A 56,268-nucleotide genomic window follows, 5' to 3' on the forward strand; every position below is an offset into this window, starting at 1 on the left:
GTGATAGCGGTATCCGCCTCCGGTGCGTCAGTTCGCCGTCAAATACTTCCGAAAATCCCCGTCCAGCGACGCGAGCGACCGATCGATCGTCTGACGATGGGTATCGATCCACTTGCCGTCGGCGCTCAGTTCGCTATCGGTGCGCGCCAGCATGCGCTTCATCTCGGCCGGTTGCGGGCCACCGGACGTTGCACGATGCTTGACGATGGCGACCGGATCGAGCGTCGCACGGAATTGCGCTTCGCTCATCGGCAGGTCTCCCCCGCTGACCTTCATCTCCGCGAGCGTCTGCTTGAAGATACGCTGCGCTTCCGAATACGGGAACTGACTCGGACGCAAGTCGTGGGCCTTGGCGTAATCGACGATCTCCGACGCAAAGTGATGTCCCACGCGGAATGGCAGTCCGTAGTCGCGCATCAGCACGTCGGCGATTTCCTGCGACGCTGTCCAGTCGCTGTCGAGTTCGTCGAGCGCGCGCTGCGGATCGATCACCAGTGCGTTGAGTACACGATCCCAGCGCTTGAGCAGCGCCGTCGTCTTGTCGAGCACCGCCATGTTTTCGTCGATGTGTTTTGCATCGCTCATCCCGGGCGGGATGTTGTGCGCGGTGATCGCACGCCCGACACCCAGCGTCACGACCATCGACGCCGCCGTGCGGGTGTCGTTAAGCAGCCCGGGGTTACGCTTCTGTGGCATGGCGCTTGAGACGTACGTGTTACCGCCGCCTTCGCGCAGCAAGATCCACGGACGCGGTTGCGCATACTGCACCATCACATCCTGCACAAACGACGACGTGTGCAGCGCAATGCTCGTCGCCAGTGCGCCAATCTCCACGGGCAGATCCGTCGCCGCGATCTGGGCGGCATCGTACGCGTTGTCGACCTTGTCGGCGAAACCGAGCGCGTGCGCCATCTTGTCGCGATCGAGCGGCCAGCTCGTGCCATTGAGCACGGTGGTGCCCATCGGCGACAGATCCACTCGTGCATATAGCTCATGCAGACGTTGAGCGTCGCGCTGCAATCCGGCCACGTGACCCAACAGATAGTGCCCGTAGCTATTCGGCTGCGCTGCGACGCCATTCGTGTAGTTGGGCACGACGGTCGATTCGTACTGTTGCGCGAGCCGGCGAAGCGTCGCCGTCGTCGTGCGCAATTGCGCGGCAAGGACAAGCAACCGATCGCGATACATCGCAGCGCGCACCGTCGCGAGCATGTCCTGACTGGAGCGTCCCGCATGCAGCAGTGTCGCTTCGACGCCCGCCGCCTTGATCAACAACGGCTCGAACGTGATCACCAGATCCGGACGCGCGCCGCCGGGCTGATCGCCTGCGCGCAGCACCGTATCGAGTCCCTGAGCGATGTGCGGCGCAAGCTTCGCATCCAGCAAACCCTGTCGGGTGTTGATGACAAGCGACGCCTTGTTGATTTCGCCCAGCCAGAAAAACGCGTCTCGCTGAGGCGCGGCCGCCGCCGTGGTGTCCGTTGAGGTTTGCGCCATGGCTGGCGCGGAAAGCATCGTCATAAGGCACAGTCCTAGTCCGGCAATTCTTGTCTTGCGCACCGCGTGTCTCCTGATCCTGACGGCGTCCGAAGGGGGATCGGCGCCGATGTTTTGTGCAGTCGGTCACGATACTCCGGTCGACGTTTTCGCGCCACATTCGGCTGCGCCGATATAGTAGGATCTCGATATTGCGCTCACTCCCCTGCTCCATTTCATCGTGCCCACGAAAAGCGTCGAAATAGTGCCCAAGTCCGCCAATCCGAAAGCCAAGGCGAGCGCCTCCGGCCAACCGGTGAAAGCCGCGGGCAAGGTCACTGGAAAGCCCGCCGGCAACGCACCGCCGCTCGGCACTCAGAGCGTTCATCGGGCCGTGACCGTTCTGCGCGAAATCGCCGCGCACGGCATGAAGGGGTTGCGCCTGTCCGACATCGCCGACGCGCTCTCGCTCGAACGTCCGACCGCCCACCGTATCGTCAAGGGACTTGTCGCGCAGGGCATGCTGATGCAAAACCGGGAGACACGGCACTATCATCTCGGCCACGTCGTCTACGAACTGGGGCTCGCAGCGTCGCCGCATTTCAGCTTGCGCGAGCTTTGTCAGCCCACACTGCAAACACTGGCCGACAAGTCGGGCGATTCCGTCTTCCTGATGGTGCGCAGCGGCCTTGACGCCGTCTGCATCGATCTGCTCGAAGGCAGCTACCCGATTCAGACGCGCACGCTTGAAATTGGCGGTCGACGCCCGCTGGGTGTCGGTGCGGGCAGTCTGGCCCTGCTCATCTCGCTGCCACCCGACGAACGCGAGCGTGTGATGTCGACCAATGCAGGACGCCTCAATACGTTCGGCAATTTCACACAGTCGCGACTGGAAAAGGCGATTGCGGCGTCGACGGACGCTGGCTATGCGATTAACGAGGAAGATGTGCTGCCGGGCGTGTCGGCCATCGGGTTGTCGATCCGGCCGCGTCAGGGTGCGCCGTATGCGGCGATCAGCATTGCGGCCATCGAATCGCGGCTTTCCGGCGAACGACGCATCGAGATGGCCAGACTCCTGCAAAAAGAAGTGCGCGCGCTGGAAAAAAAGCTGGACGCCGAATCGCTCCTCTGGGAGTAACGCGGCGAGGCGCGGCGAATCGCTCGCCGCCCCTCCATCAGCCCAGCGCAATATCCGGGTGCGGCGTGGGCACCCCATAAGCCCCGCCCGCATAGAGCAGCGGCACCCGGTCACAGTGATGAAGATCCATCACCTCACCGACAAAGATGAAATGGTCGCCGCCCTCGTACTTGAAGGCGAGATCGCATTCGAACCACGCCACACACCCGTCGAAGAGCGGCATGCCGCCACGGCCGCTGCGCCACTCCACCCCTTCGAAGCGATCCGGCACCGGAGACGCGAACCGAGCTGCGAGCGGCATTTGATCCGCACACAATACATTGATCGCAAAGCGTCCCGAGGTCTCGAATACCTCCAGACTGCGCGAGCGCTTATTGATGCTCCAGAGCACGAGCGGCGGCGAGAGCGACACGGAATTGAATGAGTTCGCCGTCAGGCCCACCGGCGTGCCGTCGGGCATAGTGGTCGTGACGATGGTCACGCCGGTGGCGAAGCGCCCCAACGCGTGACGAAAGTGGCTGGCATCGAACGGGGTAGTCACGGAAGCCTCCTCGAAAAACGTCAAAACGATCTTTGTTCATCGTGCCCGGCGTCGCCGACGCACGACAGCGCTTGCAATCCCTTTAGTGCGCCAACGTCGTGGCCACCACTGCGGCTCCACTGGCGACCGTCTTGTCGCCGACGCGCGCTACGATCTCGCATCGCAGACGCTGACGTCCGTCGCTGCCGGGGGCGCTGTCTGCCACGGTGCCCGTCACGACGACCACGTCACCCGGTCGCACCGGTGCATTGAAGCGCGCCTCGATGTCGACGATGGTCGCCGCCGGGCCCGCCCAGTCCGATACCGCGCGCCCCATGAATCCCATTGTGAGCATGCCGTGGGCGATCACGCCGCCCAGGCCAGCCTCTTGCGCATAGCGCTGGTCGTAGTGGATACGGTTGTAGTCATCCGATGCCCCCGCGTATCTCACCAGTTGCGTGGTCGTCACCGCCGGTATCGAGAGCGCGAAGGTGTCGCCCACGCGCGCCTGCAATAGAAGTTTCTCGTTCATGCCAGACTCCCCGACGCGACTTGCTGTGCCGATCGATAGACGGTGGTGCGACGCACCGTGAATACGCATTCCCGAGCCACGCCGTCGTCGCCTATCAGGTAGCCAGACATCACCTGGCGCATCAGCGACATTGCACCTCGCGCGCCTGTCTTTTCGTCGACGCCGACGAATTGGAGGCGGCATTCGAAACGCATGCCGGCCACGATGGGCTGAACGTAGTGAAATCCCATCTCTCCGGCGACGATGCGACGCCGGTCCAGCGTCGCCATCCAGGGCGGATCCTGCGGGGCGCGAAAGCAGGTCGGAAACGTTGGCGGCGCCACGATGCCGTCGTAGCCATGTCGACGCGCGAATCCGTCGTCGCGATACAGTGGGTTGCCGTCTCCGATCGCGTCAGCGAACTTGCGAATCGCCCCGCGTTCGACTTCCACCAGAAACGGCGGTGCGCTCGTGCCAATCAGCGAATGGTCGATCTCTGTCATCGTCACGCTCCTCATTCGTCGCTCGCGGGCCGCCTCACTCGACACGTTCGACAATGGTCGCCGTGCCAAGTCCGCCGCCGCAGCACATCGACTGCAACCCGTACAGGCCACCGCGCAACTCCAGCTCGTCGACCAACCCCGCCATGAGGCGCGCGCCCGTCGACCCGAGCGGATGCCCCACTGCGATGGCGCCGCCATTCACATTCACACGCGAGAGATCGGGCTTTATCTCGGCAAGCCACGCGCCCAGCACCGACGCGAATGCCTCGTTGATCTCGAACAGATCGATGTCCTCGAGGGCAAGCCCGGCGCGCGCAAGAATCTGCTGTGTCGCCGGAATCGGGCCGGTGAGCATCATCGCCGGATCGACGCCGACCACGAGTTGCGCACGCAATACGGCACGCGGACGCAAGCCGTACTCACGCGCCTTCGCCGCCGTCATCAGCAGAATGGCTGCCGCGCCGTCGGACACCTGGCTGGCGTTGCCTGCGGTTACCTTGCCGTCTTCACGAAACGACGGTTTTAGCGAGGCCAGCTTTTCCAACGAGGTATCGCGCCGTACCCCTTCGTCCCGTGTGAGCGGCTGGCCGTCGGCCCCGGCTACGGGTAGAAGCTGGCGCGAAAACCGGTCGGCGTCGTGCGCCGCTGCGCTCAGCGCATGACTGCGCAGCGCCAGTTCGTCCAGATAGGAACGTCCGAGCTTCCAGTGCTCGGCGATGCGCTCGGCTGCAATGCCCATAGAGGGCATCGAAAACCGCTCCACCAGCGACTCGGGATACCGGCGTCCGTAACGTGTATCGTCGTTCCCGCCTTGCGTTGTGGACATCAGTTCGACGCCACCGGCGATGACCACATCGCACGTGCCACTGCGAATCAGGTTGTCGGCGAAGTGAATGGCCTGCTGCGACGATCCGCAGGCTCGTTGCACGGTCGTTCCCGGTACCGTTACCGGGAAGTCGGCCATCAGCAACGCGGTGCGGGCAATGTTGCCCGCCTGTTCGCCCACCTGCGTCGCACATCCGGCGACCACGTCGTCGACATCGCCTGCTGGCACACCGTTGCGCACCAGCACGGCACTCAGGACCTGAGCAAGCAGTGCCGCAGCATGCCATTCCCTGAGCGCGCCATTGCGACGCCCGACAGGCGTGCGCACGACGTCGACGATGACCGGCTCCCGGTCGGCAAGCGCACTGGCTTTCATTCGCCTGACTCCCCGGACGTCGGTGCCCACTGGCTGTTCTTGCGGCCAAGCAGATGCCCGGCGATCATGTTTTTATGAATCTGCAAGGTGCCGCCGTAAATCGATCCGCCGCGCACTTCGCGATACAACCCTTCGACGGGATACTCCGCCATGTAGCCATAGCCGCCGAGAAGCTGAATCGCGTCGTCGCAGATTTCCTTCGCGGCCTGCGCGACGTAGACTTTTGCCACCGACGTCTCCAGCGGCGACGGCAGTCCGCTTGCGGTGTTCGATGCCGCGCGGTAGGTCAGCATCTGGGCGGCTTCGAGCTTGACCTTCATGTCGGCCAGCATCCATTGCAAACCCTGGAAGTCGGCCAGTTCGCGGCCGAACTGCTTGCGCTCCTGCACGTAATGCAACGCGAATTCGAACGCCGCCTGCGCAGAGCCGAGCATGCGCGAGATGCTGCCCAGCCGCTCCACGTTGTACACGCTGATCAGCTTCGCAAATGCACGACTCTCGGCGAGGATGTTGGCCTTCGGCACGCGACAGTCGTCGAAGTACAGCTCGTACTGCCGTTCGCCAGCCATATTCAACGTCCCGCCGCTGCACGAGAATCCGGGAGCATCGTGCGGCACCATGATCGCGCCGATGTCGCTCGCGCGGCCGGTGTTGCCGAAGCGGCAATAGAGCATCGTGTAGTGATGCCCTTTTGCGGCGCTGATGAAGATCTTCTGGCCATTGATGATGACGTCGTCGCCCTCGATGCGCGCGCGCGTCTTCATTGCCGTGGCGGCAGATCCGGCATCCGGTTCGGTAATGCCGATCGACACGCCGATCTCGCCGCGTGCGACGCCGCCCACGAAACGCGTCTTCTGCGCCTGCGTGCCCAGCTCCAGCACGGCGCCGATGGCACCGGTGGAGGTGCGGTGCGCCAGACCGCCCAGCGTGGAGTCGACACGCTGAATGGTCTGGATCAGTAGCAGGGTCTCCAGCAGCGGCAGGCCCACGCCGCCATACTCCTGTGGCATGTTCAACGCCAGCAATCCGGCTTCGGCCATCTGTCGGCGTAGCCGTTGCAACGGCGCGAAGTCGCCCTTGGTCTCGGCCTCATGCGCCTCCTTGGCGAACGGGAGTAACTGACGACACAACTTTTCGGTGGCATCGATCAGTTCGCGCTGCGTTTCGGTGAGCTGAAAATCCATGAAAACTCTCGAAGTCTTGGTTGACGGGAGGGGGCCGGTTTTATCCGACGTATAAGCGCGAGGCTCAGCGCTGCAACGTCGAATCGAAGGACTCGCCCAGTTCGGCGGCACCGACGATCTGGGCCGTCTTGTCGTGCCCGACGTGCAGGATGTGCGTGTTCAGATCGCGAATCAGACGCGCCAGCGGGAACTCGTCGAACAGCGCCGTCGAGCCGGCCAGCATGATCAGCGTGTGCGACATCTCCAGTGCCGCATGCGCGCAGATCGATTTCGCTTGCATCGAGATCAGTTCCGCGCGTTGCACATCACCCGTGCGCCAGGCGTCGATGGCGTTTTCGAAGACGACTTGTGCCCCGTGCAACTGGGTCTTCGCCTCGCCCATGCGTAACTGCACGAACGGATCTTTGCCCCGGCCACGCTCGACCAGACTCTGACGCACCCACTCGTAAGCGCCTTCGATCATGCCGAGATAATTCGCCGTGAAGCCGAGATGGAAGCGCCCCTGCCAGCGTCCTCGGGGGTAGACGCCGGGCTCGCCGAGCACGTGGAGCTCGTCGATGAAGACGTCGTTCAGGTAGATCTCCGGGCTCGGGCACACGCGCATGCCGGTTGGGCGGTACCAGTCGTGATTGACGCTGAGTCCCTCCATTCCCGGCTCGACGATGACCATCAGGTGCGACTTGAAGTACTCGGTTTCGCCTTCGATGGTCGCGAACACGATGGCGACGCCATTCTCATAGCCATTCGTCGCATAGTTCTTGTTGCCGTTGACGATGTAGCCGCCGTCGACCCGCTTCGCTGTGGTCTTAAGCACGTACATATGCTTGCGCCCAGCCTCGCTGCCGACGAACGAGGAAACGCTCATCCCCTGCGTCATAGGCTTCACGAAGCGCTCGCGCTGCGCGTCGGTGCCCAGTTCGTCGAGTGCCCACGCCACGTGGTTCTGTACCTGCATGCAGTGTGCGGTGCCCGGTGACACACGAGCCACGCGCCGCATCGCTTGCAGGAATGTGGCCGGATCGGAGGACATGACGTTGCTGCCAAGGCCACCGTGCTCCTTACGCACGGTGGCAGTGAGCAAGCCGAGCTCGAACAAGTCCTGCAAGTTCTCGAACGGCATGCCCGCCGCGTCGTGATACGCGCGCTCGCGTGCCGGAAAGCGGCTTTTCACGACCGATTCCAGCGCGGCAAGCACCTCGGGGTTGCCCTGCCGGGACAATGAAGGGGTTTCCGCAAAATTCATGATGCCTCCTGAAAGGGGACCGCCTGAGCTTCCGGAGCGGAGGTCTTGGCGGTTTCTATCGCTTTCGGGCCGATGGCGCGCGCAGCGGTGTTCGCTGTCGCGACGGGAATCGTCTCCGCGAAATGACATGTCACCCAGTGGCGCGGCGCAATCTCCCGCGCGACCGGCTTCTCCTCACGACATCGCGCTGCCGCATGCGGGCAACGCGGATGAAACGGGCATCCCGACGGGGGATTCATCGGCGATGGAATTTCGCCGGCCACCGCCTGTTCGCCGCTGCCGCCACGCGCGTCGACGGACGCAATCAGCGCCTGCGTATACGGATGACGCGCGCCTCGCATCAGCGTCGCGGTATCGGCGACTTCCATGAACTCGCCGAGGTACAGCACCCCGATGCGCTGGCTCATGTACGCCACGACCGCCAGATCGTGCGAGATCAGCAGATAGGTCAGATCGAGCGTGCCCTGAAGGTCCTTGAGCAGGTTCAAGATCTGGGCCTGAATCGACACATCGAGTGCGGAAACCGGTTCGTCGAGGATCATGCAGCGCGGGCTGAGACTGAGCGCGCGGGCAATCGCCACGCGCTGACGTTGTCCGCCGGACAGCTCATGTGGGAACTTGCGCCCTGCGGCGCTCGGCAGCCCGACGAGTCGCAAGAGTTCGTCGACGCGCTGGACGCGACCGGCGTTGTCGAGCGTGCGATGGATGCGCAACGGCTCGTCGATAATCCGGCCGACGCGCGTGCGCGGATTCAGCGCGCTGTACGGGTCTTGCAAGACGGGTTGCAGCACACGATGAAAGTGTTCGCGTGCCTGTGCGCTCAGTTGCTGGATGTCTTGCCCGTCGACCTTGACTTCGCCGCTCGTTGCCGGTTCGGCCAGCATCAGCATCTTGGCGATGGTGCTCTTGCCGGAGCCGGACTCTCCCACCAGGCCGAAGGTCGCACCGGGCTCGACGTCGAAGGTGACGCCGGCCACGGCATGCAGCGGCCGTGAGCGACCCAGCAAGCCGCGGCGCACATCGTAGGTTTTCCGGAGATTGCGCACCGAAAGATACGGTTGAGACATCACGCCACCTCCCTGCGCACGCGCGCTGCACCATTCACTGCGGCGTCGGCATCGGCGTCGCCAGTCTCATTACCGCGCGGTGCGGCCGATTGAGTCCACATCTGCATGGTCTGCCAGCACGCGCTGCGGCGCGCCCCGCCCTGCCACTCGAACCAATCCGGATACTGGTCGCGGCATTGCTGCGTCGCGAGCGGACAGCGCGGCGCGAACCGGCAACCCTGAGGCCACTCGGTGAGGCCCGGCTGCTGCCCCGGAATCGCTTCAAGACGCTTCTCGTAGCGTCCCAGCGACGGCACAGCACGCAGCAAACCTGCGGTGTACGGATGCGTCGGGCGCGCGAACACATCGGCAATCGGCCCCGATTCGACAATGCGACCGCCGTACATGATCGCGACGTCGTCGCAGAACTGCGACGCCAGGTGCAGGTCATGCGTGACGAAGATCAAAGCCATGTTGCGTTGCTGCTGAAGCTCACGCAGGAGTTTGAGAATCTGGAGCTGCACTGTGACGTCGAGCGCAGTGGTCGGCTCGTCGCAAATGAGCAATTGGGGCGAGAGCGCGATGTTGATGGCGATCGATACGCGCTGACGCATGCCGCCGCTGAATTGAAACGGGTAGCTGTCCAGACGCTCCAGCGCGGCCGGAATCTTCACGCGCTCGAGCACATCGACACTTAGACGGCGCAGTTCGGCCTTGTCGCGAATGCCCCGATGCACGCGAAAGATCTCGGCAACCTGGTCGCCGATGGTCAGCAGCGGGTTGAGCGACGTCATGGCATCCTGCAGAATCATGCCGATCTCGCGGCCGCGAATTTTTGCCATTTCCGCATGCGAAAGCCGGGTGAGATCGCGCCCCTTGTAGCGCACTTCCCCCTGTACGACCCGACCGTTCGACGGCAGCAGTCCGAGCAGCGTATTGCACGTCATGCTCTTGCCTGAGCCGGACTCGCCGACCAGTGCCAGCGAGCGCCCTGCTTCGACGCGCAGGCTCACGTTGTCCACCGCCGTGACGACACCCTGCTTGCCGCGCAGCATCGTCGTGAGATTCTTCGCTTCGAGGAGTACCGTCATCACCACCCCCTCGACATGGTCGGGCTTAGCCGGTCACGCAGCGCGTCGCCGAGCTGGTTCGCCAGCAGCACGGTCACCATCAGTACGATGCCGGGAATGCCGCAGATCCACCACGCGGTTTCCAGGTAGCCCCGGCCATCGGCGATCATGGCGCCCCACGACGGCGTCGGCGGCTGAACGCCCAGACCGAGAAACGAAAGCGTCGCCTCAAGAATGATGATGGTGCCGATGTCAAGCGTGGCAAGCACGATGAAGGTGTTGACCACGTTCGGCACGATATGGGCAAACATCACGCGAAAGCGCGACGCACCCGCGAGTTTGGCGAGCAGCACGAAGTCGCGTGAGCGCAACGACAACGCCTCGGCGCGGGTGACACGGGCGAAGCGGGCCCAGTTGGCCAGACTCAGCACGATCACCAGATTGAAGACGCTGAACCCGATGGCGCCGACGAGCACCAGCGCGAGAATCACCGCCGGCAAGGCCAGCTGGATATCGGCGATACGCATGGCGACGGCGTCGACCCACCCGCCGAGATAGCCCGCAGCAATGCCGAACAGGCTACCGAAGATGCCTGCGATAAGCACTGCACAAAACGCCACATACAACGAAATCTGTGAGCCCCAGATCACACGCGACAGCAGGTCGCGGCCCAACTGATCGGTGCCGAACCAGTGGGCCGCCGATGGCGGCTTGAGAATGTCGCTCAGCGAGATCGCGTTCGGGTCGTAGGGCGAGAGCCATTGCGGGGCCAGCGCGACGACGATCAGCGCCACGGCAAGCGCCAGGCATACCCACAGCTGTACGTCGCGCCAGAGTCTACGGCGCGCACGCGTCTGCGGCGCCGGCACACTGACCTCGGCCGGGCGTTGCTGCAAATCCTGGGGAGTGACCTCATGCATAACGAATCCTCGGATCGACGTAGGCGTAGAGCACGTCCACCGCCAGGTTGAGCAAGGTGAAGATCAGCGCACCGACCGTGACGGCGGCCTGCACGACCGTGTAGTCGAGATTGGAGATCGAATCGAGGATCAGGCGGCCGATGCCTGGCCACGAGAAGATGAATTCGACCGACACCGCACCGCCCATCAGAATGCCGAACTGCAACGCAGTGAATGTAATCATCGGCAGCAGCGCATTGCGCAACGCGTGTCGAAAGACAATCGTGCGCTCGGGCACGCCCTTGATGCGCGCAAACTTGATGTACTCCGTGTCGAGCACTTCCGACATACTCGACCGCGTCAGTCGCATGATCCCCGCGGCCGAATACCAGCCCAGCGCCACAGCGGGCATGACGAGATGCGAGAACGTGCCGTAGCCGTTCGTGGGGAACCACGACAATTGAATGGAAAACAGGCGGATGAAGAGCAGGCTGAACAGGAATGGCGGTGCGGCCTGCCCCAATACGGCGAAGAGCTTGGCGCACTGATCGATCGCGCCGCCGCGACGCACTGCGGCGACGGCCCCGAGCGGCACTCCGACGAGAATGCCCAATCCGAGCGCCGACGTTGTGAGAAGCAACGTCGGGCCAAGCGCGCCAAGCACCACGTCGAGTGCTGGACGCGAGAACCGGTAGGAGATACCGAGTTGCCCCTGGAGCAGATGCCAGAGGTAGCTGCCGTACTGCAAGGCCACCGGACGATCCAGCCCCATTTCGTGACGCAGCAGCGCGCGGTCGGCCTCGGTAGCCTCGGGCGGGAGCATCAGGTGCGTCGGATCGCCGATCAGCCGCACGATCAGGAAGATGACCAGCGTGACGAGCAATACCGTGATCAGCGACTGCGCCACGCGACGCGTGAGATAGCGAATCATGCGTGTGCTCCCCCATCGGCCGTCGCGCTGGTCGATTCGTCGTCGCCCTTGAGATTGCGCGTGGCACGATCGCGCAGCTCCAGCTTGCGGATCTTTTGACTGCCGGTCAGCGGCCAGACATCGATAAACTCCACGTAGCGCGGTACTTTGTAGCTCGCAATGTGCTCGCGACAATACTGTTGCAGGGCGAAGGGCGAGATCTCGGCCCCCTCCTGTCGTTCGACGTACGCATATCCCACTTCGCCCAGACGTGCATCTGGCACGCCCACGACGACGGCCTGTCGCACACCCGGATAGGTCTTGAGGAAGACTTCGATTTCCTGCGTCGCGACGTTGAAGCCGCCGGGCTTAATCATCTCCTTCACGCGACCCCGATACGTCAGATAGCCATCGCTGTCGAGTTCGCCGAGGTCGCCGGTGAGCAGCCAGCCACTGGCGTCGATAGTTTTGCGGTCTTCATCCGGCATGCGGTAGTAGCCTTTCATGACCACGTAGCCGGAAATGCAGATCTGGCCGATCGATCCGGCGGGCAGCTCCTTTCCGGTCTCGATGTCGGTAATGCGTACTTTCACTCCGCGCACGGGGCGGCCGTTCGTGCGCGAGCGCTTTTCGTACGGATCGTCCCAACGTGTGCGCACGACCGCGTTGGACGTCTCCGACATGCCGTACGCGCTGACAAGTTCAGGCACGTCCAGCGTGCGGCTGACCCATTCGAACGACGCCGTGGGCAGCGGCGCACCGGTGCCGGTGCGCAGACTCGACAGGTCGTATTGCCCGATATCGGGGAACGCCTTGAGGTCCTGCACGATGGTGTCGACGAAGAAGCTGACGGTGATGTGCTCACGCTCGACAAGTTCGCAGAAGCATTTCGGCGAGAACTGATCCGCAATGACCATTGCCGCGCCGGAGAGCGCCATAGCCAGCGTGTAGAACGTACCCGTTGCGGTAAAAAGGGGCACGCACGAGAGGTAGCGGTCTTGCGATGTCAGCCGCAGACACTGCGCCGCGTAGTGGTTGTTGGCGAGCAATGCGCCGTGGCGGACCATCGCGCCCTTCGGGAACGAGGTCGTCCCCGAGGTGTAGAGAATCTGGGCGACGTCGTCGGCCTTCACCTTTGCGAAACGACGCTCCAGTGTCCCGTCGTCCAACCGGCTCTTTCCGTGTGTTTCGACGGCGTGAAAGCTCTCCATGCCAGCGTGCAACGTGCGTTCATCGGGCAGGCCGATGACGCGGCGCAGGGCCGGCATACGCTCGCATTGCCACGCGCCGCGCCGCTGCGTGGTCCAGTCGGGCACGAGCTGCGCGAGAATGTCGAAGTAGCGCACGCCCCGCCCCGACGAACCGCCTCGCTCCTGAACAATCAGCGTGGTGGCTTCCGACTGGCTGAGTACATACGCCACGTCGCTGTCGCGAAACCGGGTGTTCACGGGCACGAGCACCGCGCCGATGAGCGGCACGGCCCAGCGTGCGATCAACCACTCCGTGCTGTCGGACATCCACAGTGCCACGTTCTCGCCGGGCCCCACACCCAGCGACATCAGGCCGCGGGCGAACGCATGAATGCGTTGCACGAGCTGACGGAAGGTCAGGCGCGTGTCGCCATGGACCACCGCCTCGCGCTCGCCATGTGCCTGGGCGATCCATGTCAGCGCGCTCGCGAACGTCTCGTGCGTCCAGTCGATCGTGTCGACCCGCGCGGCCACCACCGCCGAGGCGGTGTGGGCCGGGGGCGGAACACTGTCGTCGTGTCGGTTCATGTTCGGATTCATCGGTTCGGGTGTGCTCTGGTTGCCTGAGTTCTCGACATCGCGAAGCTCACTTCCAGCTCAGGCTGCGCAGGTTGTAATACCCGCTGCCATGCTGCGGCTCCCAATTCAGCTTCACGTCCTGCGCGAACGTGTAATAGAGCTCGGTAATCAGCACGGCGTGGCCATCGTCATGCAACAGGCGACCAATCTTCTTGAAGATCTCGTCGCGTTGTTCTCGCGACGTCGCGGCATCACCCTGTGCCACGAGCTTTTCGACTTCCGGGTTGAAGTAATCCGACCACGTGCCATCCTTCGTTGCCGCGCCGCTGATCGGATGGACCGGGTCGTAGATGGCGTTGGAGAACTGCATCATCGTCATCGGTCCGCCCTTGTGCGTGTTATTCAGGCGACTCCACGCGGCGTAGTCGATGACCTTCACATTCGTCTTCACCCCGATGGCCGACCAGTACGCCGCGATCACCTCGCAGAGTTCCTTCGGGTTGTCAGTCGGGCACAGCAGGTCGGTCGTAAATCCGTTCGGATAGCCGCCTTGCGCCAGCAGTTTCTTCGCCTGCGCGGGATCGTATGGGTACGGCTTTAGCGTGCGATCGACGCCGTACGGGTAGCTGGACGACACATATGAGGACATCTGTGCACCCACGCCATGCAACGCCTGCCCGATGATCGCCCTGGTATCGAGCGCATAGTTCAGCGCGAGGCGCACCTCGCGCTTCGAGAGCGGCGTGCCCGGCACGTTCGAGTAGAGCCGCACGGCGAGCGGGCTGCCCACCGGAACCGACTTGACAGTGAGGCCAGCGTTGGCCTTCAGGCGCGCCACGTCGACGCTCGGTACATAGTCGATCACATCGACTTCACCATTGAGCAGCGCATTGATACGACTACTCGCCTCGGGAATGACTTTGAAGACAAGCCGCTTGATGCCCGGCTTCGCGCCCCAGTAGCCGTCAAAGCGTTCGAGCGTCACCGACTGCCCGATCTTCTGTTCGACGAACTTGTACGGGCCGGACCCGATCGGCGCGCGGGCGAATGCCTCGGGCGACGCGAGTCCTTCGGTGTAGGCTTTCGGCACCAGCAGCAGATAACCTGCGATCTTGTTAAGGAACGCCCCGTCCTGTCGTTTCAGATGAAACACGACGGTTGTGTCATTCGGCGCGTCCACGTGGTCGACGAGGTTCGCGAAGTATGGCCGCCGCGTGCTCTTCGTTTCGGGCGCGACGATGCGCTCAAGCGAATACTTCACATCCCTGGCAGTGAGCTTCGCGCCGTTGTGAAACTTGACGTCGTTGCGCAGCGTGAACGTGTACTGAAGGCCGTCGGGTGCGATTTTCACGCCTGTGGCGACACTGGGCTTCAGGTTGCCGTCGATGTCGAACGCGTACAGCGAGTCGAACAACTGCCAGCCGTAGCGCTGAGAATCGCCCGTGGCGGCGACCTGAGCGTCGAGGTTATTGATATCTTTGCCGACGGCGAACACCACCGTGTCGCGGTCGACGGCGGGCTTTCCGCCAATGGCGGATGCGGCCGTCGACGTCAGGAGCGCCGCGCACAGCGCGATACCCGAACCGATCCACGCGACCTGGCGTGACCATGCATGCAATGCCCGTGTGTGCATTGAATTCTCCGAAGAAGAGCGATGAACGAAGCGATATCCGGCTGAGAAAGATCAGCCGACGTTAGCGCAACGTCTCCGGCCCGCCCTTGACATAGATGATCTGCCCCGAAACGAACGACGCGTCTTCGCTGCAGAGAAAAGCGACGACATTGGCGATGTCACGTGGAACGCCGACGCGGCCGAGCGGAATGCTCTTGGCGCGCTGCCGTTTGTATTCCTCGGGATCGATGCCGCGACGCTCCGCCGTCTGACGCGTCATTTCGGTGTCGACGAACCCCGGCGCTACCGCGTTGACGTTGATGTTGAAGGGGCCCAGCTCGATGGCGGCGGTGCGCGTGAAGGCTTGTAACCCCGCCTTGGCCGACGAGTAATTCGCCTGCCCGCGATTGCCGAGTGCCGATGTCGAAGAGAGATTGACGATCTTGCCGCTGCGTTGTTCGACCATGTGTCGTTGCGCGGCGCGCGTGCACAGAAAAGTGCCGCGCAAATGGACGTTCATGACGCGATCCCAGTCGTCCACAGACATCTTGAACAGCAGATTGTCTCGTGTGACGCCTGCGTTGTTCACGAGGACGTCGAGTCCGCCGAGTTGCGCGATCACTTGCGTGAAGAGCGTTTCGACTTGGGCCTCATCCGTGACGTCGCAACCAAAGCCCGCGGCGTCATGCCCGCCGTCGCGCTTCAGCGCTTTTGCCGCAGATTGCGCAGCGTCTGCCGAGATATCGCAGATCGCCACGCGCGCACCCTCCTGCGCGAACCGTTCGGCCGTCGCGTAGCCGATGCCACGCGCGCCGCCCGTCACTAGAACCACCTTTCCCTGGAAGCGATTGCTCATGCGCTTGCGTCTCCTGGTTGTGGCGCTGCCTGATCTGTGTCGGCAGTCGTCGTAATGGAAACCAGTCTAGTCACGCGTGGCGAGATGGTCAATATTTGAAACAAATAACTTTGCTTAATTTTCATCAGGGATAACTCTCAGTTCAATCGATACACCATCGGTTATCTTTATAACGCAAGCGTGAGCCAGTCTTTATATGGATTTTTGCTTAGCAAATCACAGTACTCCGTTCACGTTTTTCTGCGAAAATTATCGCATCACTTATTCCACTATTTGAACATTATGATTGGATTTCAAGCATGAGCATCCGAAGTGCGGTTCATTTAAGTTGCCTGATGCACTCGAATGCTGGAGGTGCATCAGGCACGCCGCACATCGACGGAATTCACTTCGTCACTCGCCTCGGTGGCATCGCGAGTGCGGGACGCATTCCGACCGGCAATGCGCCCGCCGACGATGCATTCCGCCAGATTGCCGCCCGCCATATAGATGTGCCCGAACACACTGCCGAGTTCGCCTGCCGCATAGAGGCCAGCAATCGGCTCGCCGAAGGGGTCCAGCACTCGCTGGGCGGCATCGTGCACGGGGCCGCCCTGCGTGTTGATGACGACCGGCCACAGCGACGCGGCATAAAACGGCCCTTCGGCGAGTGGCGTCATCGTCTCGGGGCGGCGGCCGAATGCGTCGTCGTGCCCCGCCTCGCAACCGGCATTCCACTCATTCACCGTGCGCGCGAGTCCTGCCGCGTCGATGCCGAGCTTTTGCGCCAGCGCTTCGAGCGTGTCGGCCTTTTGCAGCAAACCATTCTCCGCCTCCTTCAGGTTGTCGCTACTCCACTCGTACCAGGCCTCGCGATCGTTCGTGATCGAGCGCCCCATCGGATACATGCGACGTCCGGCCTCATCGAAGATCAGGTAGGACGGCAGGCGGTCGTGTCGGTAAGCCGACGGGTCGTAGTGATCGAACTGGCGCACGCCGGTATCCGATATGTACGGCGGATACTCATTGACGTAGCGGCGTCCGCGCTGATCGACGATGATCCATGCCATCTTCGGCAGCGGCTTCGTCTCGCGCTCCGGCGTCCACATCGGCAGGATTTTGGCGTAGATGCCAAACGGATACGATGGATCGGGGTGTCGTATGCCATACGGCCCGTGGTGATGCCACATATGCCAGAGCGCCGCGCCTGCGGCTTGCGCCATGCGGATGCCGTCGCCGGTATTGCCGCGAAAGCTGCCCGGCAGAACGGGCGTCGAGACAAAGAACTGGCGCTTCATTTCCTCGTCTGCCTCGAATCCCCCGCAGGCGAGCACGACAGCACGCTGCGCGCGCACGCGCAGCGATTCGTTGTCGCGCCGCAGTCGCACACCCAGTATTTCGCGCCGCTCACCCTGCTCCAGTCGTTCGACGCGAGTCGAGAGCCAGACGTCGATGCGCCCTTGGGCGCGACGTGCCTCGACGTTATCGAGCAGCAGCTTGAAGAGCAGGCAACCCGGGCGGAATGGGCGCGCTGCGAGATACCCGGCCGGATCGCCAAAGCCGGGAATCGATTCGATGTCGGCGTAGGCCAGCGAATCGCAGCCCGGGAATGGATAGTTGCCGAGTGCTGCGTCGACGCGAACGACGGCGTCGTTCGTGCGTGCCAGTTCGCGCAGATAGTCGGGCACTTCCGTCATGCCGACGGCGAGCGCGCGCAACACGTCGTCTGGCGTGCGGCCACCGCACGTGTGTTGCAAGTAGGCAAACGCGGCCTCGGCATCATCGGAGACGCGCACGCCGCCGGCAGACAGGATCGAAATGCCGCCGGGGTCGGGCATCTTTTCAATCAGCAGCACTCGCGCACCCGCATCCGCCGCCTCGATGGCGGCAACCGCCCCCGCCGCGCCATAGCCCGCGACGATGACGTCGTACGTCGCGTGCCACTGCGCGTGCGCACCCCGATGTTCCGAAGCTTCCAAGAATGCAACCATGTGTCGACGACTCCTCGTTGTTCACTGACCATCATCTGTTGAGCCATTCATCACCACCCGGAGGAAACCGAGATGTCCCACCAAGCCATTCGCTCTGAAATCACCGGCACCGTGTGTCAGGTACTTGTCGCCGAGGGCGACACGGTGTCCGAAGATCAGGCGCTGCTCATGGTCGAATCGATGAAAATGGAGATCCCCGTCATTGCGCCGCGCGCCGGGCGCGTGACGAAAGTGCACTTCAATGTGGGCGATCCGATTGGCGAGGGCGACGCCGCCGTCAGTCTCGACGGCTGAAGGCTGCGCCCTCGCCTGTCCGTCCGATCGAGTCGCCGTGCGTCGCATCGCGTGACGCACGGCAAAACGCCTCTCAATGCCAGGCCACTTTGCGGAAGTTCAGGAAGCCCGAGCCCTGCTGCACTTCCCATGTCAGCGTTTTCTTCTTTGCGAAGACATTGAACAGCTCTGTCACGAGCACGGCTGAGGCGTCGTCGTGCAGGATCTTGCCGATCTTGCGGAAGAGCACGCCGCGCGCTTCGGCGCCGGTTGTCGTATCGAGTTGTTTGAGCAGCGCCTCAACTTCCGGGTTGTAGTAGTCGGACCAGGCACCGTCCTTCGAGAACGATCCCGCCACCGGATGGATCGGGTCGTAGATCGCGTTGGTGAACTGGGTGGTCGTCATCGGCCCGGTTTTGTGCGTGTTGTTCAGGCGACTCCACGCGGCGTAGTCAATGCGATTGATGTCCACCTTGACGCCGACCTGCCCCCAGTAGGCGGCGAGTGCTTCAGCAAACTCTTTGGGCGTCCCGACGGCGTCGTAGAGCTTGATCGAGAAGCCGTTCGGGTAGCCGGCCTGCTTGAGCAAAGCGCGCGCTTTTGCCGGGTCATAAGGGTACGGAGCGATGCTCGGGTCGCCGCCGTAAGGGAAGTATTTCGAGATGAAAGTGCCCATCGGTGCACCAACGCCATGGAAAACGCCTTTGATGATGGCATTGGCGTCGACAGCGTAGTTCAGTGCGAGCCGAACGTCGCGCTTGGCCAGTGGCGAGTCCGGCACATTCGAGTACAGGCGCACATGCATGGGCGACGACACCGGGTTTGTGATGACATCGAGGGCTGTGTCCTGGCGCAGTCGCGCAACTTCGGCAAGTGGGATCATGGCGGCGATATCCACTTCGCCGGAGATGATCGCGTTCACGCGACTCGACGGCTCCGGGATGTACTTGAATACCAGCGTTTTGATCGCCGGCTTGTCGCCGTAGAAGTCATCGAAGCGCTCGAGTTCAAGGTACTGCCCGACTTTGTTTGTCTTTACGCGATACGGCCCCGAGCCGATGGGCGCGGCCGCGAATGCCTCGGCATTCGGTAGCGACGATGTGTACTTCTGCGGAACGATGAACAGGAAGCCTGCGATCTTGTTGAGGAAGACGCCGTCCGGCTGCTTAAGGCGAATGCGTACCGTCAACGGATCTGGCGTGTCGATGGCGTCGATGACGGGGGCAAAATAAGGGCGTCGCGTACTTTTCGAGGCCGGATCGATCACACGCTCGATGGAGTACTTCACGTCGCCCGATGTGAACGGGTCGCCGTTATGAAACTTAATATTGGGCCGTAGCTTGAACGTATACGTCAGGCCGTCGGAGGACATGGTGTAGTTGGTGGCCATGCGCGGCACGATGTTGCCCTTGGCATCGAAGCCGTAGAGCGTGTCGAAGAGCGACATCGCATAACGCTGCGAATCGCCGCTCGCCGTAACCAGCGCATCGAGGCTCTGGATTTCCTTGTCGAGCGCCACGACCAACGTGTTCCTATCTACGGCGGGCCCCGTCTTGTCGGCTGCCATCGCGCCCGACGCCCCCATTACGCCCAGCACTCCCGTGGCCAGTGCAGCCACCGCCGCCCCCGCCCGCAACCCCGATGCCATGCGCGTTACGACGCGCCGTCCCGTCAATCGATTCATTTCGACCTCTCTTTGTTTGTACACATATTGGAATTACAGACGCATCGAAAACCTCACCCGGATTTGCACCAATTTATCTGGCGCCTTGTTGAAATATCCGCTATAAAAGCTAGGAAACATGATTAACGATGTCAATAAGCGATCATACCGACACGACATCGATGCTCACGTAGCGCACCATATAATCGTTATTTATTTCAATATATGGATATACGGAAAGGCGCACTTGCTTTCCGTGCCCATCGCACCGCCAGGACGCTCATGGACAAACGCAAGATCGAAGAACTGCAAAGCCGCCGCGACGCCATCCGGGCATCGACATCGGCGGCTGCGATCGACAAACTGCGCGAGCAAGGCAAGCTCACGGCGCGCGAGCGCATCGCACTGCTGCTCGACGACGGCAGCTTTGTCGAGATGGGCGTGCACGCCCACAGTGCGCACCCGTCACTGCGCGAGCGAACCCCGGCCGACGGCATCGTGACCGGGCACGGCACCATCGACGGACGCATTGTCTATGTCGCAGCGGACGATGCGACCGTGCTGGGCGGCACGCGAGGACGTGTGGGAGAAATCAAGATCGCGCGCGTGCGCGATGCTGCGTTGCGTCACAGAAAACCCTTCATTGCACTGATGGAAGCCGGTGCGGCGCGTGTGCAAGAGAGCTTTGGCGCGATGGCCGCAAACATGGGCGCGCGCTTTGCGGATCACTTCCGGATGTCCGGACAGATTCCGCAGCTCGCCGCGATTCTTGGACCGGCATTTGGCGGTCCGTCGTTCACTGCCGCACAGTCCGATTTCACCGCGCTCGCGCGTGGCACGGGCGTGATGGGGATGTCGGGACCACTCGTCGTGAAGGTTGGCACCGGCGAGACGGTCACCCCCGACGCCATTGGTGGCGCGGATCTCAGCGAGACCGTCACCGGTCAGGCCGACTACGTCGGTGACACGGAAGCCGACACGCTGCGCAGTCTGCGAACGTTCCTGTCGTTTCTCCCGAGCCACAGCGGCGAGCTGCCGCCGGTCGTCGAGGCGAAGCCCGCGGCCGTCGACACGGAGGAAGGACGCGAGAAGTTGCGTACGCTCATTCCGGACATCGGGCGTCAGGCGTACGACATGAAGCGAGTGCTGAGCCTGATCGTCGACGCAGGCGACCTCTTCCATTATCGGCCGCGCTATGGCCCCAATCTGATTACGGCATTCGGACGGATCGATGGGCAGCCGGTCGGCTTCGTGGCGTCGAATCCGATGGCGCGCGGCGGCGTGATGGACGAGAAAACAGCACAGAAGGCGCGTAAGTTCGTCGATGTTTGCGACGCGTTTCACGTCCCGCTTGTCTTCATTTGCGACGCACCAGGATTTCTCGTCGGCCCGGACATCGAGAAACACCGCATGGTGTCGCTCGCTGCCCGGCTGCTCAACACCGTGTGCGCGGCGTCAGTCCCCAAAATTACGTTCGTAGCCCGCAAAGCCATCGGTCTGGCGTATCTCGCGATGTGCGGCCGCGCCATGCGGCCCGACTATCTTGCGGCCTGGCCGGGGGCGCATTTCGACGTGATGGGGCCTGAAGCCGGCGTCGAACTGGTGTTCGGCCGGGAGATTGCCGCCGCACCGGATCCGGCCGCACGCAAAGCGGAGATCATGGCGCGTCTTGACGAGCAGTCGAGCGCCTACGAGGCCGCCGCACAGGGCTGGATCGACGACGTGATCGACCCTGCCGAAACGCGCGACGCGATCAGGCAGGCGCTTGCGGCAGCAGCAGACTCACGTCAGCCAGGATTCAAGCACCGCATCGATCCCTGAGACAACGCACTGCGTCTCTACCTATCTACCTATTTGCGAAGCGCGGCATTGCGACCATGACTATCGACTTCAGAGTGAGCGACGGCGTCGCGACGGTGCGGTTAAACCGCCCCGAAGCGCTCAATGCCATCGACTATCCGATGCGCACTCGCTTGCAGGCGCTTTGGCGGCACATCGGCGGCACGCCGGAGATTCGCGCGGTTGTCATCACGGGGGCCGGTGATCGCGCATTCAGTAGCGGCGCAGATCTTCGGCTCACGCCGCCACCGACGACGTCCTTCGCAGCACAGACATTTCGCGGCGAAGGTGCTGAACCCGAAGCAGGATCGCTCACGCTGGGCATGGACTTCGACACCCCTGTGATTTGCGCATTCAACGGGCTGGCGTACGGTGGCGGACTCGAAATCGGACTGGCATGCGACATTCGCATCGCAGCCGATACGGCACGTTTTGCATTGCCGGAGGTGAGCGTCGGCTCCATGCCAGGTTCAGGTGGGACGCAGCGGTTGCCGCGTCTGATCGGCAGTGCGAACGCCATGTGGATGCTGCTGACCGGCGAAGCCATCGACGCGCAGACAGCGCTGCGCATCGGTCTGGTGAGCCACGTTGTCGCGCAGAATGCGCTTATGGAGGTGGCGACGTCGATCGCACGCCGGATTGCCGACGCGGCGCCACTTGCGGTGCGGGCGATCAAACAGGCGGCACGCAATGGCATGGATATGCCACTGTCGCCGGCGCTGACCTACGAGCGTCATCTGTGGGGGCTATTGCGCGACACCGAAGATCGCAAGGAGGGACGCGAGGCTTTCGCTGCGAAGCGCGCGGCGGTGTTTCGAGGCCGCTGACGGCATCCCGGTTTGCGAGACAATACCGGTTTCGTTCGTTTTCCGTACTTTGTGGCGTCGCACTATCGACGATGCCTTGCCACGTCGCTTGTACGTCAGCTTCACTTTGTCTGCCTGCGGCAGACGCCGAAATGGATAGATTTTCATGAGCCTGCCTCCACGACACGCCAGCGACATTGACGACATCGAGTCCGAGGACTTCGCCAATGACATGGCCGACGCCGCAGACTTCGTGCCGGACCTCACGACGAACGGCAGCCATGCAAGCGCCACTACGGGGCACCGGGCGAGCGAAGGCACGCAGAGCATCCAGCGCGCAATCGCGGTGCTGCGCCTCGTTGCCATGTGCGGCCCCCAGGGTTTGCGTCTTCATGAGATTGCCGAGGGCCTGGCGTTGGAGCGCATCACTGCGCATCGCATCGTCAAAGGGTTGGCGTTCAGCAACATGCTGCAACTCGACCCGCAGGCGCGCCGTTACACGCTCGGTCATACGGCGTATCTGCTTGGCCTGAACGCATCCCCGGCATTCGATCTTCGGGAGCGCTGCCAGCCAACGTTGCGACGGCTCGCCGACCTGACGGGCGACTCCGTCTTTCTGATGGTGCGAAGCGGGCATGAAGCCGTGTGCTTCGATCACTTGCAGGGTAGCTATCCGATTCGCACTCATAGCCTGAAGATTGGTGCACGCCGGGCGCTCGGTGCCGGTGCCGGTGCCATGGCGTTGCTCGCTGCGTTGCCCGACAACGCTGTAGAAGCCGCAATCGCAGCGAACGCCGTGCATTTGCCCCGCTATCGCGACATCTCGCCAGCGCGCCTGCGCGAGCTGGTCGCGCGAACGCGCGCTGACGGCTATGCGACGAACGTGCAAACGGTGATCGCCGACGTGAGCGCCATCGGCATGACATTGCCGCGCAAGGAAGGCCCTGCGTTCGTGTCAATCAGCGTTGCATCGATTGCGTCGCGCATGACCGGTGCGCATCTTGAGGAGGCGCTGCATGCGCTGCGTCTCGAATCCGATGCGCTCGGCCGTCACCTGGACGACGCACGGATCGCTTGGGGAGGATTGGCGGACAGCCTTTGCGCCTGACGCCCGTGCCGCGACTTACCGGCAGCACCCTAGTGCGCCCGTTGCGGTAGAAAATGAAAACGACGAAGGAGAAGACATGTTTGCGAAGGTCCTCGTAGCGAATCGCGGCGCAGTCGCAGCACGCATCATCCGTGCGTTGCGCCAGATGAACATTCGTTCCGTGGCGGTCTGTTCCGAAGCGGATGCCACACTCCCCTATCTGGCGCAGGCCGACGAGGTGTACGCCATCGGTCCCGCACCCGCCATGTCGAGCTATCTCGATCAGGATCGCCTGATCGACGTGCTGGCACGCTCGAAGGCGGAAGCCGTGCACCCGGGGTACGGCTTCCTTTCCGAGAACGCGGCCTTCGCGCGTCGCGTGATGGAGGCCGGCGCAGCGTTCATCGGACCGTCGCCGCGCTGGATCGAAGCGATGGGGCACAAGACCCGCGCACGAGAACTGATGGCCCGCTACGGCATGCCCATGTCGCCCAGCTCGGGATTGCTCGACGATCATGCCGATTCGATCAGTGCCGCCGCACGCGCCATCGGCTACCCGGTGCTCATCAAACCGGCGGCCGGAGGCGGTGGCATCGGCATGGTGCCTGCGCGCGACGAAGTTTCGCTGCTTGCGGCGATCGCTCAGGCCCGCTCCGTCTCCCAAAAGAGCTTCGGTAACGGCGAGCTTTATCTGGAAAAGCTCATCGAGCGCCCGCGCCACATCGAGTTTCAGATACTTGCGGACAAGGCAGGTAACGCATGTCACCTGTTCGAGCGCGATTGTTCGGTGCAGCGCCGTCATCAGAAGGTCATCGAGGAGTCGCCTGCCCCGCTGTTGCCGCGTCGCGACATGGAGACCACTGCGGAGAAGATTGCCGGGTTGCTTCAAGAGATCGGTTACGACGTCATCGGCACCGCCGAAACGCTGTTCGGTGCCGATGGCACCTGTAACTTCCTTGAGATGAATACGCGCTTGCAGGTCGAACACGCGGTGACGGAGGCGATCACGGGTATCGATCTGGTGACATCGCAGATCCTGTTGGCTGCGGGGGAAGCGCTGGCGACGGTCATACCCGATCCGCCCCGTGTAAACGGCCACGCTATCGAGGTGCGTGTGTACGCCGAGGATCCGGTGCGCTTCTTCCCGTCGCCTGGAAAGCTGGACACCTTCGAACTCCCCAAGGGGGATGGCATCCGCGTCGAGACCGGATATGGGCCGGGCAATACGGTCACGCCGTATTACGACCCGCTGCTGGCGAAGGTCATCGTGCACGCCACAGACCGCGCCGCAGCGATTCGCCGGATGCGCGAAGCGCTCAGTGCGACGCAGATCCGCGGGGTGAAAACGAATATCCCGTTCGCGCTCCAGGTGCTCGACGACGAGCTCTTTCAGCTCGGACACATTCACACCGGGCTGGGGACCGATATTCTCGCTGCCGCGCGTCATTGAGCTGGCCTCGCCGTCATGCCCATTGGGGGCCGGGCGGCGACTCGCCCTCCCCGCGCTTGTGACCTCGACAGCGGATTGACATATCGGAAAATCCCGATACAATCCCGGCCATGGATTTGCTCGAAATCTTCAAAGCGCTCTCGAACCGCACTCGCCTTGAGATCCTGAAAGGTCTGAAGGATCCCGTGAAGAACTTTCCGCCTCAGGACGAGGGCGACGTTCACACGGTGGGGGTTTGCGTCAGCAGCATTCAGGAAGGCGTCGGTCTGTCGCAGTCGACGGTGTCCGACTACCTCGCAACGCTGCAACGCGCTGGCCTCGTCGAAGTCCGGCGCATCGGTCAGTGGACCTACTACAAGCGCAATGAAGTCACCATCAGTGCCCTCGCCCGCATGATCGGGAAGGAACTGTAATCGACGTTCAATTTTTTTATCCGACAATATCGATAAATCTCGATATCCCGGTTTATCGAATCAGGAGTTCTCAATGAAGGCCGTCATGCTGAAGTCGTTTGGAAATTCGGAATCGTTCGCGCTTGAGGAGACGCCTACGCCCACGCCTCAGGCGGGGCAAGTGCTGGTCCGCGTCCATGCCACCTCCATCAACCCGCTGGATTATCAAGTGCGACGCGGCGACTATCCGGACCTCGTTCCGTTGCCGACGATTACCGGGCATGACGTATCAGGCGTTGTCGAAGCCGTCGGGCCGGGCGTCACGAGTTTCTCGGTTGGCGATGAGGTCTGGTACACCCCGCAGATCTTCGACGGCCCCGGCAGCTATGCCGAGTATCACGTCGCGAGCGAGCACATTGTCGGCAAGAAGCCCCCTTCGCTGTCCCATCTCGAAGCGGCCAGCCTGCCGCTGGTTGGCGGCACGGCGTGGGAAGCGCTGGTCGAACGCGCGGCACTGCGTGTTGGCGAAAGCGTTCTCGTGCATGGCGGTGCGGGTGGTGTCGGGCATGTGGCGATTCAGCTCGCCAAGGCCATGGGCGCTCGCGTCTTCACCACGGCACGTGAGGCAAACGCACCGTTCGTCCGTGAAATGGGGGCCGACGTCGTCATCGACTACGAGAAGGAGGATTACGTCGACGCTATCCTGCGAGAGACGAACGGCCACGGCGTCGATGTCGTTTTCGACACCATCGGCGGCGACACCTTGTCGCGCACCCCCGACGTGCTCGCGCAACTTGGCCGCGTCGTCACGATTGTCGATATTGCGCAGCCACAGAACCTCGTGCAGGCCTGGGGCAAGAACGCCAGTTATCACTTTGTCTTTACACGGCAAAACCGGGGCAAGCTCGACGAATTGAGCGCACTGGTCGAGCGAGGCCAACTGCGGCCACATGTCGGTGCGGTCTACTCGCTGGCCGACATTCCGGCGGCTCACGCGCTGCTTGAGCGTCGTAACAACGGCCTGCGGGGAAAGATTGCGATTTCGGTCGCGCCGTCCATCTCTCGCTAATAGCGAACGTCGACGATCACAGTGTCCAGATACGTGCCCGGCGGCGGCGTCAATTGATCCTTATAAATCTTGGCGACGTAGGGGAATTGCTTCACCGACACGCCGTCGGCCGCGCCATTGCTCGACACGCGGTTGCTCGTCTGGCCCCAGATCGTGCCGGTGCTTGCGTCGTAGATGTCGTACTGAAGCCACTTTCCTGCGTTCGTCATCTGACGCCGGCCATTGGTGGCGGCTTGCACGCCGGGGCTCATGCCCACGGTGTAGAGCATCCCCTTGGTGCAATTCATCGACAGACTGCCGCTGACCGGCGCGAAGCCCGAGACCGCTGGTGCCGCACCGAAACTCACATCGGGCACGGTCATCGTGCAGTCGTTCGTCACCACCAGCGTGACTGGAATCGACACACGCGTGGACCCGGCGACCACATCGCCCAGGCACCGTCTTAGGATGGCCGCACCGTTGCACAATTCCCATTCCCACAAAATCGAGACGGTGTCCGTGTAGGTGCCGGCCGTCACGTTGCTACCGGTGACAGTCCGTAGATACAGCGACATCGATGCCGCACCTCCGTCCCATCCGGGCCACGTCAGGATCCCCGAGTCGGCCCAGTTGTAGCGCTGACCGATCGTGAGCTGACGGGTGAAATCCTTGTCCGAGAACATCGTATAGCTCACGGTGTCGCCGGTCGGACCAAGCAGTTTCCCGCTGTTTGTGGTCGTCACCGTACCGTTGATGACGTCCGCACTCCCGATGCCAACGGCCATCGATTTGCATGACACCCCGGCCTTGGGCGATGACGTCGCCTGTTGCTGAAGGTTAACTAGCAACGATGTGACGGTCCCGAGCACCAGCGGCGTTGGCGTGTCCACCTTGCATTGCGCCAGCGCCAGCGATGGAGCCAACAAGCCCGCGAGGCCCAGCACCGCAAAGTACCGAACGAGTCTGAAGATCCGCTTCATGAGGCCTCCTGTATCAGTCATTGCAGACCAGCGGCCCGACGCGATGCATGGTCTCGGACTGCACGTCGACGAAGAAATGGGTGTCGCAACGGCGGCCATCCGGTAACGTCACACGCAGATGATTCGTGCTCGATAGGTTCTCGAAATACGTCGCGCCACTCCACCCGACCGGCGCATTCTGTCCGCTCTCGAGGTGCCGCACGCTCGCGCCCACCGGAATCGCTTTGCCGTGCGAGTCCGTCAGCGTGATGCTCGCCGAGACGATGGGCTGCACCGGGAACGTCACCAGCGCGCCAGCACGTTGACGCACCGCAACGCGCCGCTCGACCACCGGCACCCTCACGTTACCGGGCAGATTGAGCGGGTCGATCTCGTATTTCGCGGTGTAATAAGACGGGGTCCACGGCACCAGCAGGTGTCCGCTGCTATCCGTCTCGCCAATGCGCTGGTTCTCGTACTTGACGGGAATGCCCTGGCGGCCCTGTGTGTCGATGAGCACGAACGCGTCTGCGATCCGGTTTGACGGCATCACGGAACCGTCCATCACGACCAGCGTCCCCTGCAAGTTGGCCCAACGGGTATAGCCCGCCCCCGAGCTGCCGCGTCCGTCGCCATGCCCGTCTCCATACACACCGCCCTGCATTTGGAAGTACCGATTGCGCCAGGTCAGATCGGCTTGCTGGTAATGCGACGCGCCGCCTGCGTACCCAAGATTCCAGCCCAGACCGCCGTCGGTCGGCACACTGCGGCTGTACTGGACCCGCTCGGTCCACTGATTTTGACGATCTCGCGCACCACTGGCGGTCACAACGTCGCGCCCGCCCAGCGGCACGATCAACTGGATCTGCGCCTCCACCCCGTGCTGCCCGATGGCGCGGTTCAGCGAGGCGTAGAGCGTCGCGCGCCCTAACACCTGCCGGGTGTAGGAAACGTTGACGATGCGCGTGCGCGAACCGTCGCCGCTACGCACGTCGAAATACCCGGTGCCGATCGATCCGCCCGAGGTCCCCAGGTTCAGCGCAGCAGTGGCCTGTGTACTGCGTCGCACCATCCGGTCGCCGATGGCCGCCGGGACGTCATAGGCCGACAGGTCCCGGAATCCGGCCGAGCGCTGAGTGCGTTGAAACGCCACGCTGAAAAGTTGCGACGAATAGGCATAGCCGAAGGCGTATTGTTGGCCGCTCTCGCCGCGTAAGATGCTTCGCGCGGTCGACGCGTTGACGACACCGAGACGTCCGACGCTCACGTTGAAGCCGACGCCGCCAAGCCCGAAGCGCTCGCCACCCTCCGCGTGCCCTTCCACCGTCACGAGATCCGTCAGACCGTGACGCACCGTGCCCGACATCGCAAACTTGCCGTATGAGAACGAACGGATGCCGTAATCGCGTCGCATTGCCCCGGCCGAGAAGGCGTAATCCGACAGCCCCTTTTGCAGGAGCGTATTGGCGACGTAGAAAGGAATCGTGGTGGCGACTCGGCGTCCGAGCGCGTCGGTCGTGACGACGGTGGCTTCGCCCGCACCGTTGATGAACGGCACATTGTTCATCACGAACGGACCGGGATTGACCTGTCCGCCCGCCGCCTTGCTGCCATTGATAAAAAGATCGACGGCGGTCGGCACGGCGGCCTGACCGGCAAACCGGGGCAACGGATACGTGACGATGTCGGGCCGCACATTGAAGTCGCGTGCGATCGACACGCCGCCAATGCGCACGGCGCTCGTCCATGAGATCGCACTCGTTACGAGGTCGCCTGCGGCGTAGGTCACCATCCGGTCCTGATCCGAATAGGTCCACGTCGTGTCGTAGCGCAAATAGCGGTTCTCACCCGGACCGGGTGTCCGCCCTGCGCCGTATGACCGGCGATAGACGCCGGTGTTGCTGAGCGTGCCCCACGTGTCGAACAGACGTTGCTCCGTCCATGCAGACACGTACCCCGCCCCGCGAATCGGCGACTGGGTGAAGACGTCATAGTTGAAAAGCATCCCACGGCTGACGGCGGCGGGTGTGCGGTCGTAGCGCCGCGCGACCCCCACTATCTGAGGTGGCAACCAGTCGGCCGGCACGGTGAGACTGAGACGCTGTCCTGCGGTGTCGTAGGCAACCTCCACATCATCCAGTCGCGCGATGTCGACCATGGCGTCAGGCGCGGCATCGATAGCGGCATCGGTACTCACCGACACCTTGGCAAGATCGCTCGCGCGGGCGTAGTACTTGCCGCCGAGTTGGCGAATCGGCACAACCTGACCACTCGCGAGTCCGTTGACGACGAGCTCGAGATACAACGTGCCGCCCGACGCATCCTGCGACGGCGACGGCAACCGGGCGGCGTAGGTTTCTGCCAGCAGCGTGGCTTCGCCGGCACGCACCGAGTGCGTCGTCGCCAGCAGGATTACCGTTGCCCACACGACGCACCGTACGCACGGCAACTGCGCCATTCCGAGAATGCTTGCTTTCAAGGCATCCCCCGGGCTTTTAGGGCTGAAGGCTCTGGGCTGACGAGATAAGAACGCCCGCGACACCGTTGACCGTCGCGACAAGGCGCGACGCTGGGGACGCTTGCATTCCTTCAGGGAGCGGCCAGCGCATCTGCGCGCCCGGCAACACATAGCCGAGCAGGCCTTCACCGACGGACGTCGTCGTCGCGCCCGACGTCACGGCGAGCGACGTAATGCGCGCATGGACAGCGCCTCGGTTGCTCAGCACGAGCCATCGCTTGCCCTCGCTGAGCGCCACCTGCCAGACGAGCGCGGGCACCGCAAGGCGGTCGTGTTCGCGCGGGTGCTCCGCAGTGTCCTTGGTCCGAACCCCGGCGCCGTTGACGAACAGCGGAATCGAGTAATGCATCTGGAATCGAACGCCCACCGTGCTTCCGCTTTCGGGCACTGCCGGATCTCTCGGCTGCGGAATCTCATCTACCAGTACGCGATAGGCAGTCTCGGTACCCGGCGCAACGTCGTCCAGCTTCGTTAGCCGGATCAGTTGCCGCTGCCCGGGCGACACGTTCGCCACAGGCGGGCTACCGACCACGCGCTGCTGGTTCTCGGCGTACAGGTCCTCCCAGCCGGACTGACGCCACGCGAGTACACGGATCTGCAATGTGACGGGATGCACGTCGCGGTTCTCGAGCCAGAGCGCCGTCGCTCGCTGATCGCTTTCGATGACCGGGTCGATTGGCCAGATCATCACGGACGTGGCCGCCTGCGTCGGGATCGAAGCACACAGCACAATCACGCAGGCAATACGACGCCACATGCACACCGGAAAGCCGGCCGACATCGTTTCAGTCATGCTGAATTCCTTATTGACTCAGTAAGTCACCGTGACCTGCGCGGTATCGGTGTAGACACCGGCGGGCAATGCGCCGCCGGGTAACGTGAGCGAGCCATAGATCGGCAGATTGACCACACCCGACACGGATAAAGTCACCGTCTGCCCGATACCGAGGACCTGTGTTCGGCTGGCATCTGCATAAAGCTGGTAGGCAACGAGCGCACCGCCCGGGCCCTGCAAATTGCGACGCTGATTGGCCGCGTCCGGCTTCAGGCCGCCACCGACGGAGAGTCGAAGTGTGCTACCGGGTGTGCATTCGAATTGCAGACTGCCGCCCTGCGCTACCGCGCTCACATCGCCCGCAGTCATCGCAGGCAGCACGCCGAAATCGAGTGTGCCGAAATCCTGCCCGCCGCCCTTGAGCCCGCAGCCCGCCACGATTTGAGCGGAGACGGTCATCGTTCTCGTTTTCGGGAGCAACGTATCGGCAACCCCAACGGCGGGTAGCGTCAACGCGCCTGCGAGCACATGTACGCCAATACATCGCCACATAGGTCGTCCTCAGAAACCGGTGGCCCCACGGTAGATGGGGTTCTGTGGGGCGAAGACTCGCAGGAGCCGATAAGCAATCAGCGGCGAGCCATCACCAGCCCACGGTGACGTTCAGCACGTCCGTGTAGGTGCCTGCGGCCAGGGCCGAGGTGCTCGTCTTGCGAATCGCGCCGTAGATCGGCAAGGCGAGCGCTGTGCCGGGCGTGGACAGCGTGACGGTTTGAGCGGTGCCCGCGACGTACTGATTGGCACGTGCGGCGTCCGAGTACACCTCATACGGCACATACGACGTGCCATTCGCCAATGCTCGGGTGCCCGCCCCGACTGTGCTGCCCTTACCGGCGTTCTGACCGCCGTCGACAGTGACCTTGACGGAGGTCACGTCTGGCGAGCATGTCATCTGGGTCGACGATGGCGTGGTACCGCCCCCGGTGGCCTGTGACGTTATCGCACCTGAAAAGCCGCTGGGTTGCGTGCCGAAATCCAGTGAGCCAAAGTTGGTCGATGCCCCCACCGAACCGCTACCGGTGCTAATGGCACAACCGCTCGTCAGAACGAGCTTCGCATTGACGGTGCCGTTGACCGGCGTCGATTGAGGTTGGGCGATCGATGCGACCAATGCGCACGAAGCGACAACGAGCATTTGCACGTAAACATTCATGGTTTTCCTCGTCGATCCGTAAAAATCGGACTGCCAATTTATCAATGGTGAAATACCGCTTTCGAATCACCGATACAGACTTGCGTCGGCCGTAAGACACGCTAATATGTGCGCACACCCGTGTCGAAAATGCGTGTCTGTCAACCCCGAAAATCCGCTTCCCTTCCACCGGACGCGGCATGAGTCGAAGCATCGCACGCTGATTTCAAGAGTCTTTTTGGCAATTATTTGGAATTGGTTAAGCGGTTTCCGATGCTTCGCCGTTATCGACGTTTTCTTTTTTCGGTTTCTCAGCCCATTTTCATCATGCCGCAACCCAGAATTCTGATCGTTGAAGACGACACGGACAGCGCAAGCATTCTCGATGCGTATCTGCGCAAGGACGGCTATTGCGTCGCCATCGCTCATGACGGATCAAGCGCGGTCCGTTTGTACGCGCAATGGCATCCCGATCTGGTCCTGCTCGATCTGATGCTCCCCGAGATGAACGGCACCGAGGTTCTGTCGTCCATTCGCCGTGCGGGCGACACGCCGGTCATCATCGTCACCGCCATCGGCGATGAGCCGGACAAGCTCGGCGCGTTGAGGTACGGCGCAGACGATTACGTCGTCAAACCGTACAGCCCGCGAGAGGTCGTCGCCCGGGTTCACGCCGTCTTGCGCCGCTCGCGCCCGGCGTCGAAAGAAAATGACGTGCTGCGCTACGGGCGACTGGTTGTTCATCGCGAAGCCGTGCAGGCCAACGTTGAGAACGAAGCGGGCGAGCCGGTCGCGCTGAGTCTGACGCCTGCCGAGTTCAACTTGCTGGCGACGCTCTTGCGCACACCGTTCAAGGCATTCACGCGGGAAGAACTGCTGCGGCAGTGCCTGCCCGAAAGCGACGCGCTGGAGCGCACCGTGGACGTCCACATCTTCAACCTGCGACGCAAGCTGGAACAGCACGGGATCAAGGGCGTGCTCGTCACTGTGCGCGCCGTGGGTTACCGTTTCCAATGAGCGCGACGCCGGCCCGTCGCAGGGACCGCGGGCCGCTCTGGCTCTGGGTCGGATGGCGCATGAGCGCACTGGCCGTCGGCGCGGTGGTCACCGTCACGCTAGGCATGTGGGCTTACTTCTTTACGATGGACGCCCTCGCCTTTCGCCGGCTGTCGCCCGCGATGCAGCAGGAACTCATGGTGCTGCGCGCTGACCCCGATCGCGATCCGGCGCGCCTGTGGGAGCTTTACCGCGCCGTGTTCGACATCGATCGGCTACTGCCGACGCTCAGCAGCCCCGACTGGTTGATGCTTGCGATTCTGGTAGTTGCAACCATCGCGCCGATTGTCGCCATCGGTCTGTGGGTGTCGCGGCCGCTTTCCCGCCAATTCACGCTGGTGGCAAAGGCGGCTCGGGCGGTGAGTGAAGGCGACTTCTCGTCGCGCGTCTCGCTGGTGAGCGCCGCGCCGGGAGAAGTGGCCGGGCTGGCGGACGACTTCAATGACATGACCGCACGGTTGCAGCAGTACGAGCGGGAATTGCGCGAATCGAGCGTGATGCTCTCGCATGAATTGCGCACACCGCTTAACGCGGCCATGGGCCGGATTCAGGGCATGCTGGACGGTGTGATGCCTTGTGACGACGCACAGCTCGCGCTGGTGCATCGCCAACTGATGCAGATCAACCGGCTGGTCGGGGATCTTCATCTGATCTCGCTCGCACGGGCCGGACAATTGACGCTGGTGCGTCGCGACTTCTCGTTGAGGGACCTGATCGCCGAGCGGCTGGAATGGATATCGCCGCAGTTGCAACGGCAGGCGTTTGAGGTGACGTGGAACGCCCGCGACGACGTAGTCGTCCACGGCGACCGGGATCGCTTAGGTCAGGTCCTGTCCATCCTGATCGACAACGTGATGCGATATGCCGCCGTGGGAAGGGTGCTGGAAATCGATGTGGCGGTGACGGTACGGTATGTGACCGTCACTGTTGGTGATCGAGGCCCGGGGGTGCCTTCCGAACACCTCACCACCATGCTGACTCGCTTCTGGCGTGCAGAGCATTCGCGCTCACGGCATTCGGGCGGCAGCGGCCTCGGGCTGGCGATCGCCTCGGCCATCTGCCGTCATCACGGCGGGGACTTGACGTGCCGTAATCGTGAGGGTGGCGGGCTAAGCGTCGAGATGACGATACCGCCGGCTCATTCCGTCGCCTGAGCGCTGCATCAGGCGACGCTCAGCGCCTCAAAGGCGCACGCCCGACATGCCCGCGAGAATTGCCGTCGCAATGAGGCCGCTCACGATAACGCCACAAATCCACAGACGAGTCACGACTCGCCGGTCGGCACCGTGCGCATTGAGCACGACCCGCAGACCCGCTACCAGATGCCCGAGAACGAAGAACACGCCGAGCGCATAGTGCGGTACCAGGCGAATGTTCCACGCGTCGTGAATCAACCCCGTGGGTGCGCCTGTCGCGAAATTCCAGTCGGTCGGAATGTCGAGATACCAGCGGGCGTAGATGAACACCGAGTTCATATGACCGAGGATGAACAGCGACAGATAGGCACCCGATGCGATCTGGAACGTGCGGAAGAAATCCTGTCGTGCCGCGCTCCAACGCCAGGTCAGATAGAGCCCGCTCGCGATCTGGAACAGGAATGCCGCGACCAGCACCGGTTCGACGAAGCGGGCGCGATAGACCGTTCGCCCCACGTCCATGACGGCCGCATGCGCGCCGGGGCCGACGAGCCCCGCCAGATGGTTGCCAAGATGGAAGAACACGTAAAGACAAAGGATCGCGGCACTCACGCCGTGCGCTACTCGCCATTTGCCCAGCCCCGGGGCGGCTTGGGCAAGCGGTTGGGTCCGCGTCTCAATCCGCGCGGTACGCAACGCGATCAGTACGGCAGCCACCCAGATCACGCACCACACCCACGGATCCGGGATGGGACTCCCCAGAAGCGCTTGGACAACACCGAGGAAAACATACAGCGTCGGTGCAACGACGCTGAAATACGCCAGTCGACGAAGCGCCGTCGGGAGCGATTTGCGGCAGGCGACGGCGATCCCGAGTACCGGCGCAGCAAACGAGAGCAGCAACACGAACGCGGCCCCCATGGTGTCGATCGCCGCCAGCGTCGCGCCGGGCGCGCCGACCACCGCGTGAAACAACATCAGCAGAAATGGATAGCAGATGGCGGCCAGCGGGGCGACAAAGACGAGCGGATCGATGTGCTGTGCTGCCGATTGCGTCGTATCCGCAAGCGTCTGCGCTTCGCTTGCAAGCACGGCGTGATCCCGAAAAGGATGTTCTGACATGGCCACGTTACTTCCCTCCTCGCTTGCCTAACGGATCGGCCGCTTCGAACGCGGTGGTCCGATCTGCCAGCGGCGGATAAATGTAGATGCTATTGACCCATTGCTTTCGCGCTTTGGACTCAGCGCCTTGCATGATGATTTGCCGGTCCCAGCCCGTCGTGTGAACCGCGCCCCACGGCCCCAGATCGAGGCCGGTGCCGTAACGCGTCTGGCGATAGGGCAGCGTCGGTTGCCCCAGTAGCGTTGCGGCAACGTTGTTGCCCGCAAATCGCCCCATCTCCAACGCGTGCTGGCACGACATCATCGTGGTGTGCCCTTCGTCGTCGGTTGCCGCACACGCCGTATCGCCCGTGGCGAAGACCTCTGCGAGCGATGGCACTCGCAGGTCGTCTTCCACCAGCACACGGCCGAGGCGGTCACGTTCTGCGGGAAGTTGCTGCGTCAGATTGCTGGCGCGCACGCCTGCCGTCCAGACGACGGTCTGCGCATCGATCCGCTCGCCATTGGACAACACGACGCCCTGCGCATCGAAGCGCGCCGCCGATACGCCGAGACGGCATTCGACGCCGAGTTCGGACAAGGCTGTCTCGATCACTGGACGCGGACCGGGGCCGAGATCGGGGCCGATGTCGGCGGCCTTCTCCACGACGATGACGCGCACGCTCGCGGCCGGGCCAAGTATTCTGCGCAGACGCGACGGCAGTTCGGCGGCGATCTCGATACCGGTAAATCCACCGCCGGCGACGACAACTGTGTTGCGGGCCTCGCTTTTTGGCTGCTGCACGAGTGCATGCAGATGCTGATCCAGCTCAACGGCCTCCTCGATCTGATCGATGCTGAAGGTGTGCTCCAGCAACCCGGGAATGTCCGGGCGGACGAGTCGACTGCCGGACGCTAGCACTAGACCGTCGTAGCTCAGCGTGGCACGCGATTCGCCGGAAGGGCTGACGATGCCGACTTCGCGTGCGACAGTATCGATCCGGTCGACGGTGCCCGCGACGAACCGGATGCCCGTGGCGTCGAACAAGCCGAGCAGCGGCACTGCCATCTTCCCCGGGACGTCCTCGTAAAGTCGTGGACGAACGACGAGCATCGGCTCCGGCGCGATCATCACGACCTCGATCTCATCGCACGACACATCGTGCTGATCCAGCAATCGGGCGGCAGCAAGCGCGCTCCACATACCGGCGAATCCCGCACCGATCACCACGATTCGTTTCTGCATTACATCGATCTCCGCTCAGGCGGTGCTACTGGGTAACAGGTCGGAACGACGTGAGCCACAGGCGTTACCGTTGCCATCGGCGACGTCGTTCCGTGTTGCAAGCATCGAGACTACAACTACAATTGGATTTTTATGAGATCCATTTTCGTCAATCTGATTGGTCCATTTATCTCCTCATGCGCCGCGCCCAAGACATCGACCTCGTGCTGAAGCCATGCCCTGCGGGCATGCCACTACAGCAATGGCTGTACGCGGAAATCCGACAGGCCATTCTGAGCGGCAGGCTCGCGCCCGGCCAACGCCTACCGGCGTCGCGGGATCTGGCTGCGCGCTACAAGCTGTCGCGTGGCACCGTGACGAACGCCTTCGATCAGTTGCAGGCGGAGGGATACATCGCCAGCGCCGTCGGGCGCGGGACCTATGTCGCCGACATGGGCGCGCCGCCGGGAATGGCGACCGCCAATAAGAAGGCGAGCGCTGCACCGACGCGCGACAATCCCCGGCAGACGGTGACGCTGTCCGCGCGCGGTCAACTTCTGATACGTACTCCGTTCGATGTCGACGGACGCCCGAACGCGCCCATCGCGTTTCAGGCCAGTCAGGCGGACTTGCAGGCGTTCCCGTTCAACGTCTGGTCGCGTATTTCCGGCAGCGCCGTCCGCCAGCTGCGCGGTGCGATGCTAGGCGACGGCTCGGCGCGCGGGTATCTGCCGTTACGCAACGTCATCGCGGAGCACCTGCGCACTGCACGCGGCGTGAACTGCACCGGCGACGACATCCTGATCTTCAACAGCGTTCAACAGATCCTCGACCTCGCCGCGCGCCTGCTGCTCGATCCGGGCGATGCGGTTTGGATGGAAGACCCCGGATACCCCGGCGCACACCGCGCGCTTCAGGCGGCACAGGCATCGCTGATTTCCCTGCCGGTCGATGCCGACGGCGTCGATGTCGCAAAAGGCATTCAGCTCGCCCCGCATGCGAAGATGGCCTACGTTACGGCGGGGCATCAGGCACCGCTCGGCTCTGTCCTGTCACTGGATCGCCGCTTGCGCCTTCTCGAATGGGCCAAAGCGGCCAACGCGTTCGTCGTCGAGGACGACTACGACAGCGAGTTCCGCTTCTCTGGTCGCCCGCTCGCCGCAATGAAGAGCCTTGACGACGCCGACCGCGTGATCTACTGCGGCACGTTCAGCAAGCTGCTCGCACCGGGCATCCGCATCGCCTATGCCGTGATGCCAGCGTGTCTGATCAAGTCGTTCGCGGCGAGCCTCTCACTGACGCATCGGTATGCCTCCGTCTTCCAGCAAACCATCCTCCACCGGTTCATCGACGAGGGACACCTCGGGCGCCATATCCGGCGCATGCGCGGGCTGTACGGCGAGCGTGCCGATGCGCTGAGCTCCGCGGTGACGAAGCGTCTGGACGGTCTGATGCGACTGCCGTCCATCACCACCGGTCTCGACGTGCCCGCGCTGCTGACCAGCGAAATCAACAGCACGAACTTCGCGCGCATCGCCAAAAACGCCGGTATCGAATTGCGGCCGCTCTCGTTCTACGCGTTGGAGCGCCGCGCGCCGAATGGCTTCGTGATGGGCTTCTCCGCTATCTCGACGGAGAACATCGAGAAAGGCGTGCTGACGTTGGCACGCCTGCTCGACGCGGCCGATTAGCAGTGACAGCAGCGACTACAGGTCAAGTACCAGTCTTCCCGATTTGCAGCCAGAAACGCAGATCGTCATCACGTCGCCGCTTGCCTGCTCGTCAGGTGTCAGCACGGAGTCCCGGTGATCGGGTTCGCCTTCCAGCACACGCGTCTTGCACTCGCCGCACATGCCTTGCATGCATCCGTATGAGACCTCGACGCCCGCATCGAGCAACGTCTGCAACAACGATTCCGACGACTTCACCGCCAGCGTGCGGCCCGAGCGTCGCAGCTCGACTTCATAGTCCGTCGGCAGCGCGGCCGGTGCCTCGTGCGTGGCAATAGTTTCGCCAGGTTCGACGGATGCGCTCTCGCCACCCGATTCGGCCCCCGTCCGATCGTTCGCAACGGGTTTGCGCACGCGCGGCGGATGGTAGACGACGAGCATTTCGAGTGCGTCGTCGCCGAGATTGCGGAACGAGTGCGGCATTCCCGCTGAAATTGGGCTGACGGAACCGGCACGGACTTCTGTCACCTCTTCCCCGACAGTCACCTCACCGTGACCGGAGAGCACGTAAAACAGATGCGCGTGCGGTTCGACGTGCGTGGGCGACGACCCGCCCGCACCGACAGACGTCAACTCGATGCTGTAAGCATTGCCCGTATAGGCGGTATCGGTCACCGTCTTGTAGCCGGACCGGTTGATGAACAGACCGGTCAGGGGAATCCAGGGGGCATCGTCGACGTGCCAGGTGACGGGTTTGCCTTCAGCGGTCGTGGTGGCCTCAGTGGCCTCAGTGGCCTCGGTGGCCGACCCGGAAAGTTCGCTTGCAACGGCGTTCATGGTTGTCTCCATTCTGTTCTGTTCTCGCCGGAACGCTTCGTTTGCGCCGAGGCACAGCGGGCGAAGTGGGCGGCTATACTCGATCCATCGATTTGTCGATCCCGGCACTGATACTAGGAAATCGCCACAGGGCGAACAAGATTGATTCTGAAAATCGACCATGACATCGAAGAAGGATTTCCTGACGCGTGAGGAGGCGCTGGCGACGCTGGGCGTCAAGACCGCAACGCTCTACACCTATGTGAGCCGGGGTCTGATTCGCAGCACACCCGCGCAGGGCACGAACCGGCATCTGTATGCGCGCGACGACGTCGAGCGCTTCGCCGCCCGTGGGCGCGGACGCCTGCCGCGTGCCGTGGTCGCCGCAACGTCGATGCGCTGGGGCGAGCCGGTGGTGATGTCGTCCATTACCGCCATCGACGCAAGCGGACCGGCTTATCGCAACCGTCCGGCGGCCGATCTCGCTCTGGCCGGGCATGCGTTCGAAGTCGTGGCCGAGTTCCTCGTGGCGGGGCAGTGGCACGACGCCGAGGCCGATTGGCCTGCGACCGACGTCCCCTCTGATGTGCAATCGCTGCTGGACATTCGTGCCGGCGAGGTCGCGCCCGCCGACATCGGTCATTTCATGGCGATGCTCGCGCTCGCCATGAGCACGCGCGGGCGCGATCTGCATGATGTCTCCAGCGAGGCCGCGATGCCTGCACTCCGCACGATGTTGGAGGTCTTTGCCGGCAGCTTCGGCTACCTGTCGCCGACGGGGGGCTATGTTGCGCGTCGGCCGGGCGAGCGGCTGGCCGTCCACGCGCTGCGTGCCAGCGGTGCGCCGGTGACACCCGAAGCGGTCGCCGCTATCGATGCGACGCTGATCATCCTCGCCGACCACGAGCTAGCGCCGGCGACGTTTGCGGCACGCGTGGCCGCATCGAGCGATGCCGGTTTGTACAACTGCATCGCGTCGGCGATCAGCACGCACGTCGGCTATGCGACGGGTGCGGGGACCGCACGCGTCGAGACCCAACTCTTCGAGACGTGCACGCCGAAAGTCTTAACGGGCAAAATCAAACGCGTGCGCGATCATGGCGTTGCGCTGTTCGGCTTCAATCATCCGCTTTATCCTGACGGCGATCCGCGCGCTACGCTGATTCTTTCGCAGGCGGCACGCATCGGCACCGACCGTCCCGATGTGAAGTACATCCTCGATTTCATCGACCGCGTGAGAGACGAGACGGAGATGACGCCGGGCCTCGCTGTCGCGCTCGTCGCCCTCGCCCGCTCGCTGGACATGCCGCGTGGCAGCGCTGCCGCTCTCTGGATACTCGCGCGCACCGCTGGATGGTGCGCCCATGTGGTTGAGCAATACGCGCAGGCGTTCATGTTGCGTCCGCGCGCCACCTATATTTCCTCTGCCTCATGAACCCTCACCGAATCGACTTCGCCTCGCTGTCCCTCTTCAATCTGATCGCCCGCACGGGCAGCATCAGCAAGGGCGCGGCGTTGGCACATCTCGCGGTCGGCGCAGCCAGCAAACGGATCTCGGACCTCGAACATGCGGTCGGCACGGCGTTGCTGGAGCGTCATTCGCGCGGCGTTACGCTGACGGTCGCCGGTCAGGCGCTGTATCGGCACGCGCAACGTATCCTGACCGATGTCGACGTGCTCGCCGCCGAGCTTTCCGACTTCACCTCCGGTATCGTCGGCGTGGTGCGCCTTTGGGCGAATACGTCGGCCGTGACGCAGTTCCTGCCGCATCAGTTAGCGAGCTTCACGAAAGCCAATCCGGGCATCCGCATCGAGCTTGAAGAGAAGAACAGCAACGAGATCGTGCTGGCGGTGCTCGACGGCCGTGCCGACATCGGCATCTTCGCGGATCGAACACCGGCGCTGGGCCTGCAATGCCTCGACTATCGCGAGGACCATCTGAGTCTCGTGGTGCCGAAGGGGCATGCGCTGTCACGCCGTCGCGAGGTCTATTTCAACGAAGTGCTGGACTACGATTTCGTCAGCCTGTCGGAGGGGACGTCGCTCGCCAATCGGCTTCAGATGGAGACCGAGGCGCTCGGACGCCGTCTGAAGTTGCACATTCAGGTGCGCAGCTTCGACGCGATGTGCCAGATGGTGGCTGCGGGCATGGGCATCGCCGTATTGCCGTCAGACGCCGTACGGGCGCTCGCGCGCTCGCTGAATCTGCGTCAGATCTCGTTGAAAGACGCGTGGGCCGAGCGGCGGTTGCTGATCGGATTGCGCGACGTGAACGCCGTGCCGCGCCACGTCCGAACGCTGATCGAGCACCTTCGCTCCGGGCGGGACGCCTGATTCCACCGACTCTGACGATTCCACTCACGATTCCACGCACTGTCCCGCCGGCATCGCCAGCTTTCGCAATTCGCGAAAGCTCGGTTCGTGCCTTTGGGCTTCTGTCCTGACTCGCCTGCGACCAGAATTCCGGTACGCGCCACACAGAGCGCCGTTCTGGCGATGCAGTGAGAGTCGTCCGGCAAGTCCTCGCGCTTGCGGCCTCCGCTGCCATCCTATTCATCAGGAGACAGTCATGGCTCGCACCGAGTCGATTCCCGTTCCATCCACCGGTACGCTGGCGGACACCGAAATATCGCAAATCGTCCGCAAGATCGCGTGGCGCATCATGCCGTTGATCATGGTGTGCTACCTGTTTGCGTTCTTCGACCGCATCAACATCAGTTTCGCCAAATTCTCATTGCAGACGGATCTGGGCCTGAGCGACACGGCTTACGGCCTGGGGGCTGGCCTGTTCGTCGTGGGCTACGTGCTGTTCGAGGTGCCGAGCAACCTCATGCTGTACAAAGTGGGCGCACGACGCTGGATCGCCCGCATCATGGTCTCGTGGGGCATCGCGACAGCGCTGATGGTCTTCGTTCAGACCGAATGGCAGTTTTACTTCCTGCGCTTTCTGATCGGCGCGATGGAAGCGGGCTTCGCGCCCGGCGTGCTGTTCTATCTGACGCTGTGGTTTCCCGCGGCCTATCGCGGACGCATGACGTCCCTGCTCTTCCTTGCGTCGGCCTTTGCGGGCTTGCTGGGCGCACCCGCGTCGGGTCTTGTCCTCTCGCATCTCGACGGCGTATTCGCCATCCGTGGCTGGCACTGGCTCTTTCTCGTAGGTGGCATTCCGTGTGTGCTGCTCGGCTTCGTCGTCTACAAAGTGCTGAACGACCGTATCGAGGATGCGCGTTGGCTCAAGCCCGAAGAGAAGTCCGTGCTGCTCGCCAACATTACGCATCAGAACCGGCATATCGGCGGGCATTCGTTGCTCGACGCCGTGAAGACGCCGGGCTTCCTGACGCTGGGTCTCGTCTACTTCCTGATTCAGGTCAGCTCTTACGGCCTGAACTTCTGGGCACCCCATATGATTCGCGCGTCCGGCATCAGCAACTCGACGACCATCGGTCTGCTGACGGCGGTGCCCTACCTCTGCGGTGCGATTGCGATGGTGATCGTCGGCCAGTTGTCCGACCGCAGCGGTGAGCGCAGAAAGTATGTGATCGGACTGATGTTGCTGGCTGCGCTGGGCTTCTTCAGTGCCGGAATGTTCGACAAGCAGACCGCCGTGCTGGTGATCTCGCTCGCCGCCATCGGGGCAGGCGTAGTAGCTGCGATTCCCGCGTTCTGGGCGCTGCCGCCGAAGCTCGTGACCGGCGCGGGCGCTGCGGGTGGCATCGCGCTGATCAATACGCTGGGGCAATTGGGCGGCATCGTTAGCCCGGTCGTGGTCGGCAGGATCAAGGACATGACCGGTAGCACCACACCGGCGCTGTATCTGATCGGCGGCCTCGGGCTCGTCTGCGTGGTGATCCTCACGATTGCGATGCCCGAGAAGCTGCGCGCGCGTGACTGAAAGATCCGATTTTTGAGAGACGACGTATGAAGACCGATGAACAAGACCGTCCCGATGTTGCCCTGCGCGGCATTCGGGTCATCGAGATGGGGCAATTGATTGCTGGCCCCTTTGCCGGGAAGACGCTGGGCGAGTTTGGCGCAGACGTGATCAAGATCGAGCCGCCGGGTGCTGGCGACCCGCTGCGCAACTGGCGCATGCTCAAGGAAGGCACGTCGGTCTGGTGGCAAGTGCAGTCGCGCAACAAGCGCTCGATTGCGCTGGATCTGCGCAGCCCGGAAGGTCAGGACATCGCGCGTCAGCTGATTGCGTCGGCCGACGTGCTGATCGAGAACTTCCGCCCGGGAACGCTCGAGAGCTGGGGCATGGGATGGGATGTGCTGTCCGAACTCAATCCCGGTCTGATCATGCTGCGCATCTCGGGTTACGGTCAAACGGGCCCCTATCGCGACCTGCCGGGGTTCGGCGCCATCGGTGAAGCGATGGGCGGGCTGCGTCACCTGACGGGCGAGCCGGGGCGTGTGCCGGTGCGCTGCGGCATTTCGATCGGCGACACGCTGGCCGCATTGCACGGGACCATCGGCGTGCTGACGGCACTGCATCACCGCAAGGTGAATGGCGGCAAGGGTCAGGTCATCGACGTCGCGCTCAACGAAGCCGTACTCAACGTGATGGAAAGCCTGATTCCCGAGTACAGCGCGTTCGGTGCGGTGCGCGAGGCCGCCGGTAGCGCCCTGCCCGGCATCTCGCCCTCCAATGCCTACCGGTGCGTCGACGGCTATGTGCTCATTGCTGGCAACGGCGATAGCATCTTCAAGCGCCTGATGCAGACCATCGGACGCGACGATCTGGCCGAGGATCCCGGTCTTGCGGATAACGCCGGTCGCACCAAGCGTGTTGTCGAACTGGACGCCGCCATCGGCGTCTGGACGGCAACGAAGACCGTCGTTGAGGTGCTGGATGCGCTGGGTCAGGCACGTGTGCCCGCCGGCAAGGTGTACACCGTCGCGGACATCGTCGCCGATCCGCATTACCGCGCTCGAGACATGATCGTTTCGCAAACCACGCGCGACGGCTACGCGCTGGACGTGCCCGGTGTCGTGCCGAAGCTGATGGGCACACCGGGCACGATCCGGTCGTCTGCCCCGGGTCTTGGCGACGATACCGACAACGTACTCGCGCAACTCGGGCTTTCGGAAAAGGACGTCGACGTCTTGCGCAGCAAAGGAGTGATTGCATGACCGTGTGGCATGGCGGCGGCCGACGCATTTACATGAACGAAGTGGGCACCCGTGACGGCTTTCAGGCGGAGTCGGCGTTCATTCCCACCGAAGACAAGATCGCGATGGTGAATGCGCTGTCGCACGCGGGCATGAACAAGGTCGAAGTGACCGCGTTCGTGTCGCCGAAGGTCATTCCGGCGTTGCGCGATGCCGAAGCGGTGATGCAAGGGATCGAGCGGGTGCCGGGTGTCGTCTACAGCGCGTTGGTGCCGAACCTCAAGGGCGCCGAGCGCGCAATGGCGTGCGGCGTGAGCGAACTGAATCTGGTGATGTCGGCCAGCGAGAGCCACAATCTGGCCAACCTTCGCATGACCCGTGATCAGTCTATCGACGCCCTGAGTCAGGTCGTCGACGCGGCGAAGCGCGCATCGGTTCCGGTCAATATCTCGCTCTCATGCGTCTTCGGCTGCCCTATGGAAGGCGATGTGCCGGAGTCGGACGTCTTCGCACTGTGCGAGCGTTTCGTGGGCGGCATGGGCGTGGCAGGCGTGACGCTGTGCGACACCACGGGGATGGCCTACCCCGGTCAGGTGCGCACGCTGGTCAGCGAGTTCAAGGCGCGGTGGCCCCAGGCAGAGCTGACGCTGCACTTCCACAACACGCGCGGCATGGGCTTGTCGAATGTGCTGGCCGCCATCGACGCGGGCGCGGATCGTTTCGACGCGTCGCTGGGCGGTATCGGCGGATGTCCGTACGCGCCGGGCGCAACCGGCAACGTGTGCACGGAGGAAATCGTGCATGCGCTGGAGCTGATGGGCTACGACACCGGCGTCGATCTGGCGCAGTTGATCGAGGCGTCGAATCGTCTGCCGTCTCTGATCGGGCACGATACGCCCAGTCAGATCGTGAAAGCGGGTCGTCGTCTCGACCTGCATCCGCTGCCCAAGGATATGGACGCCATCCGGGAACGCGCGCTGGGCGCAACGCCACGCGCCACGGTCTGAGACGACCCGCTCCACTTTCTGTCATCCAACGAAAAAGGGTTCCGGAATATCCCGGAACCCTTTTCGCTTCGTGCTACGTGAAGGCGATTACAGCGCCATGTCCGGCGTCTTCTTCACGACACCCGGATTCGTCATCGGCGCATTGTCCGGCACAACGCCGTTCAGACTCGGCGGTGCGATGGCCAGTTGCAGCGTTTCGGCCGTCGTCGCCCACTCGGTGGCGAGCATCTGCGGATTGTCGTGGAGCTTCTTGCCGTAGCTCGGCACGATCTCGCGAATCTTCTGTTGCCACGCGGGCGTCTTCATCTGATCCGGGAACACGCGCTCCAGCAACGACAGCATGATGGCCGGCGACGTCGAACCGCCCGGCGATGCGCCCAGCAGAGCCGACACCGTACGGTCGCTCGACACCACGACTTCCGTGCCAAGCTTCAGTACGCCGCCCTTCTCCGGATCGTTCTTGATGATCTGCACGCGCTGACCGGCTTCCCACAGGCGCCAGTCTTCGTTTTTCGCTTCCGGCATGTAATGGCGAAGCGCCGCCATCTTCTCGTCCATCGACAGTCGCAATTGCTGCGCGAGGTACTTCACGAGCGCGAACTCGTGCACGCCGACCTGCAACTGGGGAATGACGTTCGACGGCGTCGCCGCCTTCGCGAGGTCGAAGTACGAGCCGTTCTTGAGGAACTTGCTCGACCAGGTCGCGAACGGCCCGAAGAGGATGACCTTCTTGCCGTCGAGCACGCGGGTGTCCAGATGGGGCACCGACATGGGGGGCGAACCGGTGTCCGCGAGACCGTAGACCTTGGCCAGATGGCGCGAAGCGATCTCGGGCTTTTCGGTGACGAGGAACTCTCCGCCGACCGGGAAACCGCCGTATTGCTTGGCTTCCGGAATGCCCGACAGTTGCAGCAACGGCAGTGCAGCGCCGCCCGCACCGATGAACACATTGCGTGCGTCCACCGTCTGGATCTTGGAGCTGTCGTTCATATCGAACGCGGACACGCGCCAGCTGCCGTCCTCGTTGCGGGTGATCGAGCGGACTTCGTAACCGGTCGAGACCTTCACGCCGGACTTTTCGGTCAGGTGCTTGTAGAACTGACGGGTGATCTCGCCCAGATTGACGTCCGTGCCGAGCGGCGAGCGCGTGGCGGTGACCACTTCGTCGGGCTTGCGCCCTTCCATCATGATCGGGATCCACTCGGCGATCTTCGCCGGGTCGGTCGTCATTTCCATGCCAGCGAACAGCGGCGACGCCTTCAACGCTTCCACACGCTTCTTGATGAACTCGCGGTTCTCTTCGCCGAACACCAGGTTCATGTGCGGCGTGGAGTTGATGAACTCACGCGGATTGCCGAGCACGCCTTGACGCACCTGATGCGACCAGAACTGGCGCGAGATCTGGAAGTTCTCGTTGATGTTGATGGCCTGCGTGATATGGACGTTGCCCTTATCGTCCATCGGCGTGTAGTTCAGCTCGCAAAGCGCCGAGTGACCGGTGCCGGCGTTGTTCCAGCCGTTCGAGCTTTCTTCTGCGACCTTATCCAGACGCTCGAAGACTTCGCAGGTCCAGTTCGGCTCCAGTTCGGACAGATAGACGCCGAGCGTCGCGCTCATGATGCCACCGCCGATCAACAACACGTCGACCTTGCGGTCGGCCTTGGCGGCGCGGTACTGACTGCCGAAGAAGTACGAATATCCGGCCCACACTGCGGCGGCGCCGACGGCGGTGCCCAGGAATTTGCGTCGCGTGAAGCGCTTGCGGCCATTACCTGGCACCGGCTTCTTATCGGTTTGAGTCATGGAATCAGTCACCTTATCAATTACGTGTGGCGTCGCGATTTTCCACACGTCGGGGGGAAAGCGCACGCCTCGCAGGCGCGCTGGCGGGATTCGGACTGATAGACGTCATCCAGCCGGTGTTTCGGCAGATAGCACACGCCGAGCATCGAAAACGCCGGATTGTAGCCGAAACCGCCGAAAACATGGGTGGAAACCCTAATATTGAAGTGGGGTCGGATGAAATTTCTTAAGAAACAACGGCTTCCGACCCCACTTCGACGTCATTTCGACGGACTGCCTGAATATTGGTCAAGCCGAATCGTCTTGATGCTAAGCGTTGGCCGGTCGACGTCCGCTTGCCATCCCAAAACGGGACTTTGTTTTCGAAATGGCGAGAATCCGGCAACATCGATCCGCTTGAATCCTCTTAATACGACCCTAGTCATGTCGGAGCACGCAATGCCGATTTCCATGTCCAGATTGATCCTCTACGTGCGCGAAGTTGAGTTGTTGAAAGCGTTTTATCGGACGCATTTCGCCTTTCCCGTGATCGAAGAAATCGAAAACGAATGGGCGGTGCTCAAAGCGGGTGAAGTCGAGATCGCGCTGCACCGTGTCGGCATGGCATATCGCGATCTGCCGACAAGTGGGGAGATGTCGAACGCGAAGCTCGTCTTTTCGGTGGAGTCGGGTTTGGCGGAGTTACGGGAGACGCTGCTGAAAGCGGGCGTCCAGATGCGCGAAGTGAAACGCTTCGACGGATTCCCGTACGCGTTGTGCGATGGAGTAGATCCCGAGGGCAATGTCTTTCAGCTCTCGCAGCGCGACTAGCTTCGAAAGAGATGGGGGCCGACAACGGTAAGCAATGCGTCGGTCCCGGCGAAGATCGTCTGGCCGCCGCCGTCATACGTCCCATGCGCTTGGATGCTTAAACCGGCTTCACGGCAAATCGCCGCCCCGGCGGCGATGTCCCAGATGCTCGTGTGTCTTTCCAGATAGCCATCGACGAAGCCGAGCGCAGCGAAGCCAAGGCCGATGGTGGCGCACCGATACTCAGCCAAGCCCCAGCCCGACGTCCGTAACGCGTATTCGACCTGCGCGATTTCAGTGGCAGGCCAACGGGCGTTATCGCCGACGGCGGCGAGGTGCACCGACGGGAAGTCGACGATTCGTTCGAACGGCAGCCCGTTGCGTGACAGGCCGCGCCCGCGCGCAGCGCTCAGTGTGATACCCAGCGAGGGATAAGCGATGACGCCGACGACAGCCTCATCGTCCTCGACAAATCCCAGCGACACGCCCCACAGTGGCGATCCGCGCAGAAAGTTGGCGGTTCCGTCGATGGGATCGATGGCCCAGAAGGCGTTCGATCCCTCTCCGCCCATCTCCTCCCCCATCACATCGTCCCCCGGCAATGCCGCCGCCAGCGCCTCGCGAATGCGGCGTTCGATCATCCGGTCGGCTTCGGACACATATTCGCGCGCGCCCTTCTCCTCCAGCGCGAAGCGTCCGCGCGCGTCAAACAATGCAAGCGCCGAGCACGCGGCCTCGTGGACGATGTGCACTGCGACGGCCAATCGTTGGTCAATGTCGTGCATGGCAGAGGTTTGTTGGCTGGCCGGAGACGGTTCGCGACATTCTGGCCCTTCGACGCGACACTTTTGCGTCAGAGACAACGAAGCGGCGTGCGCGCCAGCTTGCCCCGTGCGCCGATGCTATGCTGCAAGTGCATCCGTTCGCATTTCCACTAGCGTCCGACGGAGGTCATCATGACGGAAACCGACGTACTGGCTATCGAACAACGCGCCACGGCGCTCGTGCACGCGCAGGTGCTCGGCATGCTGCTTGCGCACATCAATCATCTCGACGCCACGCCAGCGCCTGCCTTCGATTGCTTCCGGCAGGCTGCAATGGACGAGATCCGGCAATCTCTGGTGAAGCGCTGCGGCATGTCCGGTCCGGCGTACGACGAACTCGAACGGCTCTTCGCGGCCCTCGCCCGCGCGTCTGATGACGTCTTCACCGTCGCCGATCACCACAACGCCCGATTCTTCCGCCAACTGCGCGAACGAAAGGTCACAGAAGAGCCTGCGCTGGACTGACTCCTGCGGCGAAACACCAACGTCTCGTCAAAGTCAGTCCGACACAAAACACGCGTCAGTACGTGGCGTCGAACGCCTTCTGCACCTTGTCTGCGGCGCTCACGCCATTGCCGATAAGGAGTTGCGTCAGCACGCGGGCCTTCTGCGGATTCAGATCGTACGAGACGACGAACCCGGTCTTGTCGTCGGAGACTTCGACATTACGGTTAACGAACCCGGCCCCGACACGCGACGACCGGACCACGACGATGCCCTTGCGCGCAGCGGCTTCGAGCGCGTCGAGTGCCGCTTTGGACGCATTGCCATCGCCCACGCCCGCGAGCACGATGCCCTTGGCGTCGCGTCGCACCGCGTCATCGATCTGGGTGGCATCCATGTCGGCATGTGCGTAGACGATGTCGACGCGCGGCAAACCGGCGTTGGGGACTGCCAGCGCACCTTTTCGTCCCGCCGGTGCTGCGGCGAGATAGCGGATCGACGCAGGATCGACGTATCCGAGCGGCCCGCCGTTCGGGTTTTGAAACGTCTGCACCGACGTGGTATTCGTCTTGGTGACCCAGCGCGGCGAGTGAATCGTGTCGTTCAGGACGACGAGCACGCCCCGGTTGCGAGACTGCGCACTAGCCGCCACTTCGACCGCTTCGTAGAGATTGCCCGGACCGTCGGCACTCACCGCCGTACTCGGACGCATGGAGCCGACCAGCACGACCGGCTGGCTGGTCGCGAGCACGTTATCGAGGAAGAACGCCGTTTCCTCCATGGTATCGGTGCCGTGCGTGATCACGATGCCGTCGGCCTCGTTACGCTCGAATGCCTGCTTGATGCGCGCGGCCAACTGATACCAGACCTTGCTGTTCATGTCCTGCGAGCCGATGTTCGAAATCTGCTCCGCTTTGATCGTGGCCAGCTTGTCCAGACCAGGCACGCTGGCCGTCAGTTGCTCTCCCGTCACGCCGCCGGCGTTATAGCCGATGGCCGAGCGTGCGTCGCCGGTGCTGGCGATCGTGCCGCCGGTCGCGAGCACGAGAATACGTGGCTTGGGTTGCGCCGTATCGGCGGCGGTGGCCGTCACGGCGTAACCGCCGGCGCTCAACGTCAGTGCGGCAATCGCGATCGAGTGCATCAGAGCCTGGCGGGGGGTCTTCGACGATGTCATGAATTCGCTCCTGTTATGTCGTTTATCGAGCATCGCGCCGAGAGCTGGCGCGATGTCCGACATATTGACAATTTTTGGACTGCGAAGGAAGAGGTCGAAGCTTCCCATCAGGTTGACGATTCAGTCGTCGTCGATGGCCCCCTACCGCCTCATGCATGCGGCTCCAGCATGGCGAATTCGACCGCACCGCTGATCCAGCAACCCGAGTCGCGATGGCCGGGTTCGCGTAGCGCCACGCGTATGCAGGACGGACGGCCCATTGCAAAACCCTGGTAGACACGCATGGTCGACTCGCCGTTTGCCAGCAGGCCGTAATGCAGCACGCCATAAAGCGTGGCAGCAGCGGCGATGCCCGTGGCGGCATCTTCCGGATAGCCCGAGGAACGCGGAAACTGGCGCGCATGCAATTCCAGCGGCCGAGTGCGCTCGACGGCAAACGGATAAAGGCCGGTCGAATCGAGGCCGTCGCACAGGGCGGCGACTGCGCCGAAGTTCGGCGTAAGCGTGTTCAGCTTTTCCACTGTGCGAAGGGGAATCAGCGTTTTCGTACGGCTGGTGCGCGCATTCACAATGCCCATCGGTGCCAGATCGTCCGCACCGATGCCAAGCACTTCGCAAATGGCCTCCACCAGCGTTGGGTCGTCCACTGGTTCGACGACGCCACGCGGCTGGCCCACGTCGATCCGCTGCGTCGCCTCGTCGAAACGTACGTCGACCAGACCGCTGAGTGTTTCAATCGTCGCGCTTGCCGTCGTCCAGCGGCCCGCTTCACGCAGCAACCACATCGCACCGAGGGTGGCGTGACCGCACATCTCCATCTCATGCGCTGGGACGAAAAATCGTAGACGAACCGTATTGCGCGGGTCGCTGGCTCGACAGACGAAGGCGCTTTCATGGCCGTAGCGGGCGGCAATAGCCCTCATGTCGTCGGACGACAGGCTGTCGGCGTCGAACACGACGGGTGCCGGGTTGCCGCCACCGGCACCGGCGGAAAACACGTTGACGAAGCGCAGATCCGGCGTGGGCGTCTGCACTGAGGAAATATGGGGAACAAGGCTTGGGGTGGTCATCGGACACTCCTGATGGCAAGTGGCGCAAGCATGCCCAACGTCGGAACAACAGTCGCCGCCCATCGGGCCAGAACATGCGTCCGATCGGGCCAAACCTCGCTCAGGCTGGTACCACCGACGCGTTGGACAAAGACTATACTGGTCGCCTGCACGCCGGAATATGTGCTGGCAACGTTGCCAACCGGCCTGCCCCGCCAAGGAACCGAGAGTGAAGCCTTATCCCACCGCATCGCGTCATTTGCACGGAGATCGCATCGCCGATGTCCGGCATGTGAGCGTCGGTGAATACCGCACGCACCCTCACGCGCATGACGACGAGTACATGTTCTTGCTGCCCCGCACCGGGCAACTCGTGCTCAACGTCGAATCGAATATCGCACCGGTGCGCGTCGCGCCGAAGTCCTTCGTCGTGGTGCCGCCTCAGCGTGTTCACGATACGCGGGGCTACCGGCCCGGACAGTCGCACGTCGCCGTCTATGTCGCGAGCGATTTTGTGGCGTTTTGCGAGCGTAAGGCACGGCGCAAGCTCGCGTGCGAGCGCATCTCGATCTGGTCGGCACCGCTGGGTCTCCTCGATGCGGTACGCGTGGCAAGCGACGCGCGCACGCCAAACGATATGCCGGTGCCCGATCTGGCAGCCTTCCGCGCAGATCTCGCTGTCCGTATGCTTGCGGCGAGTTGCGTTGAAGCCGGTCTGACGTCCGCGCCGATCTCACCAGGTCGCCGCGATGCCCACGCCGAGATGGTGCGAGATATCCGGACGTTTCTGGACGCAACGCTCGATCAACCCGTCACGCTCGATCGCATCGCCTATGAGTTCGGCCTTTCACGGCGCACGTTGACGCGGATTTTCCGGGACGCCACGGGCGAGTCCGTTGTCGATTACCAGTCGCGACGACGCGTGGAAATTGCCGCAACCTTGCTTCGCGCGCCCGGCATGACGGTGCTTGCTGTCGCCGCGGCTGTCGGACTGGACTCTCCGTCCTATCTCGCGCGACTGTTCAGACAACACGGCTATGCGCCGCCGAACGCCTTCAAGCACGACGTATCCGATATCGACTGATCCTCGCAGGCTCGCAACTTCACACGCTCAGCGGCCTTTGTCCTGAACGCGCGCGAATTGCGCCGAGAGCCACTCGGTGAAGACTTTCACACGACGCGACAATTGACGGCTATGCGGGTAAAGCACCGAAACCGGCATCGACGGCGGTGGATAGTCCGCCAGAACGATCTGCAACCGGCCGTCCCCCAACTCGTTTTCGATACGATATCGCGGCACCTGAACGAGCCCCAGACCGGCGAGCGCCGCACCGGTGTACAAGTCCGCGCCGTTCACGGAAACCGTCGATTTCAACCGCCGGGTGACGTATTCGCCGTCGAGTCGAAAGTCCAGCGGCACGGGACGCCCGGTTGCGCTGGACACGTAGTCGACGGCAACGTGCGTCGCCAGATCGTCGAGTGTGTCCGGCGTGCCATATCGCTGCAAATACGCCGGACTGGCGACCGTGACCTGCTCCATCGTCGCGACCTGCTTGCCGACTAGCGACGAATCTTGCAAGACGCCCGCGCGCAGCACGCAGTCCACCCCCTCCCTGACCATGTCGATCAGCCGGTCGTCCTCGCCAACGTGCAGGGCGATGCCGGGGTAGGCGTCGAGAAAGGTGCCGAGCGTGGGCATGATGAAGTGTTTGGCGAGCGTCCCCTGAAGATTCACCCGTAACAGCCCTTTCGGCGGCGCGCTGCGGAATGCCCCGTCGGTCTCCTCCAGATCGGCCAGCAGCCGCACGCATCGACGGTAGTACTCCTCTCCCTCCAGCGTCAGCCGTACCTGGCGTGTGGTGCGCTCCAGCAACCGCACGCCGATGCGTGCCTCCAGCCGCTTGATCAGGTTAGTGACGGTCGCGCGCGGAATTTGCAAATCGTCGGCCGCGAGCGAGAAGCTGTGCCGGTCGGCGATGCGTACGAAAACCTGCATTTCCTGAAATCGGTCCATGGTGTTTCGGTCCCCCGGGGTGTTGCCGGCAATCCGTGCCGCTGCCCGCCATAGTGCCATCGATTTGTTAAAGCAAATGGAATTCTGAAAACAAATCGCCCCCAATGATCTTTCAAATGGAATGAACCAGAATGTCTTCACCGACCACCTGAACTGGAAACCACCATGAAAACGTCTCAAATTGCGCTGATCACCGGTGCTTCGCGCGGCATTGGCGCCACCATCGCCCGCCGCCTCGCACGTGACGGCTTCTCCGTCGCCATCAACTACGCCTCGAACGCCGTCGAGGCCGATGCGCTGGTGGCCGAACTGGTCAACGCCGGGACCGCCGCCATCGCCGTGAAGGCCGACGTCTCGAAGTCGGCCGAGGTCAAGGCGATGTTCGACACGGTCGAGCAGCAGCTCGGCAAGATCGACGTGCTAGTGAACAACGCCGGGATTCTCAAGACGGCCCCCCTCGCGCAAACCAGCGACGAACTGTACGAGCAGAACTTCGCGATCAACACGCGCGGCGTCTTCAATACGCTGCGCGAAGCCGCGACGCGCATGAACGAAGGCGGTCACATCGTCAATGTGTCGAGCACCACGCTTGGCCTGAACATGCCGGGCTACGCCATTTACAACGGCACCAAGGCGGCTGTGGAGTCGTTCACGCGAGTGTTCGCCAAGGAGCTGCGCGGGCGTCGCATCACCGTCAACGCCGTTGCACCGGGCCCGGTGGCGACCGAATTGTTTCTGAACGGCAAGACCGACGAGCAGATTCAGACCTTTGCCAAGATGCCGCCGCTCGAACGCCTCGGGCAGCCCGACGATATCGCCAACGTCGTGGCGTTTCTCGCCGGCCCGGACAGCGGTTGGGTCAATGGCCAGGTGCTGCGCGCCAACGGCGGCGTCGTCTGAGCGTTCCCAGCCATGAAGCGCTTTCGCCAAGCCGCCATGCTGCTATCGAGCCTCTCGCTAATCGCATTGATTGGCGCGACAGCAGCATGTGCGCGGACTGATCAGCAGGAGACGCCGTCCATGAAACCCAGCGTGACCTATTTGCACTTGCTGCGTCACACCCCGTTTTTCACCGAGTTGACGACCGACCAGTTGCGCTGGGTCATCGGACACTCGCGCGAGTGGGAGGTGACCAAGGGGCAACCCATCGCCACACCGGAAAGCCCGAAAGATTTCGACGGGTACTGGATCCTGCTGGATGGCGGATGGGATCTGGTCGTGGGTGGGCAACGCTACCCGAGCGGGCACGCCGATCCGGGGAAGTGGTTCAACCGTGATCGGGTGAGCGGCCGCGATTACCGACTCGTCGCCAACGATCACAGTTACGTCATGCATATTGCCGCCGCCGATATGGACGACATGCTGGCGCGAGGTTTCAGGTTTGACCGACACCTCGCCGCCGGAAAGCAGTTTTACAGCGGTCTCAAGGCCACTAACGGGTCGTCTGCCGCGCAGTAAGGCGTCTGCACCGAATCCATCGAATTCAAACTGAGTTTTCTCCGCCCATTTCTCACCTTAGCTCACCTTAGGGAGCCGTCGTCATGTCTCATACCCAGCCTCAAACCATTCTGATTACCGGTGCCTCGTCGGGCTTTGGCCTGATGACCGCCCAAGCGCTGGCCAAAGCCGGTCACACCGTCTACGCCTCCATGCGTGACACCTCGGGCAGAAATGCCCCGCGCGTGGCCGAAGTGGCCCAATGGGCGTCTGACAATGCTGTGGACCTGCGCACCGTCGAGCTGGACGTGCAGTCGGAAGCGTCGGCTGCTGCCGCCATCGAGCACGTGCTCGCCGACGCGGGCGGTCTGGACGTCCTCATCCACAACGCGGGGCATATGGTCTTCGGGCCTGCCGAAGCTTTCACGCCTGAACAAATGATTCAGCAGTACGACGTCAACGTGCTCGGTGCGCAACGCGTCAACCGTGCTGCCCTGCCGCACCTGCGCAAGCAAGGCCGTGCGCTGATGCTGTGGGTGGGCTCGTCGTCGACGCGGGGCGGTACGCCACCGTTCCTCGCACCGTACTTCGCCGCGAAGGCCGCGATGGATGCGCTGGCTGTGTCGTATTCGACCGAGCTTTCGCGCTGGGGTATCGAGACGACCATCATGGTGCCGGGCGCATTCACCAAGGGAACGAACCACTTCGCCCATTCGGGCAAGCCCGCCGATGCACATATCGCCGCTGAGTACGAGCAAGGGCCGTATGCGGGTGTGGCGGAAACCGCTCTTAAGGGGCTTGCAGGCCTGGAACCGGCAGACGCGGACCCTGCAGACGTGGCCCGTGAGATCGTGCGTGTCGTCGGACTGCCGCACGGCCGTCGCCCGTTCCGCGTGCACGTCGATCCGTCGCAAGACGGCGCGGAGGTCGTCAACGCGGTAGCCGACCGTATGCGCCGTGAAATATACAACGCCATCGATCTCGGCGACTTGCTGTCGCCCCGCCAGACGGCGGCGCAGTCCTGAGCGACTGACGCACAGGCAAAGATGCGGAATCCCTTTCACGGCGATTCCGCATCTTTGGCTCTGGCCTAACCTAAGCTCAGCCGACGTCTGCCACGCGAATCAGCTTGCGATTCAGAAACTCGCCCATCCCGATCTCCGACAGCTCACGCCCGAAGCCGGAGTTCTTTACGCCACCGAACGGCAGCCCCGGCGAATCGGCAAAGCACGAGTTGATGTAGACCATGCCGGAATCGATATGCGACGCGATGCGCCGGGCGCTATCCACGTCGGCATCGAACACGTAGCCGCCCAGGCCGTAAGGTGTGGCGTTGGCCAGCTCGATGGCCTCTTCCTCGGTGTCCACGACGTAGAACGACAGCACCGGTCCGAAGGCTTCCTGCGTATAGAGCGGGTTTTGCGCGTCGATGTCGGTGATGATCGTCGGTTCGAGATAGAAGCCAGGGCGCGCGACGCGCTTGCCGCCGAAGACGATGCGCCCCCCTGCGGCCTCGGCGTCCTCGATCTGCTTGAGCAGCCCATTCAGCGCACGTTCGCTCACGAGCGGGCCGAGCAGCGTGTCCGCATCGGTCGGATCACCCACCTTGATGGCGGCGAACTTCTCCCGCAGCGCCGTCAGCATTTGCTCGCCGCGCTCGCGTCCGATCACGATGACGCGCTTGATGTTGACGCACCC

General features: G+C 62.8%; 53 protein-coding genes (2 of these 53 cut by a window edge). 23 read left to right on the forward strand and 30 right to left on the reverse strand.

Annotated elements, in window-relative coordinates; genetic code table 11:
* Positions 1-4, forward strand: the final stretch of a protein-coding gene (locus tag PAQ31011_RS01135; protein ID WP_150574099.1) for an SDR family NAD(P)-dependent oxidoreductase. Its footprint begins 713 nt before the window's first position; only the last 4 of its 717 coding nucleotides appear in the window; its start codon lies off the left edge, out of view; it ends in the stop codon at positions 2-4.
* A gap of 23 nt (positions 5-27) precedes the next feature.
* Here the strand turns inward: PAQ31011_RS01135 and PAQ31011_RS01140 are convergent, their stop codons facing one another.
* Positions 28-1,521 (reverse strand): lyase family protein, encoded by a 1,494-nt coding sequence (locus tag PAQ31011_RS01140; protein WP_150574100.1) that lies wholly within the window; start codon positions 1,519-1,521, stop codon positions 28-30.
* A gap of 220 nt (positions 1,522-1,741) precedes the next feature.
* On the opposite strand from PAQ31011_RS01140, the gene PAQ31011_RS01145 reads away from it, so the two are divergent.
* Positions 1,742-2,614 carry an IclR family transcriptional regulator gene (locus PAQ31011_RS01145; RefSeq protein ID WP_246179271.1) on the forward strand — a complete coding sequence of 291 codons (873 nt, stop codon included), beginning with the start codon at positions 1,742-1,744 and terminating at the stop codon, positions 2,612-2,614.
* Between the two features lie 37 nt (positions 2,615-2,651).
* Here the strand turns inward: PAQ31011_RS01145 and PAQ31011_RS01150 are convergent, their stop codons facing one another.
* The 14 genes from PAQ31011_RS01150 to PAQ31011_RS01215 all read right to left on the reverse strand — a co-directional run bounded on the left by PAQ31011_RS01150 (position 2,652) and on the right by PAQ31011_RS01215 (position 17,908).
* Complete coding sequence (locus tag PAQ31011_RS01150; RefSeq protein WP_246179272.1) at positions 2,652-3,155, reverse strand: flavin reductase family protein; 504 nt, start codon at positions 3,153-3,155, stop codon at positions 2,652-2,654.
* A gap of 82 nt (positions 3,156-3,237) precedes the next feature.
* A complete protein-coding gene (locus PAQ31011_RS01155) occupies positions 3,238-3,666 on the reverse strand; it encodes a MaoC/PaaZ C-terminal domain-containing protein (protein WP_150574102.1) in 429 nt (142 codons plus the stop codon).
* Complete coding sequence (locus PAQ31011_RS26540) at positions 3,663-4,148, reverse strand: FAS1-like dehydratase domain-containing protein (RefSeq protein ID WP_217424822.1); 486 nt, start codon at positions 4,146-4,148, stop codon at positions 3,663-3,665. The genes PAQ31011_RS01155 and PAQ31011_RS26540 overlap by 4 nt, the downstream gene beginning before the upstream one ends.
* Positions 4,149-4,182: 34 nt before the next feature.
* Positions 4,183-5,349 carry a thiolase family protein gene (locus PAQ31011_RS01165; protein WP_150574104.1) on the reverse strand — a complete coding sequence of 389 codons (1,167 nt, stop codon included), beginning with the start codon at positions 5,347-5,349 and terminating at the stop codon, positions 4,183-4,185.
* Positions 5,346-6,533 (reverse strand): acyl-CoA dehydrogenase family protein, encoded by a 1,188-nt coding sequence (locus PAQ31011_RS01170; protein ID WP_150574105.1) that lies wholly within the window; start codon positions 6,531-6,533, stop codon positions 5,346-5,348. The genes PAQ31011_RS01165 and PAQ31011_RS01170 overlap by 4 nt, the downstream gene beginning before the upstream one ends.
* Before the next feature lie 64 nt (positions 6,534-6,597).
* On the reverse strand, positions 6,598-7,776 hold the full coding sequence (locus tag PAQ31011_RS01175) for an acyl-CoA dehydrogenase family protein (RefSeq protein ID WP_174989851.1): 1,179 nt from the start codon (positions 7,774-7,776) through the stop codon (positions 6,598-6,600).
* A complete protein-coding gene (locus PAQ31011_RS01180; RefSeq protein WP_150574107.1) occupies positions 7,773-8,843 on the reverse strand; it encodes an ABC transporter ATP-binding protein in 1,071 nt (356 codons plus the stop codon). Before PAQ31011_RS01180 ends, PAQ31011_RS01175 begins: the two co-directional genes overlap by 4 nt.
* The gene (locus PAQ31011_RS01185) at positions 8,843-9,913 is read right to left on the reverse strand and encodes an ABC transporter ATP-binding protein (protein WP_150574108.1); all 1,071 of its coding nucleotides are present in this window, start codon (positions 9,911-9,913) and stop codon (positions 8,843-8,845) included. Before PAQ31011_RS01185 ends, PAQ31011_RS01180 begins: the two co-directional genes overlap by 1 nt.
* Entirely contained in the window at positions 9,913-10,812 is a 900-nt protein-coding gene (locus PAQ31011_RS01190) for an ABC transporter permease (RefSeq protein ID WP_150574109.1), read from the reverse strand. The genes PAQ31011_RS01185 and PAQ31011_RS01190 overlap by 1 nt, the downstream gene beginning before the upstream one ends.
* Positions 10,805-11,722 (reverse strand): ABC transporter permease, encoded by a 918-nt coding sequence (locus PAQ31011_RS01195; RefSeq protein WP_150574110.1) that lies wholly within the window; start codon positions 11,720-11,722, stop codon positions 10,805-10,807. Before PAQ31011_RS01195 ends, PAQ31011_RS01190 begins: the two co-directional genes overlap by 8 nt.
* Entirely contained in the window at positions 11,719-13,479 is a 1,761-nt protein-coding gene (locus PAQ31011_RS01200; RefSeq protein WP_174989854.1) for an AMP-binding protein, read from the reverse strand. Before PAQ31011_RS01200 ends, PAQ31011_RS01195 begins: the two co-directional genes overlap by 4 nt.
* Before the next feature lie 58 nt (positions 13,480-13,537).
* The gene (locus PAQ31011_RS01205) at positions 13,538-15,103 is read right to left on the reverse strand and encodes an ABC transporter substrate-binding protein (RefSeq protein ID WP_150574112.1); all 1,566 of its coding nucleotides are present in this window, start codon (positions 15,101-15,103) and stop codon (positions 13,538-13,540) included.
* A gap of 61 nt (positions 15,104-15,164) precedes the next feature.
* Positions 15,165-15,938: an SDR family NAD(P)-dependent oxidoreductase gene (locus PAQ31011_RS01210; protein ID WP_150574113.1), complete on the reverse strand. Its 774-nt coding sequence runs from the start codon at positions 15,936-15,938 to the stop codon at positions 15,165-15,167.
* Positions 15,939-16,297: 359 nt separating this feature from the next.
* Entirely contained in the window at positions 16,298-17,908 is a 1,611-nt protein-coding gene (locus PAQ31011_RS01215; RefSeq protein ID WP_150574114.1) for an FAD-dependent oxidoreductase, read from the reverse strand.
* A 72-nt stretch (positions 17,909-17,980) separates the two neighbouring features.
* Between PAQ31011_RS01215 and PAQ31011_RS01220 the strand changes: the two genes are divergently transcribed.
* The gene (locus PAQ31011_RS01220; protein WP_150574115.1) at positions 17,981-18,202 is read left to right on the forward strand and encodes an acyl-CoA carboxylase biotin carboxyl carrier protein subunit; all 222 of its coding nucleotides are present in this window, start codon (positions 17,981-17,983) and stop codon (positions 18,200-18,202) included.
* Positions 18,203-18,275: 73 nt separating this feature from the next.
* Here PAQ31011_RS01220 and PAQ31011_RS01225 read toward each other — a convergent pair whose 3' ends face one another.
* On the reverse strand, positions 18,276-19,865 hold the full coding sequence (locus tag PAQ31011_RS01225; protein ID WP_246179274.1) for an ABC transporter substrate-binding protein: 1,590 nt from the start codon (positions 19,863-19,865) through the stop codon (positions 18,276-18,278).
* 261 nt (positions 19,866-20,126) lie between these two features.
* Here PAQ31011_RS01225 and PAQ31011_RS01230 point away from each other — a divergent pair, with 261 nt between their 5' ends.
* From PAQ31011_RS01230 to PAQ31011_RS01255, 6 genes are all read left to right on the forward strand, one after another.
* Positions 20,127-21,665: an acyl-CoA carboxylase subunit beta gene (locus PAQ31011_RS01230; RefSeq protein ID WP_174989856.1), complete on the forward strand. Its 1,539-nt coding sequence runs from the start codon at positions 20,127-20,129 to the stop codon at positions 21,663-21,665.
* A 56-nt stretch (positions 21,666-21,721) separates the two neighbouring features.
* On the forward strand, positions 21,722-22,510 hold the full coding sequence (locus PAQ31011_RS01235) for an enoyl-CoA hydratase/isomerase family protein (RefSeq protein WP_150574117.1): 789 nt from the start codon (positions 21,722-21,724) through the stop codon (positions 22,508-22,510).
* A gap of 145 nt (positions 22,511-22,655) precedes the next feature.
* On the forward strand, positions 22,656-23,597 hold the full coding sequence (locus PAQ31011_RS01240; RefSeq protein WP_150574118.1) for an IclR family transcriptional regulator: 942 nt from the start codon (positions 22,656-22,658) through the stop codon (positions 23,595-23,597).
* Positions 23,598-23,673: 76 nt separating this feature from the next.
* Positions 23,674-25,026, forward strand: coding sequence for an acetyl-CoA carboxylase biotin carboxylase subunit (locus PAQ31011_RS01245; protein WP_150574119.1), 1,353 nt, complete (start codon positions 23,674-23,676; stop codon positions 25,024-25,026).
* A gap of 110 nt (positions 25,027-25,136) precedes the next feature.
* Positions 25,137-25,439 carry an ArsR/SmtB family transcription factor gene (locus PAQ31011_RS01250; protein WP_150574120.1) on the forward strand — a complete coding sequence of 101 codons (303 nt, stop codon included), beginning with the start codon at positions 25,137-25,139 and terminating at the stop codon, positions 25,437-25,439.
* Between the two features lie 73 nt (positions 25,440-25,512).
* Entirely contained in the window at positions 25,513-26,487 is a 975-nt protein-coding gene (locus PAQ31011_RS01255) for a zinc-dependent alcohol dehydrogenase family protein (protein WP_150574121.1), read from the forward strand.
* Here the strand turns inward: PAQ31011_RS01255 and PAQ31011_RS01260 are convergent.
* The 5 genes from PAQ31011_RS01260 to PAQ31011_RS01280 form a co-directional block, all read right to left on the reverse strand.
* Positions 26,484-27,446 carry a Csu type fimbrial protein gene (locus tag PAQ31011_RS01260; RefSeq protein ID WP_150574122.1) on the reverse strand — a complete coding sequence of 321 codons (963 nt, stop codon included), beginning with the start codon at positions 27,444-27,446 and terminating at the stop codon, positions 26,484-26,486. The two genes, PAQ31011_RS01255 and PAQ31011_RS01260, sit on opposite strands and share 4 nt — an antisense overlap.
* Positions 27,447-27,459: 13 nt before the next feature.
* Positions 27,460-29,883: a fimbria/pilus outer membrane usher protein gene (locus PAQ31011_RS01265; protein WP_150574836.1), complete on the reverse strand. Its 2,424-nt coding sequence runs from the start codon at positions 29,881-29,883 to the stop codon at positions 27,460-27,462.
* 37 nt (positions 29,884-29,920) lie between these two features.
* Positions 29,921-30,700 (reverse strand): fimbrial biogenesis chaperone, encoded by a 780-nt coding sequence (locus PAQ31011_RS01270; RefSeq protein WP_246179368.1) that lies wholly within the window; start codon positions 30,698-30,700, stop codon positions 29,921-29,923.
* 54 nt (positions 30,701-30,754) lie between these two features.
* Positions 30,755-31,270: a Csu type fimbrial protein gene (locus tag PAQ31011_RS01275; protein WP_150574123.1), complete on the reverse strand. Its 516-nt coding sequence runs from the start codon at positions 31,268-31,270 to the stop codon at positions 30,755-30,757.
* A gap of 91 nt (positions 31,271-31,361) precedes the next feature.
* Positions 31,362-31,931 carry a spore coat protein U domain-containing protein gene (locus tag PAQ31011_RS01280; RefSeq protein ID WP_150574124.1) on the reverse strand — a complete coding sequence of 190 codons (570 nt, stop codon included), beginning with the start codon at positions 31,929-31,931 and terminating at the stop codon, positions 31,362-31,364.
* Positions 31,932-32,237: 306 nt separating this feature from the next.
* On the opposite strand from PAQ31011_RS01280, the gene PAQ31011_RS01285 reads away from it, so the two are divergent.
* Positions 32,238-32,927 (forward strand): response regulator, encoded by a 690-nt coding sequence (locus tag PAQ31011_RS01285; RefSeq protein ID WP_150574125.1) that lies wholly within the window; start codon positions 32,238-32,240, stop codon positions 32,925-32,927.
* 59 nt (positions 32,928-32,986) lie between these two features.
* The gene (locus PAQ31011_RS01290; RefSeq protein ID WP_150574126.1) at positions 32,987-34,120 is read left to right on the forward strand and encodes a sensor histidine kinase; all 1,134 of its coding nucleotides are present in this window, start codon (positions 32,987-32,989) and stop codon (positions 34,118-34,120) included.
* A 27-nt stretch (positions 34,121-34,147) separates the two neighbouring features.
* Here PAQ31011_RS01290 and PAQ31011_RS01295 read toward each other — a convergent pair whose 3' ends face one another.
* Positions 34,148-35,224 carry a hypothetical protein gene (locus PAQ31011_RS01295; protein ID WP_217424823.1) on the reverse strand — a complete coding sequence of 359 codons (1,077 nt, stop codon included), beginning with the start codon at positions 35,222-35,224 and terminating at the stop codon, positions 34,148-34,150.
* Positions 35,225-35,231: 7 nt separating this feature from the next.
* Positions 35,232-36,449, reverse strand: coding sequence for an NAD(P)/FAD-dependent oxidoreductase (locus PAQ31011_RS01300; RefSeq protein ID WP_150574127.1), 1,218 nt, complete (start codon positions 36,447-36,449; stop codon positions 35,232-35,234).
* Positions 36,450-36,625: 176 nt separating this feature from the next.
* Here PAQ31011_RS01300 and pdxR point away from each other — a divergent pair, with 176 nt between their 5' ends.
* Positions 36,626-38,119: a MocR-like pyridoxine biosynthesis transcription factor PdxR gene (gene pdxR, locus PAQ31011_RS01305; RefSeq protein ID WP_150574128.1), complete on the forward strand. Its 1,494-nt coding sequence runs from the start codon at positions 36,626-36,628 to the stop codon at positions 38,117-38,119.
* Positions 38,120-38,134: 15 nt separating this feature from the next.
* Here the strand turns inward: pdxR and PAQ31011_RS26605 are convergent, their stop codons facing one another.
* Entirely contained in the window at positions 38,135-38,935 is an 801-nt protein-coding gene (locus PAQ31011_RS26605) for a cupin domain-containing protein (protein WP_246179277.1), read from the reverse strand.
* 160 nt (positions 38,936-39,095) lie between these two features.
* Between PAQ31011_RS26605 and PAQ31011_RS01315 the strand changes: the two genes are divergently transcribed.
* The 5 genes from PAQ31011_RS01315 (at position 39,096) to PAQ31011_RS01335 (ending at position 45,033) form a co-directional block, all read left to right on the forward strand.
* Positions 39,096-40,349, forward strand: a complete 1,254-nt coding sequence (locus PAQ31011_RS01315) for a citrate synthase (protein ID WP_246179278.1) — start codon at positions 39,096-39,098, stop codon at positions 40,347-40,349.
* Complete coding sequence (locus PAQ31011_RS01320) at positions 40,346-41,248, forward strand: LysR substrate-binding domain-containing protein (protein ID WP_150574129.1); 903 nt, start codon at positions 40,346-40,348, stop codon at positions 41,246-41,248. Before PAQ31011_RS01315 ends, PAQ31011_RS01320 begins: the two co-directional genes overlap by 4 nt.
* A gap of 235 nt (positions 41,249-41,483) precedes the next feature.
* Positions 41,484-42,806: an MFS transporter gene (locus tag PAQ31011_RS01325; RefSeq protein ID WP_150574130.1), complete on the forward strand. Its 1,323-nt coding sequence runs from the start codon at positions 41,484-41,486 to the stop codon at positions 42,804-42,806.
* A gap of 26 nt (positions 42,807-42,832) precedes the next feature.
* The gene (locus PAQ31011_RS01330) at positions 42,833-44,047 is read left to right on the forward strand and encodes a CaiB/BaiF CoA transferase family protein (RefSeq protein WP_150574131.1); all 1,215 of its coding nucleotides are present in this window, start codon (positions 42,833-42,835) and stop codon (positions 44,045-44,047) included.
* Positions 44,044-45,033, forward strand: coding sequence for a hydroxymethylglutaryl-CoA lyase (locus tag PAQ31011_RS01335; RefSeq protein ID WP_150574132.1), 990 nt, complete (start codon positions 44,044-44,046; stop codon positions 45,031-45,033). Before PAQ31011_RS01330 ends, PAQ31011_RS01335 begins: the two co-directional genes overlap by 4 nt.
* 87 nt (positions 45,034-45,120) lie before the next feature.
* Here the strand turns inward: PAQ31011_RS01335 and mqo are convergent, their stop codons facing one another.
* Positions 45,121-46,836, reverse strand: coding sequence for a malate dehydrogenase (quinone) (gene mqo, locus PAQ31011_RS01340; RefSeq protein WP_150574133.1), 1,716 nt, complete (start codon positions 46,834-46,836; stop codon positions 45,121-45,123).
* A gap of 438 nt (positions 46,837-47,274) precedes the next feature.
* On the opposite strand from mqo, the gene PAQ31011_RS01345 reads away from it, so the two are divergent.
* Positions 47,275-47,646, forward strand: coding sequence for a VOC family protein (locus PAQ31011_RS01345; protein WP_150574134.1), 372 nt, complete (start codon positions 47,275-47,277; stop codon positions 47,644-47,646).
* On the opposite strand, the gene PAQ31011_RS01350 is transcribed toward PAQ31011_RS01345, so the two are convergent.
* Entirely contained in the window at positions 47,643-48,410 is a 768-nt protein-coding gene (locus tag PAQ31011_RS01350; RefSeq protein WP_150574135.1) for an inositol monophosphatase family protein, read from the reverse strand. The two genes, PAQ31011_RS01345 and PAQ31011_RS01350, sit on opposite strands and share 4 nt — an antisense overlap.
* A gap of 171 nt (positions 48,411-48,581) precedes the next feature.
* Between PAQ31011_RS01350 and PAQ31011_RS01355 the strand changes: the two genes are divergently transcribed.
* Complete coding sequence (locus PAQ31011_RS01355) at positions 48,582-48,914, forward strand: hypothetical protein (protein WP_150574136.1); 333 nt, start codon at positions 48,582-48,584, stop codon at positions 48,912-48,914.
* A gap of 55 nt (positions 48,915-48,969) precedes the next feature.
* Here the strand turns inward: PAQ31011_RS01355 and PAQ31011_RS01360 are convergent, their stop codons facing one another.
* Entirely contained in the window at positions 48,970-50,070 is a 1,101-nt protein-coding gene (locus PAQ31011_RS01360; RefSeq protein WP_174989859.1) for an asparaginase, read from the reverse strand.
* Positions 50,071-50,219: 149 nt separating this feature from the next.
* Positions 50,220-51,140 carry a PhzF family phenazine biosynthesis protein gene (locus tag PAQ31011_RS01365; RefSeq protein ID WP_150574137.1) on the reverse strand — a complete coding sequence of 307 codons (921 nt, stop codon included), beginning with the start codon at positions 51,138-51,140 and terminating at the stop codon, positions 50,220-50,222.
* 208 nt (positions 51,141-51,348) lie between these two features.
* Between PAQ31011_RS01365 and PAQ31011_RS01370 the strand changes: the two genes are divergently transcribed.
* Positions 51,349-52,203: an AraC family transcriptional regulator gene (locus PAQ31011_RS01370; protein WP_150574138.1), complete on the forward strand. Its 855-nt coding sequence runs from the start codon at positions 51,349-51,351 to the stop codon at positions 52,201-52,203.
* A 27-nt stretch (positions 52,204-52,230) separates the two neighbouring features.
* Here PAQ31011_RS01370 and PAQ31011_RS01375 read toward each other — a convergent pair whose 3' ends face one another.
* On the reverse strand, positions 52,231-53,133 hold the full coding sequence (locus tag PAQ31011_RS01375) for a LysR family transcriptional regulator (protein WP_150574139.1): 903 nt from the start codon (positions 53,131-53,133) through the stop codon (positions 52,231-52,233).
* 165 nt (positions 53,134-53,298) lie between these two features.
* Here PAQ31011_RS01375 and PAQ31011_RS01380 point away from each other — a divergent pair, with 165 nt between their 5' ends.
* The 3 genes from PAQ31011_RS01380 to PAQ31011_RS01390 all read left to right on the forward strand — a co-directional run bounded on the left by PAQ31011_RS01380 (position 53,299) and on the right by PAQ31011_RS01390 (position 55,595).
* Positions 53,299-54,033, forward strand: coding sequence for an SDR family oxidoreductase (locus tag PAQ31011_RS01380; RefSeq protein WP_150574140.1), 735 nt, complete (start codon positions 53,299-53,301; stop codon positions 54,031-54,033).
* Between the two features lie 120 nt (positions 54,034-54,153).
* Positions 54,154-54,591 (forward strand): hypothetical protein, encoded by a 438-nt coding sequence (locus PAQ31011_RS01385; RefSeq protein ID WP_246179279.1) that lies wholly within the window; start codon positions 54,154-54,156, stop codon positions 54,589-54,591.
* An 83-nt stretch (positions 54,592-54,674) separates the two neighbouring features.
* Positions 54,675-55,595 (forward strand): SDR family oxidoreductase, encoded by a 921-nt coding sequence (locus tag PAQ31011_RS01390; RefSeq protein ID WP_150574142.1) that lies wholly within the window; start codon positions 54,675-54,677, stop codon positions 55,593-55,595.
* A gap of 76 nt (positions 55,596-55,671) precedes the next feature.
* Here PAQ31011_RS01390 and PAQ31011_RS01395 read toward each other — a convergent pair whose 3' ends face one another.
* A protein-coding gene (locus tag PAQ31011_RS01395; protein ID WP_150574143.1) for an aldehyde dehydrogenase family protein crosses the window boundary here: on the reverse strand, positions 55,672-56,268 show its end. Its footprint extends 780 nt past the window's final position; 597 of the gene's 1,377 nt are visible here — the last part of the coding sequence; the start codon falls outside the window, past its right edge; the stop codon is at positions 55,672-55,674.

Origin of the sequence: Pandoraea aquatica, from assembly GCF_902459565.1 — a bacterium.
Classification (GTDB): Bacteria; Pseudomonadota; Gammaproteobacteria; order Burkholderiales; family Burkholderiaceae; genus Pandoraea; species Pandoraea aquatica.

What these genes read in the sequence shown, in the direction of transcription:
- PAQ31011_RS01140 (WP_150574100.1), bottom strand. Translation starts at nt 1,521, where the DNA reads ATGACGATGCTTTCCGCGCCAGCCATGGCGCAAACCTCAACGGACACC.
- PAQ31011_RS01155 (WP_150574102.1), bottom strand. Translation starts at nt 3,666, where the DNA reads ATGAACGAGAAACTTCTATTGCAGGCGCGCGTGGGCGACACCTTCGCG.
- PAQ31011_RS26540 (WP_217424822.1), bottom strand. Translation starts at nt 4,148, where the DNA reads ATGACAGAGATCGACCATTCGCTGATTGGCACGAGCGCACCGCCGTTT.
- PAQ31011_RS01165 (WP_150574104.1), bottom strand. Translation starts at nt 5,349, where the DNA reads ATGAAAGCCAGTGCGCTTGCCGACCGGGAGCCGGTCATCGTCGACGTC.
- PAQ31011_RS01170 (WP_150574105.1), bottom strand. Translation starts at nt 6,533, where the DNA reads ATGGATTTTCAGCTCACCGAAACGCAGCGCGAACTGATCGATGCCACC.
- PAQ31011_RS01175 (WP_174989851.1), bottom strand. Translation starts at nt 7,776, where the DNA reads ATGAATTTTGCGGAAACCCCTTCATTGTCCCGGCAGGGCAACCCCGAG.
- PAQ31011_RS01180 (WP_150574107.1), bottom strand. Translation starts at nt 8,843, where the DNA reads ATGTCTCAACCGTATCTTTCGGTGCGCAATCTCCGGAAAACCTACGAT.
- PAQ31011_RS01185 (WP_150574108.1), bottom strand. Translation starts at nt 9,913, where the DNA reads ATGACGGTACTCCTCGAAGCGAAGAATCTCACGACGATGCTGCGCGGC.
- PAQ31011_RS01190 (WP_150574109.1), bottom strand. Translation starts at nt 10,812, where the DNA reads ATGCATGAGGTCACTCCCCAGGATTTGCAGCAACGCCCGGCCGAGGTC.
- PAQ31011_RS01195 (WP_150574110.1), bottom strand. Translation starts at nt 11,722, where the DNA reads ATGATTCGCTATCTCACGCGTCGCGTGGCGCAGTCGCTGATCACGGTA.
- PAQ31011_RS01200 (WP_174989854.1), bottom strand. Translation starts at nt 13,479, where the DNA reads ATGAACCGACACGACGACAGTGTTCCGCCCCCGGCCCACACCGCCTCG.
- PAQ31011_RS01205 (WP_150574112.1), bottom strand. Translation starts at nt 15,103, where the DNA reads ATGCACACACGGGCATTGCATGCATGGTCACGCCAGGTCGCGTGGATC.
- PAQ31011_RS01210 (WP_150574113.1), bottom strand. Translation starts at nt 15,938, where the DNA reads ATGAGCAATCGCTTCCAGGGAAAGGTGGTTCTAGTGACGGGCGGCGCG.
- PAQ31011_RS01215 (WP_150574114.1), bottom strand. Translation starts at nt 17,908, where the DNA reads ATGGTTGCATTCTTGGAAGCTTCGGAACATCGGGGTGCGCACGCGCAG.
- PAQ31011_RS01220 (WP_150574115.1), top strand. Translation starts at nt 17,981, where the DNA reads ATGTCCCACCAAGCCATTCGCTCTGAAATCACCGGCACCGTGTGTCAG.
- PAQ31011_RS01225 (WP_246179274.1), bottom strand. Translation starts at nt 19,865, where the DNA reads ATGAATCGATTGACGGGACGGCGCGTCGTAACGCGCATGGCATCGGGG.
- PAQ31011_RS01230 (WP_174989856.1), top strand. Translation starts at nt 20,127, where the DNA reads ATGGACAAACGCAAGATCGAAGAACTGCAAAGCCGCCGCGACGCCATC.
- PAQ31011_RS01235 (WP_150574117.1), top strand. Translation starts at nt 21,722, where the DNA reads ATGACTATCGACTTCAGAGTGAGCGACGGCGTCGCGACGGTGCGGTTA.
- PAQ31011_RS01240 (WP_150574118.1), top strand. Translation starts at nt 22,656, where the DNA reads ATGAGCCTGCCTCCACGACACGCCAGCGACATTGACGACATCGAGTCC.
- PAQ31011_RS01245 (WP_150574119.1), top strand. Translation starts at nt 23,674, where the DNA reads ATGTTTGCGAAGGTCCTCGTAGCGAATCGCGGCGCAGTCGCAGCACGC.
- PAQ31011_RS01250 (WP_150574120.1), top strand. Translation starts at nt 25,137, where the DNA reads ATGGATTTGCTCGAAATCTTCAAAGCGCTCTCGAACCGCACTCGCCTT.
- PAQ31011_RS01255 (WP_150574121.1), top strand. Translation starts at nt 25,513, where the DNA reads ATGAAGGCCGTCATGCTGAAGTCGTTTGGAAATTCGGAATCGTTCGCG.
- PAQ31011_RS01260 (WP_150574122.1), bottom strand. Translation starts at nt 27,446, where the DNA reads ATGAAGCGGATCTTCAGACTCGTTCGGTACTTTGCGGTGCTGGGCCTC.
- PAQ31011_RS01265 (WP_150574836.1), bottom strand. Translation starts at nt 29,883, where the DNA reads ATGGCGCAGTTGCCGTGCGTACGGTGCGTCGTGTGGGCAACGGTAATC.
- PAQ31011_RS01270 (WP_246179368.1), bottom strand. Translation starts at nt 30,700, where the DNA reads ATGTGGCGTCGTATTGCCTGCGTGATTGTGCTGTGTGCTTCGATCCCG.
- PAQ31011_RS01275 (WP_150574123.1), bottom strand. Translation starts at nt 31,270, where the DNA reads ATGTGGCGATGTATTGGCGTACATGTGCTCGCAGGCGCGTTGACGCTA.
- PAQ31011_RS01280 (WP_150574124.1), bottom strand. Translation starts at nt 31,931, where the DNA reads ATGAATGTTTACGTGCAAATGCTCGTTGTCGCTTCGTGCGCATTGGTC.
- PAQ31011_RS01285 (WP_150574125.1), top strand. Translation starts at nt 32,238, where the DNA reads ATGCCGCAACCCAGAATTCTGATCGTTGAAGACGACACGGACAGCGCA.
- PAQ31011_RS01290 (WP_150574126.1), top strand. Translation starts at nt 32,987, where the DNA reads ATGAGCGCACTGGCCGTCGGCGCGGTGGTCACCGTCACGCTAGGCATG.
- PAQ31011_RS01295 (WP_217424823.1), bottom strand. Translation starts at nt 35,224, where the DNA reads ATGTCAGAACATCCTTTTCGGGATCACGCCGTGCTTGCAAGCGAAGCG.
- PAQ31011_RS01300 (WP_150574127.1), bottom strand. Translation starts at nt 36,449, where the DNA reads ATGCAGAAACGAATCGTGGTGATCGGTGCGGGATTCGCCGGTATGTGG.
- pdxR (WP_150574128.1), top strand. Translation starts at nt 36,626, where the DNA reads ATGCGCCGCGCCCAAGACATCGACCTCGTGCTGAAGCCATGCCCTGCG.
- PAQ31011_RS26605 (WP_246179277.1), bottom strand. Translation starts at nt 38,935, where the DNA reads ATGAACGCCGTTGCAAGCGAACTTTCCGGGTCGGCCACCGAGGCCACT.
- PAQ31011_RS01315 (WP_246179278.1), top strand. Translation starts at nt 39,096, where the DNA reads ATGACATCGAAGAAGGATTTCCTGACGCGTGAGGAGGCGCTGGCGACG.
- PAQ31011_RS01320 (WP_150574129.1), top strand. Translation starts at nt 40,346, where the DNA reads ATGAACCCTCACCGAATCGACTTCGCCTCGCTGTCCCTCTTCAATCTG.
- PAQ31011_RS01325 (WP_150574130.1), top strand. Translation starts at nt 41,484, where the DNA reads ATGGCTCGCACCGAGTCGATTCCCGTTCCATCCACCGGTACGCTGGCG.
- PAQ31011_RS01330 (WP_150574131.1), top strand. Translation starts at nt 42,833, where the DNA reads ATGAAGACCGATGAACAAGACCGTCCCGATGTTGCCCTGCGCGGCATT.
- PAQ31011_RS01335 (WP_150574132.1), top strand. Translation starts at nt 44,044, where the DNA reads ATGACCGTGTGGCATGGCGGCGGCCGACGCATTTACATGAACGAAGTG.
- mqo (WP_150574133.1), bottom strand. Translation starts at nt 46,836, where the DNA reads ATGACTCAAACCGATAAGAAGCCGGTGCCAGGTAATGGCCGCAAGCGC.
- PAQ31011_RS01345 (WP_150574134.1), top strand. Translation starts at nt 47,275, where the DNA reads ATGCCGATTTCCATGTCCAGATTGATCCTCTACGTGCGCGAAGTTGAG.
- PAQ31011_RS01350 (WP_150574135.1), bottom strand. Translation starts at nt 48,410, where the DNA reads ATGCACGACATTGACCAACGATTGGCCGTCGCAGTGCACATCGTCCAC.
- PAQ31011_RS01355 (WP_150574136.1), top strand. Translation starts at nt 48,582, where the DNA reads ATGACGGAAACCGACGTACTGGCTATCGAACAACGCGCCACGGCGCTC.
- PAQ31011_RS01360 (WP_174989859.1), bottom strand. Translation starts at nt 50,070, where the DNA reads ATGACATCGTCGAAGACCCCCCGCCAGGCTCTGATGCACTCGATCGCG.
- PAQ31011_RS01365 (WP_150574137.1), bottom strand. Translation starts at nt 51,140, where the DNA reads ATGACCACCCCAAGCCTTGTTCCCCATATTTCCTCAGTGCAGACGCCC.
- PAQ31011_RS01375 (WP_150574139.1), bottom strand. Translation starts at nt 53,133, where the DNA reads ATGGACCGATTTCAGGAAATGCAGGTTTTCGTACGCATCGCCGACCGG.
- PAQ31011_RS01380 (WP_150574140.1), top strand. Translation starts at nt 53,299, where the DNA reads ATGAAAACGTCTCAAATTGCGCTGATCACCGGTGCTTCGCGCGGCATT.
- PAQ31011_RS01385 (WP_246179279.1), top strand. Translation starts at nt 54,154, where the DNA reads ATGAAACCCAGCGTGACCTATTTGCACTTGCTGCGTCACACCCCGTTT.
- PAQ31011_RS01390 (WP_150574142.1), top strand. Translation starts at nt 54,675, where the DNA reads ATGTCTCATACCCAGCCTCAAACCATTCTGATTACCGGTGCCTCGTCG.